The organism is Caballeronia sp. LZ008 (genome assembly GCF_031451435.1).
GTDB classification, from domain to species: Bacteria; Pseudomonadota; Gammaproteobacteria; order Burkholderiales; family Burkholderiaceae; genus Caballeronia; species Caballeronia zhejiangensis.
Genome location: NZ_JARUXK010000002.1, coordinates 110,953 through 166,532, shown reverse-complemented (window position 1 = coordinate 166,532; position 55,580 = coordinate 110,953). Strand labels below are relative to the sequence as shown.

The following is a 55,580-nucleotide window of genomic DNA, read 5'->3' as shown; positions in this document are numbered from 1 at the left end:
ATGATCGGCGCGGCAATCGGCACCGTGGTGGGCCTCGCGACGCTGCATTTCTTTCCCGATGCCGCCGATGCCTTCCCGCGGCTCGGTCTCGCGACGCTCGTCACATGCCTTGCGTCGACGCTCTTCCCGACGACGAACTACAGCATCGTCGTGGCGGCGGCGCTCGCGCTCGAACCATCGGCGGGCGTTGCAGGCGCGGTGTCGCGCGCCGAAGCGATCGCGCTGGGCGCGGCCATCGGCATCGGTGTGTCGTCGAGCGTGTGGCCGCAACTGTCGCGTTCGCGCGCCTTCGAGATCATGGGCGAGCTTCTCGATGACTGCCGTGCGTTGCTCGCGACGATGCCGATCCTCGGTCCGCTCGAAAACCGCGAACGCGTCGATGCGCTGCATGAGCGCTTTCTGCGCCATCTCGTCGAAGCGCGCGCGGTCTGCGGCGAGACGCGCGTGCGTGCGCGCTTCGAAACCGGATCGTCGCTCGGCGCCGCGCTCGTCGCTTTCGAAACGCTATGGCATGGACTGGTGCTGCTCGATCGCATCGGGCAATCGCAATGCGGCTGGCTGACGAACGAGGAAACGGAGCCGCTCGCGGAGCGCATCGAACTCGTGCGCGATTGCGCAAGCGGCTATCTGCAGGCACTGGCTGCATGGATGCGCGGCGGCGCACCGCTGCCGCCTGCCGAACGCTTCCTCGGGCCGCTGAACGATGCGTCCGCTGCCGTCCAATCGGATATCGCGAACGTGATTCTCGGCTACGCGAACGACTCACGGCAGTTGCAGGCGTTGTCGACGCTGTCGTTCGCACTGGAACAGATCAAAGCGAATCTCGCGAATATCGCCGGCGTGCTGGAAACACGCTTCGATCGATCCGCGTAAGCCGTTTGCAAGACGACGGCACACCATCTGCTCTGTCTTCCGACCACCTACGGCAATCGGATATGAGCAAGAACAGCAAAGCGAACAAAGGCATGCCCGCGCCCGATGACCGGCAGGCGCTTCTGACCGAACTGCGCCGTTGCAAAATGGCGCGCTCGCCGCACGCGTACGTCAGGGGCAATACCGAACGATTCTATGAGTGGGTGATGGAGGCGAACGGCGATTCGTTGCCTCGCGGCCCGGCGGTGTGGATTTGCGGCGACTGCCACACGGGCAATCTCGGACCGATTGCCAATGCCAAAGGTAAAGTTGAAATCCAGATTCGCGACCTCGATCAGACGGTGATCGGCAACCCGGTGCATGACGTCGTTCGTCTGGGCTTGTCGCTTGCGACGGCTGCGCGCGGATCATCGTTGTCGGGGCTGAACGTCGTGCGAATGATCGAGGCGCTGGCCGCAGGATATGAATCGGCATTCGCGGATGAAGTCATCGACATCAAGCGTCCCGAACCCGTTCACGTGACGATGAAGGAAGCCGTGCATCGATCGTGGCAGCATCTCGCGCGCGAGCGCATCGAGGACCTGCATCCGACGATTCCCTTGGGCAAACGCTTCTGGCCGCTTGCCGGAGACGAGCGAAAGGCGATCGAAGCGCTCTTCGCCGATGAGGACATCGCAAGCCTGCCGACGAGCCTGAAGGGACGCAAGGATTCGGGCGAGATCGTCGTGCTGGACGCGGCGTACTGGGTGAAGGGTTGCAGCTCGCTCGGCCGTCTGCGTTATGCGGTCCTGCTCGATGTCGATGGTGGCGTCGTCGAAGGCGACGACCTGTGTCTGATGGACATCAAGGAAGGCGTGAAGGCCGCCGCGCCCCGTTACGACGACGTCGCGATGCCGCGCGACAACGCCTTGCGCGTCCTCGAAGGCGCGCGAAACCTGTCGCCGTTTCTCGGTGAACGCATGCGCGCGGCCCGCCTGCTCGATCGCGGCGTGGTGATCCGCGAGTTGTTGCCGCAGGACATGAAACTCGAGATCGAGCAACTCGGCAAGGATGACGCGATGCACGTCGCGCACTATCTCGCGGGTGTCGTAGGCAAGGCGCATGCGCGTCAGATGGACGACGCAACGAAGCGCGAGTGGCGAGCCGAACTCGGCCGCAATCGATCGAAGACCATCGACGCGCCGCTATGGCTTTGGAACAGCATCGTGCAGTTGGTGAGCAGCCACGAAGCGGGCTACCTCGAGCATTGCCGTCGTTACGCGACCGACGCGTGAGGGTACGCATCGCTTCAAAGCATCGGCATATGCAGATGATGCGGATCGGCCATCATGTCCGCCACGCGCCTTAGCGCTTCGCGGCAATCCTCGCGATCCTGTGGCCCGCCGAGACACAGCCGCAGCGCATTCGGCGGATTGCCATCGGTAGAGAACGCGGCGCCGGCCACCGCGCCGATGCCTTGATTGCGCAACTGCAACGCGAGTTCCGGCGCGCTCCAGTCGGACATCGAAGGCACGGGCAGCCAGAGATGAAACCCTTGCGGATCCGCGTCGAAGGCGAGACCTCGAAGCTCCGCCGACGCGATAGCCTGCCTCGCCGCCGCTTCATCGCGAATGGAATCGAGCACGTCGGCGGCGGTGCCATCGTTGATCCATTGCGTTGCGAGCAGCACGGTGAACGGGCTCGGCATGACCGACGTCGCCCGCAACGCTCCCGCGATGCGCTGAGTCTGCCGCGACGTCGGCGCCTTCAGATACGCGACACGCAACCCCGCGCCAAGCGTCTTCGATAAGCCGGTTACGTGATACGTGAGTTCCGGCGCGAGTTCGGCAAGCGTGGCGGGTGCATCGCAAGGCAACATGCCATAAGGCTCGTCCTCGATGATCGGCACGTTATAACGCAAGGCCACATCGGCCAGCGCTTCGCGCCGCTGCCGCGTCAACGTCAACGTGCTCGGATTCTGCAAGGTCGGATTGCAATAGAAGCCGCCGGGCTTTTCCGTTCTGCACAATGCCTCGAACGCATGCGGCAGCGGCCCTTCATCGTCGCGCAACACGGCTTGCAGACGCACGCCCAGTTGCGATGCGATCGCCTTGATCCCCGGATAAGCGAGCGAATCCAGACAGATCATTTCACCCGGCCGCGCAAGCTGCGAAACGAGCGCGACGAGCGCGCCATGAATGCCGGGACAGACGAGCACGGTATCGACATCGACATCGGGAATGCGTGCCTTGAGCCACTCGCGGCCCGCAACGCGATCCGCCGTCGTGCCGCCGAAGTCCTGATAGCGCAGCAACTGAAACGGATCGGCTCGTTCCATCAGACTCGCCGCCGATGCACGCAGCCGCGCCGCGAGCGCGGGCGGTTCGGGTGGCATGTTCATCGACATCTCGACACTGCTGCCGCCCGCGAGCGGCAAGGTCTGCGTCCTGCCGCGCACGAACGTGCCGCTGCCCGCGCGTGAATCCAGCAGGCCGCGTTTGCGCGCTTCGGCATACGCGCGCGCGACGGTCGTGTAGTTGAGCCCGAGCAGATCGGCGAGGTCGCGCAGACCGGGCAGCCGGTCTCTCGGACGAAGCCGGCCGCTCGCCAAGTCTTCCTCGATCAGATCGGGAATCGTCAGATAAGCGGGCTTTCTGCTGTCTTCGAGCTTCCTGACCCAGTGATGCGCAAGCTGATTCATGACCGCGATGTCTCCGGCGATGGTTCGGATGACCTTAGCATGACAAAACAATCGATCGCAAAGAGATCGCATGCGTTGATCGCACTTGATTGCATTGATCGCATCGATGCACGGCTTCGGTGTGCCGCGCACCATGCACACGCTTTTCTGCGCTGAAATCGTGCGTGGGGTAGGCGGGCATGAGCGAGGCGGCGCGTCGCGAAGGCCCGTGAATCAAGGCTTCCGCAAAAAAGTTTCGCTTCGCGCATGCAAGATCGTTTTGCTTGATTGCAAAGTGATTGCATTTCGCGGGCCAATCATTGGCATATCCGTTGCGTTTTAGCGTTCGCCGTCGCGATGAATGCGATCGACCACGATCGAGAGCGACGGCTCGTTCGCGAACCCATACATCGGAGAATGCCATGCCCGCAGTCAATCAACCGCTTCACAAGAACGGCGACTTTCTGGTCGACTACGAAGAGAAAGTCTTCGAGGATGTGAAGGCCGAACCCGGCGAAAAGGCGCTCGTCACGTTTCATACGGTTGCGTTCGAAGGCTCGATCGGCTTCGTGAACATGCTGCAGGCCACGCGTCTGCAACGCAAGGGTTTCGATACGTCGGTGCTGCTCTACGGTCCCGGCGTCACGCTCGGTCTGCAACGCGGTTTTCCGACGCTCGGCGACGAAGCCTTCCCCGGCCATCTCAACTTCAACAAGCAACTGCAGAAGTTCATGGCCGAAGGCGGCAAGGTGTACGCGTGCCGCTTCGCATTGCAGGCGCTTTACGGACACGGCGAAGCCTCGCTGATCGAAGGCATTCGTCCGATCAACCCGCTCGACGTGCTCGATCTCCAGCTGCTTCATCGCAAGGAGAATGCGCTCGTCATCCATACGTGGACCGTGTGACGATCATGGCCGATGCCCTTTCGAAAAAGCGCATCGTGCGCGCCGCCGCCGTGCAGATCACGCCGGACTTCGAGCGTCCGAACGGCACGCTCGACCGCGTCTGCACGGCCATCGACGAAGCCGCGGCGCAGGGCGTGCAGCTCATCGTGTTCCCCGAGACCTTCGTGCCGTATTACCCGTATTTCTCGTTCGTGCGCGCGCCGGTGGCATCGGGCGCCGATCACATGAAGCTCTACGAGGAAGCGGTCGTGGTGCCGGGGCCGGTCACGCAGGCGGTGGCCGAACACGCGCGGCTCGCGAACATGGTCGTCGTGCTCGGCGTGAACGAGCGCGATCACGGCAGCCTGTACAACACGCAGCTCATCTTCGATACCGACGGCAAGCTGCTGCTCAAGCGCCGCAAGATCACGCCGACGTTTCATGAACGCATGATCTGGGGACAAGGCGACGCAGCCGGTCTCAAGGTCGTCGAAACGGGCGTCGGACGAGTCGGCGCGCTCGCGTGCTGGGAGCACTACAACCCGCTCGCGCGCTATGCGCTGATGACGCAGCACGAAGAGATCCATTGCAGCCAGTTCCCCGGCTCGCTGGTCGGTCCGATCTTCGCGGAGCAGATCGAAGTGACGATCCGCCATCACGCGCTCGAATCGGGCTGCTTCGTCGTCAACGCGACGGGCTGGCTCACCGATGCGCAGATCGAAGCCGTCACGCCCGACCCGAATCTGCAACGCGCGCTGCGCGGCGGCTGCAACACGGCGATCGTCTCGCCCGAAGGCCAGCATCTCGCCGAGCCTTTGCGCGAAGGCGAGGGCATGGTGATCGCCGATCTCGACATGGCGCTCATCACGAAGCGCAAACGCATGATGGATTCGGTCGGTCATTACGCACGGCCCGAACTGCTGAGCCTCGCGATCAACGATCGCCCGGCATCGCCCGTCACTTCCTTCAAGGACACCGAACACGATGAGCGCCCGAGAGAACCTGCCGGCATCGACACGGCAATTGATGACTGAGCTTCAGTCGACGGGCCTGCGGCTCGTCGATCCGCGCGCGGGCGTGTCGAGCCGGCGCGGCGGCGCGGGACCGTCGGATCACAAGGCGGTCACGGTCGATGGCGTGACCATCATGGTGCCCGTGCATACGAGCACCGCGTGGGAATCGCCGTTCGTCGCCGGGGAGCCCGATGCGAACGGCAAAAGCGCGCTGATGCGCAACACCATTCCGATCGCGAGCATCAGCTTTCCGAAGACGCCGCGCTTCTATGCGATGCAGACGCTCGACGGCGTGCCTTACTCGCACATCGCGACGCTGCATAGCGCCGACGTGCTCGCGACGACCGTGCTGCAAACCTGCATCCGCTACGAGAGCCGGCGCAAGTCGTGCAAGTTCTGCGCGATCGGCCAGTCGCTCGCGGCGGGGCGCACGATCGCGCGCAAGACGCCGGAGCAGCTTGCCGAAGTCGCGCGCGCAGCCGTGCTTCTCGATGGCGTCAAGCATATGGTGCTCACGACCGGCACGCCGCCCACATCCGATCGCGGCGCGCAGATCCTTTGCGAAAGCGCGTTCGCGATCAAGGCCGCGGTCGATCTGCCGATCCAGGCGCAATGCGAGCCGCCCGACGACGATCGCTGGTTCGAGCGCATGAAGGCAAGCGGCATCGACACGCTCGGCATGCATCTCGAAGCGGTGACGCCTTCCGTGCGCGAACGCATCATGCCGGGCAAGGCGACGGTGCCGGTCGCGCGTTACATGGAAGCCTTCGGGGCGGCGGTCGCCGTATTCGGACGCGGACAGGTGAGCACGTACATTCTCGCGGGGCTCGGCGACAGCGCGCAGGCCATCGTCGATACGGCGCGCGAGCTCATCGCGCTCGGTGTGTATCCGTTCGTCGTGCCCTTCGTGCCGATCAGCGGCACGCCGCTCGAAGATCATCCCGCGCCCACGCCCGAATTCATGCGCTCGGTGCTGGCGCCCATCGGCGCGATGCTCGCAAACGCCAACATGCGTTCCGCCGATATCAAAGCGGGCTGCGGCAAATGCGGCGCGTGCTCGTCGCTTTCTTCGTACGAGGTGTGACATGTTCGTCGAAGCCATCGAGGGCGATGCATTCGATCTCGCCTATACGCCGGTCGAATATCGCGTCAAGTGGGCGACGCTGCCGTGGGAAGCGGATGAAGCGTACAAGCTGCGCCGCGCGGTGTTCTGCATCGAGCAGGGCGTGTTCGTCGGCGACGATCGCGACGAGATCGACGAACGCGCGCAACTGCTCGTTGCGCTGAGTTGCGTCGCGGGCATGCCGGAGCAGGTCGTCGGCACGGTACGCATCCACGAGACGCAGCCGCGCGTGTGGCTCGGCTCGCGGCTCGCCGTGCACGCCGCTTTCCGTTCGCACGGCAAGATCGGCTCGACGCTGATCCGGCTCGCGGTGTCGAGCGCACACGCGCTCGGATGCGAGACTTTTCTCGCGCATGTGCAGGCGCAGAACGTGCCGCTTTTCCGGCGTCTGCGCTGGGACACGCAGCGGGAAGAGACGCTCTTCGGCCGCCCGCATCATCTGATGCGCGCGCAACTCGATGCGTATCCGCCGTGCGTCACGCCGCAAAGCGGATTCGTCGCGCTGGCGCGGAGGCCGTCGTGAACGCGCTGGCCGGTCTCGTCGAACGCTTGCGCGAGAGTCGCGGCTTTCGTCACAAGAGCGATATCTCGGGCGTGTTGTCGCGGCTGCCTGAAGGCGCTCAGGCCGTGCCGATAGGCGACGACTGCGCCGCGATTCCCGATGGCGACGGCTATCTGCTCTTCGCCATCGAAGGGCTGGTGAGCGACTTCGTGCGCGCGATGCCGTGGTTCGCGGGCTACAGCGGCGTGATGGTGAACGTGAGCGATATCTACGCGATGGGCGGACGTCCGATCGCCGTCGTCGATGCGCTGTGGAGCGGCGACGCGCAAGCGGCATCCGAGGTGCTCGCGGGCATGGCGGCGGCATCGTCGGCGTATGGCGTGCCGATCGTCGGCGGCCATAGCAACGTGCGCAGCGACGGCGCGCAGCTCGCGGTGGCGATCGTCGGGCGGGCCAGGAAGCTTTTGACGAGCTTCGACGCGCGCCCCGGCGATGCGCTCGTGATGGCCGTCGATTTGCGCGGCCGTTTCGAGGAGCCTTATCCGTTCTGGAATGCATCGGTCGGCGCGCCTGCTGGCCGCGCGCGCGGCGATTACGAACTGCTGCCCGCGCTAGCCGAAGACGGCCTGTGCGATGCCGCGAAGGACATCAGCATGGCGGGCGTGCTCGGCACCGCGCTGATGTTGCTCGAATGCTCGAAGGCCGGCGCGCGCATCGATCTCGATGCGTTGCCCTGTCCCGAAGGCGTCGATTTCGAGCGTTGGCTCACGGCGTTTCCGAGCTTCGGCTTCGTGCTGTCCGTGCGTCCCGAACAGGTCGATGAAGTGCTCGCGCGCTTTGCTTCGCGCGACCTCGCGAGCGCGGTGATCGGCGAAGTGGATGCATCGCGTGAAGTCGTGTTGACGCGCGACGGCGATGCCGCGTTGCTATGGAACCTGCACGAGGCGCCGTTCATATGCGCGCGATGAACCCCGCAACCGAGGCTACACCATGCCAGTGATGCATTTTCTGATTCGTTGGCCCGACGGCGTCGAGGCGAACTGCTATTCGCCTTCGACGGTCGTCGGCGAGTATTTCGCGGCAGGCGAAAGCTATAGCGTCGGCGATTTCGTCGCGCGTTCGCGCGAGGCGCTGCACATCGGCTCGGAGCGCGTGCGGGAGAAATACGGCTTCGCGTGCTCGGCCGCGCTCGATCAGCTTGCGCGCATCGAAGAGGATGCGAGCCGCTTCAGCGAAGCGCACGAGGCACGCGTCACCGTGCTGGCGCTCGATTGACTCACTTGTCGAATGGTAGAGGGATTGAATATGTCGAACATCGATTCAGCACAGACCGCGCCGGCGCATTACAGCGTGATCGTCATCGGCGGCGGACAGGCCGGGCTTTCGGCCAGCTACTTCCTGAAGCAAGCCAGCATCGATCATCTCGTGCTGGAGAAGCACAGCGTCACGCACACATGGCGCACGCAGCGCTGGGACACGTTCTGCCTCGTGACGCCCAACTGGCAATGCGCGTTGCCGGGGCATCCGTATCAGGGCGCGGACCCGCACGGCTTCATGAAGAAGGACGAGATCATCGACTATCTCGATGCGTTCATCGCCAAGGTGAATGCGCCGGTGCTCGAGGACGCGGCGGTCACGCGCGTCACGCGCGACGCGCAAGGACGCTTCGCCGTGACGAGCACGCGCGGCGCGTTCACGGCGGATCAGATCGTGGTCGCGTCGGGCGGCTATCACACGCCGATCGTGCCGCGCATGGCCGAGCGTCTGCCCGCTGACATCGTGCAGGTGCAGTCATCGGAATATCGCAACGCCGGTGCGCTGCCGCCCGGCGCGGTGCTCGTCGTCGGCTCGGGTCAGTCAGGCGCGCAGATCGCGGAAGATCTGCATCTGTCGGGACGCAAGGTTCATCTCGCGGTCGGCGAGGCGCCGCGTTGCGCGCGGTTTCATCGCGGTCGCGATGTCGTCGACTGGCTCGCGGACATGCGCTATTACGACATGCCCGTGACCGATCATCCGCTGCGCGAAGGCGTGCGCGACAACACCAATCATTACGTCACGGGCCGCGACGGCGGACGCGACATCGATCTGCGCCGCTTCGCGCTCGAAGGCATGGAACTGTTTGGCCGGCTCGAAGACTTCCGTGACGGCAAGCTGCGTTTCGCGACCAACCTGCGCGCGAATCTCGATGACGCCGACGATACCTATAACCGCATCAACGCGAGCATCGACGGTTTCATCGCGAAGCACGGCATCGACGCGCCTCCCGCCGCGCCTTATGTACCCATCTGGCAGCCGCAGGAAGAGCGCGCGGAGCTCGACCTGCAGGCGAGCGGGATCACATCGATCGTATGGTGCATAGGGTTCACGCCGGACTTCGCGTGGCTCGATGCGCCGGTGTTCAACGGACGCGGTTATCCATCGCATACGCGCGGCGTGACGGCGGTGAAGGGCCTCTATTTCGTCGGCTTGCCGTGGCTGCATACGTGGGGCTCGGGCCGCTTCTCCGGCGTGGCGCGCGATGCGCAATACATCGTCGATGCGGTGTGCGCCGAGCGGGCAAACGCGCCGGAGCGCGCGTCGATCGCGTGCGCGTAAAGGAAGCTCATGCCTCGTCACGACGATACGTATCGCGCCGGCATGCCGCAGCTCAATTGCGCGGGGCTCTCGGAGAACTGGCTGCTGAAAGAGTGCGGCGACCGGCATTGGGACGCGCTCGCACGCGAAACGGCGAGCGACTTCATCTCCGACGAAGGCGGCCGCGCGTATGCCGCGTTCACGTCGATCCGGCTGCGCGCCGAAGGCATGCACGATGTGCGCGAGAACGACGCGCTCTGCATACGCACCGAGCTTTCGCGTGTGGGTCCGGTGCGGCACTTCAGCGAGCATCGCGTAAGCGGCAAAGGCGGCACGATTGCCGCGTTGTCGATGATGTCCACCTTCGTGCGACGCACCGAAGCGCGCAACAATCGCTCGGTCGCGCGGGCGAGCTTTGCGAACCTCAAAGGCGAGATCGCGCCGATGAATCCGCTCATCGCCGACATGCAGGATAGGGCGCGCAAGCTGCGCCTGCGTGAAGCAGGAGCGAGCATCGACGGAATCGCTTTTTACGAGGCCGAATGCGCGCCGGTCGAGTTTATGCCGTGCCCGTACAGCGACTTCAACGGCGCCGACTTTCTGTACTTCGCGAGCTTTCAGGCGTTCGTCGATCGTGCGGAATGGCAAACGTGGCGTCTCGCGGACTTGCCCGCGCTCGTGTCGCGCGAGCTGCATTATCACGGCAACATCAACGTCGGCGAAGGGCTGCGGGCCACGTTTCGGCGCGTGTCGATCGACGATGCGCGCATCGCGCACTGGTGCGAGATCGAGCGCACGCGCGATGGCGTGAAGATCGCCGACGTGCTGACACACAAGACACGGAGACGCGCATGAACCGCGTGCCGCGCAAGCCGCTTTACACGGCGGCCGATCTGGAAGGTCTCGCGCATCTCGACTCGATGCCCGGCGCCGCGCCGTTCGTGCGCGGACCGTATCCGTCGATGTACACGACGAGACCGTGGACCCTGCGCCAGTACGCCGGTTACGCCGATGCCGCCGATTCGAACCTCGCGTTTCGCCGGGCGCTCGATCGCGGCGCGCAGGGCTTGTCCGTCGCGTTCGATCTGCCGACGCAACTCGGCTACGACTCGACCGACGATGAAGCGCGCGCCGATGTCGGTCTTGCGGGCGTGGCCATCGATACCGTCGACGACATGGCGCGTCTTTTCGAAGGCATCGCGCTCGAACGCGTCTCCGTGTCGATGACGATGAACGGCGCCGTGTTGCCGGTGCTCGCGGCGTACATCGTCGCGGCGGAGGAACGCGGCATCGCGATGGCGTCGCTCTCCGGCACCGTGCAGAACGACATCCTCAAGGAGTTCATGGTGCGCAACACCTGCGTGTTCCCGCCGGAACCGTCGATGCGAATCGTCGCGGATGTCGTGCAGTTTTTGAGCGAGCGGATGCCGCGCTTCAAGGCGCTGTCCGTTTCGGGTTATCACTTTCAGGAAGCGGGCGCGGATGCATCGCTGGAGCTGGGGCTGACGTTCGCCAACGCCCGCGCGTATGTGCGTGCGCTGCGCGCGCGCGGCCTGAACGCGGATGCCGTCTGCGAGCAACTGAGCTTTTTCTTCGGCGTCGGCGCGGACTTCTTTGCGGAGATCGCGAAGCTGCGCGCGGCGCGACTCATCTGGTCGGGCATGGCCGAAGAAGAGGGCGCGACGTCGGCGAAGAGTCGCGCGCTGCGGATGCATTGCCAGACGTCGGGCTGGTCGCTCGGCGCGACGCGCACGCAAAACAATATCGTTCGCACGACCGTCGAAGCGATGGCGGCAGTGTTCGGCGGCACGCAATCGCTGCACACGAATGCACATGACGAAGCGCTTGCGTTGCCATCGGCATCCGCTGCGCAGCTCGCACGCGACACGCAATTGATTCTTCAGCACGAGATGGGGCTGTGCGAGGTCGTCGATCCGTGGGCGGGTTCGTACATGATGGAATCGCTGACGGCGAGCGTCGCCGCGCAAGCGCGCGAGATCGTCGACGAAATCGAGGCGCGCGGCGGTGCGCTCGAAGCAATTCGCACGGGCTGGGTTCATCGGCGAATTCAGGAGCGTGCGGCGGCGACGCAGGCGCGCATCGATTCGGGAACGCAGACGATCGTCGGCGCGAATGCGTTTATTGCCGACGATGCCGGCGACGATGCGCCCGCCTGTCTCGCGATCGATGGCGAACGCGTGCGCGTGCAGCAGTCGCACAGAATCGCCGACGTGCTGCGTCGGCGCGACGAATCTCGCGTGCTTGCCGCGCTCGCCGCATTGACGCGCGCCGCACGCGACGATGCCGGCAATCTGCTCGCGCTGACGATCGATTGCATGCGCGCCCGCGCGACCGTGGGTGAATGCACGCGCGCGCTCGAAGCCGTATGGCCGCGTCATGATCCGGCATCGGCGAATACGACACGCGTGTACGGTGAATGTCGCCATGACGACGCATGGCACGCGGCGTGCGCTCGCGTTGCGCAACTCGGCGAAACGCTCGGCCGAAAGCCACGCATGTTGATCGCGAAACTGGGACTCGACGGACACGATCGCGGCGCGAATGTCGTGGCGTGCGCGCTGGAAGATGCAGGCTTCGATGTGACGGCTACCGGATTGTTCGCATCGCCGGCGCAGGCCGCGAAGCTCGCTGCGCAACGGCCGTACGATGTCATCGGCGTCTCGTCGCTTGCCGGTGCGCACGGCACGCTCGTGCCTCGATTGCTGCGCGAGCTTGCGGAGCGCGACGTGCATACGCCGCTCGTCGTCGGCGGAATCGTGCCCGACGAAGACGCCTTCTTGCTGCGAAAGAAAGGCGTCGCCGACATATTCAATCCAGGTTCGACGATGCACGAGATCGTAGAACGGCTGGTGAAGTTGATCTGCCCGGACGCGCGCTCCGAATCGCGCCTGGTCACTTCGCAGGCCGACTTCAAATGACGTCGCTCAGCGACTTGATCCATCCGGCGATGACCACGATCCCGAGCATGGCGACGACCGCTTTGCGAACCATCGACAAGCGGTCATGTCCGTCCGAAGACCTGCCCAATCTGCCGGCGAGCGCGCCGATCATCGAAGCGGGAAGGGCGGCCAGCGACGCCACGCCGAGGTACAGCAGCACCGACGTCATGCTCGACTCGAACGTCGATTGCGCGTTGAGGTCGATGGTCACGAGGCCGCCCACGCTCATCACCGCGCCCGCGATCGATCCGGCGCACACGCCGTAGAGCGCGTTGAACGCGCCCCGACGCGACGCCGCGATCAGCGCCGCGAGCGCCGCCGTCAGCGCGATCGGCATGACGATCGCGAAGCCGCTTTCGCCCGCGCGTTGCGCGACGTGCAGCAGCGCGGAGAACGTCGCGTAGATCGTGCTTTCGGCATCGTGCGGAAGGAAGCGGCGAAACCGCAACAGTTCGATCCAGAGACAGAAGACGAGCCCGGCGATGATGCCCGTCGACAGCGCGCGGCCCGGTCTGAACTCGGGAAGACGCAAGCGGAATGCGTCGTCGAGAAAGACCCACGACGACGGCGCGAGCTCGCGGCGCGCGCGGCCGAACCATCGCGATGCCCACGGAAAAAGCCACGACCCGAACGCCGCGATGACCACCGGCGGCGCGGCCATCACGAGCGACGTATAGAACGTCTGATGCGGCCCGAGCGTCACGATCGACATCGACGCGAACGTGCCCCACGCGAACATCCCCGCGACGCCCGCGATGGAAACCGCGCTCGTCAGCCTGAGCGCGAAAAGCGGCGAGCGGCTTCTCACGGCGACGCCAGTCCACGCGGCGGCCGAGCGCGCGATCCAGTCGCAGATCATCCAGCATCCGATGGCCGCGAGCACGAGCGCGACCGCGTGGACTTCGAGCACCGTCGTCAGCGTGTCGGCGGTCATGCGCGGCTGGGCCGGGCCGCCCCAAAGCAGCCCCGCGCCGAGGAGCATCTGATTGACGAAGTAGCCGAGCGCGAACACGGCGCCCGCCGCCGCCGTGCCCTTCACCGGATCGCGGCCGTTCAGCACCGCTGCATAGGCGCCGCGCCAGACGCCCGTCGTGAGCGCGCCGATCGCGAAGATCATCACGGCGAGCGGCACCACCGCCGACGCGATGATCGTCACGCGCAAGACCGCCGCTTGCGCTTCGCCGGGCACGAGGCCGAGCACGAGACCGTTCATCGTTTCGATGACGACGCCCGCGCCGAAGCCGATGCCGAGCGCATCCCACTTGCCGAGGCGAAAGAGCGGCGTGGTGTCGGCGAGCACGGCGCGACGCGCGTCGCCGCGCGGATGCAGGCTCAGGAACGTGCGCGCGCGCTTGTTGCTGTCGTCGCGCATCCGCGCGAGCACACGATCGACGTGAACGGGCGAGCCGTCCCATTGCGACGCTTGCACGTCCGCGTAAAACTCCCTCACGCGCAGCACCGACGCGCCCGACAGCAGCACGAGCGCGCTCCACAGCCCGGTCTTTGCGAGCAGCCAGGCGGTGTCGCGCAGCGCGTGCCCGGCAAACAGAGTGACGCCGAGCAAGGGCACGACGCTCACGGTGACGAACGCGAAACACGCGGCAATCGTCATGAACGTCTTGTCGATGTCGCGGTTACGGATGTGCGCCAGTTCATGCAGGACGATCGCGCGGAAGGCGGCGCGATCCGCGTAGAAATAATTGGCGACGAACGCGCCGGAGAGCGCGACGTAATAGTCGCGGCGACGCCCGAACGTGACCGGCAGGCCGGTCGCGAGCGGATTCCAGACGAACGCGGGCGGCGGATTCAACTGCGCTTCGCCGCAAAGGGCGATGAGGGCATCGAAAAGACCGGGCGGATCGTCCTTTGCGATCGGCACGAGCCGCTGCGACTTCAGCTTCCACGCGGGAAAGCGCCAGTAGAAGACGCCGGCGAGCGCGAGCGTCGCGACGATTCCCGCGACTTTCCACGCCATTTGCGGTCGCAGAAGCGCCATGCAATGCGCGAATTGCGGTGCGAACTGCACACGCATTTCCGAAGCGGACAGCACGTCCCGAGTCAGTAATCGCGGATCGAAAACGCCCGCGAACATATCCGACGCGCACGCGACGAGCTTTTCCGTCGCCTCGACGTGCAGGCTTTCCCAGAAATGCCCATAGAACTGGATGCTGACGCACACGATAAGCACGATCAGCAGATCGAACCTCAGCGCGATGTCGGACGGAAACGGCAACGGATTGAGCCGCGGCCTGCGCGTGTTCGTCGTGACGGATTGCAGCACGATTCGCTCACTTCTTCGGCAGGACCAGTTGCGCGACGACGGCATCGGCGAGGTGCGCGGCTCGTGCGCGATCGAGACGCAGGCGCGAGCCGGCCGCGATCACATGGCGATGGACTTCGCCCAACTGTTCGGGGCTCAGGATCGCGACGGCTTCGGGTTCTTCGCCCCGGAACATCTTCCGCACGCGCGCGGACACTTCTTCGCCGATGGCCGTTTCCGCCGCCTTGAGCGCGATGCCGCCGAGGATCGGCATGATTTCCGACACGACTTGAAGCACGAGCGGCGTGAAGAGGATCGAGAACGATTCGGCGCCAAAGCCGAGCGCGGCATCGCGATTTTTCGATGCCTTCATCGCGGCGTCCGGATCGGCAAACCACGCCGCGCTCGCCGCCGCGAAAAGCGGCAGCTCGTTCGGCGCGAGCTGCATCAGGACATTGCGGGACAAGTCCCGGATCAGGTCGTGTTCGGCGGTCGAGTCCATGTGTTGTCTGAACGCGTGGCTGCGTCTTCGTGTGTGGAAGAAAAGTGTTCGTCGTTAAGGACGAAGCAGCGCATCCGGTTCTGAACCGTTGCGGTCAACACTTCTGAACGAAATGTGCGCTACCGCGCGTTTCGCCGCCTTTCAGTTTGTTTTTACGATTGAAGCCCGTTCGCCGATAACACGACTAGCGCGACTGACGCGACTCAAAACAGGGCATGTTTTCGCTTCACTGGTGCTCGGTGAAAGCACGCGTCACTTCCCAAACGTTTGCTTCGTAAAAACTCAATCGTCAGACAACAGGCGCGAACCTTGCATTGATCGGGATACAAAACCGACCCTACGAAGAAGCCACATGTCCAATCCGCAAGCTATCGTCGATCTGACACATGAAGTCAAACGCCTCGCCTCGGGCAAGATCAGCGACATCAACGATATCAACCGCGAGACCACCTTCCTGGCACTGAACGCGCTGATCGAAGCTGCCCGCGCCGGCGATGCGGGCAAGGGCTTCGCTGTCGTCGCCAAGCAGGTGAAGCATGTATCGACACGCATCTCCGACATCACGGCCGGCCTCAACAAAGAGCTTGCCGGATCGCTTGCGACGCTCACGGAACTCGGCGACAGCATGATCGAGCGGATGCGATCGCTCGACGGTCAGCGGTACACGGACCTTGCGTTGAACATGATCGACATCATCGACCGCAACCTGTACGAGCGCTCCTGCGACGTGCGCTGGTGGGCGACGGACTCGGCATTGGTCGGATGTCTCGCCGATGAGCGCGCGGCGGCGCGCGATCATGCCTGCAGCCGCCTCAAGGTCATCCTGGATAGCTACACGGTTTATCGGGATCTCTGGGTCGTCGATGCGAACGGCGTGGTCGTGGCGAACGGACGTCACTCGACTTACGCGGTGCGCGGGCAGAACGTGGCGGGCGCGGAGTGGTACAAGGCCGCAATGAAGACGGCGTCGGGCGCGCAGTACGTGGCCTCGGATGTCGAGACAGTCGCGCCGCTCGACAACGCACAGGTCGCGACGTATTCGACGGCGATTCGCGAGGGCGGCGCGCCGGATGGTCGCGTGCTCGGAGCGCTCATCATCTTCTTCGACTGGGCGCCTCAAGCCGAGACCGTCGTCAAAGGCGTTCGCCTGAGCAACGAAGAGTGGGCGCGCTCGCGCTGTCTGATCCTGGATTCGTCGTTTCGGGTGATCGCCGCGTCGGACGGCAAGGGCATCCTCAACGAGCGCTTTCGCTTGCAGACGGGCGGCAAGGAATCGGGCTTCTACCGCGATGCCGGCGGTGCAGTCGTATCGTTTGCAGCGACGCCCGGTTACGAGACCTATCGCGGTCTGGGCTGGTACGGCGTCATCTGCCAGATGCCGGCATGAGACATCGGCGGTCGCTCAACGGCGCGGACTTCGCTTCTTGCGCTCGCGAAGTTCGCTGCCTGTATCGACCGGCGTGAAGGGCGCCTGAAACCGGCTGACCAGGAAATCGATGAACGCGCGCGCCCGAGCAGTCTGATTCTTCTGCCGCGGATAGTAGACGAAGAGATCGGCCGAGGGCAGCACGGTGTTCGGCATCACGAGATTGAGCCTTCCGCTTTGCACGTACTTCGCGAGATCCCATTCCGAGCGGATCAGAATGCCGTGTCCGTCGAGCGCCCAGCGAAGCACGATATCGCCGTCATTGCTCGACAGCGCGCCCTTGACCTTGATCGCCTCGATGTGGTCATTGACGATATAGCGCCACACGCCGTAGGCATCGTCGTTCTGTCGATGAATGATGCAGCGATGCCGAGCCAGTTCTTCGACGCGCTCCGGCGTGCCGTATTTCTCGAGATATTTCGGCGACGCGCATAAGAACCGCCGGTTGCTCATGATTCGCCGCGCACTGAGCCGGCTGTCCGGAAGATCGCCGAAGCGTATCGCCAGATCGAACGCGCCTTCGATCAGATCGACAGGACGGTCCGATACTTCGAACTGGACTTCGACGCCCGGATAGCGCTTCGCGAATTCCGAAACGATCGGGGCGATGGTCGTCCGGCCGAATCCGAGCGTTGCATTGATGCGCAACGGGCCTTGCGGATCGCGGCTCGCGACCGATAACGCCTCTTCCATCTCACGCACCTGTCCGACGATGTGAGTCGCGTAGCGCAGATACGTTTCCCCTTCAGGCGTGAGGCTGACGCTGCGGGTCGTCCGGTTGACGAGGCGCACGCCGAGCCTTTGCTCGATGACGCCAAGCCGCTTGGTCGCGGCGGGCGGAGACAGATCGAGCGCACGCGCCGCCCCCGACAAACTCCTGAGCTTCGCAAGCAGGATAAAGAACTCGAAGTCGGTCGCGGTCTGCGTTTCGGTATTCACCAGATGTGAATAATGATGTGAACGGAAGTGCAGTTTAGCAGCGTTCGTCGCGGGTAAGCTACGTTCCACGTTGCAGCCGCCGGGTTGCAATACCTGCCAAGACCCTGGAGACATTGCCGTGAGAATCGTCGAAATCCGCGAGAAGCCTGTACCGATCAGTTCACCCATTCGCAACGCCTACATCGACTTCAGCAAGATGACGTTGAGCGTGGTTGCCGTCATCACCGATGTCATGCGCGATGGCGAGCCGGTCGTCGGCTACGGCTTCAACTCGAACGGCCGCTACGGCCAGGGCACGCTGATGCGCGAGCGCTTCATTCCGCGCATCCTCGAAGCCGATCCCGCTTCGCTCATGAACGACGCAGGCGACAATCTCGACCCGCACAAGATCTGGGCGACGATGTTCACGAACGAGAAGCCGGGCGGTCATGGCGAACGCTCGGTCGCCATCGGCACGATCGACATGGCGATCTGGGACGCGGTCGCGAAAATCGAGGGCAAGCCGCTATTTCAACTGCTCGCCGACCGCTATGGCGACGGTGAGCCGGACCGCAGGATTTTCGTGTACGCGGCGGGCGGTTACTACTATCCGGGCCAAGATCACGAAAAGCTCAAGGACGAGATGCGCAGCTACATCGATCGGGGTTATACGGTCGTGAAGAAGAAGATCGGCGGAGCATCGCTCGATGAAGACCTGCGCCGTATCGACTCCATCCTGAGCGTGCTGCAGGACGGCCAAAAGCTCGCAGTCGATGCAAACGGCCGCTTCGACCTCGACACGGCCATTCGCTATGCGAAGGCGCTCTCGCAATACGACCTCTTCTGGTACGAAGAGCCGGGCGACCCGCTCGACTTCGAACTGCAAGCCACGCTGCGCAACTACTATGCCAATCCGATGGCGACGGGTGAAGACCTGTTCTCGATGCAGGACGCTCGCAATCTCATCCGTTACGGCGGCATGCGTGCCGACCGCGACTGGCTTCAGTTCGACTGCGCGCTGAGTTACGGTCTCGTCGAATATCTGCGCACGCTCGACATGCTGCGCGAGCACGGCTGGTCTCCGAGCCGATGCATCCCGCACGGCGGCCATCAGATGTCGCTGAACATCGCGGCGGGCTTGGGTCTCGGCGGCAACGAGTCGTATCCGGACCTGTTCCAGCCATACGGCGGCTTCCCCGACGGCGTCAAGGTCGAGAACGGCTACATCACGATGCCGGACCTGCCGGGCATCGGCTTCGAAGGCAAGTCCGATCTCATCGTCGAGATGAAGAAGCTGCTTACCTGAGCGGCAATGCGCTGCGCGCGCCGTCTACCGACTCAGCCTTCTTCCTGACCGACTGCCTTCGACACCTCCGCGGGCGTCTGAAACTGCTGATCCGGCAACGCATCGAGCGCGGACATCACGTCTTCGCTTGCGCCGTTGCTGCGCGCGGTTTCGACGAGCGTCTGCTTGTCGGCGGGATAGTCGACGCCCTTCAAGGCTTTCTGCATGTCGATGAACACGCTGTTGGAACCGCCGGAGGATGAGTTGCTTGCCATGATTCGCTCCCTTGATCGATGAATCATGGGCTTCGACAGCAGCCGTTGTGCCTGTCCAGCGCGGGGCACGGCATCGCAATTGCTGACATATGCCGCGAATCGACCATTTACTCAGGAGGCTTCCATGAAGGCACATTCGGCTCTCGTTACACTCGTCGCGGCAGGTTTCATCGGCGCGGCGCCTATCACCGTGCTGGCACAGACGCAGGCAGCGAGCACCACCCAGGCCAACGACCTGCCGGCGGTGGACAAGGCTTTCGTACAGGCCGCCAGCGAATCGAGCTCGACCGAGATCGACACGGCCAAGCTGGCGACCAGCCAGTCGCAGGACAAGGACGTGAAAAGCTTCGCGCATCACATGATGATCGACCATACGAAGCTGACGATGCAGCTGAAGATGGCGGCGCCGCATGGCGTCGAAGTGCCGAAGGACAATTCGGACACGACGGTTATCGATGCGCTCAAGCCGCTCAAGGGCAAGGAATTCGACACCATGTACATTCAGAAGGTCGGCGTCGAAGGGCATCAGAAGGCCGTCGCCGCTTTCCAGAAGGAAGCGCAGGAAGGCCAGAACGCAGACCTCAAGAAGGCGGCGCAGAAAGCGCTGCCGACCATCCAGAAGCACCTGAAGATGGCGCAGGATCTCGCCGCGAAGAAGGGCGTGCAATAAGCCCGGCTGACGGTTTCGAGCACCGAAGCCGAAGCGATGGACGAAGCCCCGCGCGGAACCACGCGGGGCTGCTTTTTCTTGCGGGCTCGCTGGCGCGTCTACGAGGCAGCGCGGGTTCGCCGGATTCATCAGACCGAACGGGTAACGCATGTCAGATACACGAACCGGATCCCTGCTCTCGCGCCGCGCGATAGCCGGCGGCGCGGCTGTCGCGTCGATCGGTCTTGCCGCATGGACGGCCATGCGAGCGCGGCGCGCGGAACGCGACTTTCCGCCCACGGGCCAATTCATCGATGTCGATGGCGTGCGCCTCCACTATCTCGACGAAGGAGAAGGCCCGGTCGTCGTCCTGCTGCATGGCAATCTGGTCGCGTCGCAAGACTTCGTGGCGAGCGGATTGTTCGAGCGGCTCGCCCGGCGTCACCGCGTAATCGCCTTCGATCGTCCCGGCTTCGGGCACAGCGAGCGGCCGCGCGCGCGCATCTGGACGCCGCAGGCTCAGGCCACGTCGATCCAGCTTGCGCTTAAAAGGCTGGGACTGACGCAAGCGGTGGTCGTCGGTCATTCGCTCGGCAGTCTCGTCGCAGCGGCGATGGCGCTCGAACCACGTCTGGACATTCGCGGGCTCACGCTGATCTCGGGTTACTACTATCCCACTGCGCGCGCGGACGTTGCGATCAGCGCGCCCGCGGCCATGCCGATCGTCGGCGATGTGCTGCGCTACACCGTGTCGCCGATCGTCGCTCGCATGATGTACGGCCGCACGGTGCAGGCCATGTTCGCGCCGCGCGCCGTACCCGATGCCTTTCACGGCCATGTACCGCGCGAACTGGTCTTGCGCCCGTCGCAGATGCGCGCGACGGCAGAGGACGCCGCTTGCATGATTCCGGCCGCGGCATCGATGTCCGGGCGATACGGCGAGATCGACGTGCCGGTTCGCATTTTTGCCGGCAGCGACGACGCAATCGTCGATACGGACTCGCAGTCGGGCCGTCTTTACAAGGACATCGCACAAAGCGCGCTTTCGATCATGCCGGGCCTCGGGCACATGGTGCATTACGACGACGCGGGCCGCATCGGCGACGCCATCGAGACGATGGCGCTCGAATAGCCGCGACTGCGCATCCAGAACCGTTAGGCAAGCTGATCAAGATTGCACGGTACGCGAATTGCGCGGAGAGAAGCGGGCGCCGGTCGAGCCGGCGCGTCCCATCAACCCGATCCCGAACCGGAGGCATCATGGCATCGAAAACGTTGCAGGACCTTTTCATTCATGCACTTTCCGACGTGTACAGCGCCGAGAAGCAACTGACGAGAGCGCTGCCGAAGCTCGCACGGGCGACGACCAACGGGCAACTGAAGCAGGCGTTCGAGACGCATCTGGAGGAAACGAACGGGCAGATCGAGCGCATCGATCAGGTGGTCGAACTCTTCGGCGTCAAGTTGAAGCGCATCAAATGTGCGGCGATGGAAGGTCTCGTCGAGGAAGCGCAGGACGAAATCGAAACCTTCGAGCAGGGCCCGATCCGCGACGCCGCGCTGATCGCCGCCGCGCAAAAGGTCGAGCACTACGAGATCGCGACCTACGGCACGCTGGCGACGCTCGCGAAGCAACTCGGCAACGAGGACGCGATGAAACTTTTGCTCGATACCTTGCAGGAAGAGAAGGCCACGGACGAGAAACTGACCCAGCTCGCGAAGACGCAACTCGCCGAGGAAGTGCAGCAAAAGGGCTGAAATTCGTTCACTCTGGAGATGAAGATGGCAGGCGACAATTCATACAAGCCGGGCGAGATCGTGAAGGTCTCGGGTATCTACTCGGTGGTCCACGATGACGGCAAGGACACGTTCGAAGTGACCTGCGTGGAAGGCGAGCACTTTCCGCCCACCCGGAGCGGAAAAGGCGCGCACTTCGAGCTGAAGTACGGCGCCACGCATGCTCACAAGCATGGAAATCTCAAAGGAACGGAAGCCCGGTCCTGATCGACGCCTTGCCGTAAGCGCGACATCGACGCACGCCGACAGGGTTCGGCGTGCGTCGTTTTCTTTGCGGCTGTCACACGACATGCCGGGCTCCCGCAGTGGCATACGAACTGCTAACAGCATCGCAACAGACCAGAACCTTTCGGAAGGCCGAATCATGGACATTCCCCGTCAGGCCGTGTCATTCCTCACCTCGCGCGGACTCATGCTCGCGACAGCCGAATCGTGTACCGGCGGATTCATCGCCTCGCTGGTGTCGTCGGTGCCCGGCAGCGGAAGCTGTCTCGACGTGGGCTTCGTCACGTACTCGCCGACTGGCAAGGCGGGCTTCCTCGGCGTGCGCGAGGACACCATGCAGCAGCATGGGCTGACGAGCGAAGCCGTCGCGCGCGAGATGTCGGAGGGCGCGCTGCGGCAGGAAGCATGTTGCGCGCAGATCGCGGTATCGAATACGGGCGTCGCCGATGCGGTGCCCGACGGGCCGCCATCGGGTACGCAGTGCTTCGCGTGGTCGTATCGTGCGCGCGATGGCACCATCGTCACCTTCAGCGAGACGAAGAAATTCGAAGGCGAACGCAACGATGTCCGGCGCGAAGCGGCGCTTTATGCGCTATCGCGCATCGAACACTACTTCGATCAGCAGCACGCACAGCGAGTCAGGGAGAAACGATGAACGAGCAAGCTACCGATTGGCGCAGCTGGCAGGCAGCCGTGATTCGCGAACTGGGTGTCGCGAGCGATTTCGACGTCGAAGCCGAGCGCGAGCGGCGCATCGACTTTCTTTGCGGCTATCTCTCATCGCAGGGACTTCGCACTTACGTGCTGGGGATCAGCGGCGGCGTGGATTCGTCGACGGCGGGGCGCCTCGCGCAACTGAGCGTCGAACGTCTTCGCGCGAGCGGTTATGACGCGCACTTCGTCGCGCTGAGACTGCCCTATGGCACGCAGCGCGATGAGGAAGACGCCCGGCTCGCGCTCGATTTCATACGTCCGGACGAAACGCTGACCGTCAACGTCAAGGGCCCATCCGACGCCATGCTCGCGGCGCTCAAAGAGGGTGGCGCGCAGTACACGGACGACTTCCAGGAAGACTTCGTGCTCGGCAACATCAAGGCGCGCGAGCGCATGATCGCGCAATACGCCGTTGCGGGCGCGCGGGTGGGCGTCGTCATCGGCACCGATCACGCGGCCGAATCGCTGATGGGATTCTTCACGAAGTTCGGCGACGGCGGCGCGGACGTGCTGCCCTTGTCGGGTCTGAACAAGCGCCGCGTGCGTGCGCTTGCGCGTTCGATGGGCGCGGTGGATCGCCTCGTGATGAAAGTGCCGACAGCCGATCTCGAATCGCTTACGCCGCAACGCCCCGACGAGGATAGCTATGGCGTGAGCTATGAAGACATCGACACCTTTCTGGAGGGCAAGGAAGTCAGCGAAGAAGTGCTGCTGACCATTCGCCGCTTCTATACGGCGACGCGCCACAAGCGCGCGCTGCCGGTCGAAGTGCCGCGCGAAGACCGCTCTGCTTGAGGCATGGCGTGCGTGTTCATCACCTTAACTGCATATCGAGCTGTCCGCTCGGCGGCAAGCTCTTCGATGGCCGCACGCCCGGCCTTCTGCGCCGGGGCGAACTGACGTGCCATTGCCTGCTCGTCGAAACGGGCGAAGGTCTCGTTCTGATCGATACAGGCTTCGGATTGCGCGATGTCGCCGATCCGCGCAGCCGCCTGTCGGCGTTCTTCCTGCTGATGCTCAAGCCGGACTTTCGCGAGGAGATGACCGCGCTACGCCAGATCGAACGGCTGGGCTTTTCGGCCAGCGACGTGCGGCATATCGTGCTCAGTCATCTCGACTTCGATCATGCGGGCGGCCTCGATGATTTCCCGCACGCGAAGGTGCATATGCTGCGCATCGAGCGCGACTATGCGGTGCGTCAGCAGACGTGGCTCGATCGGCAGCGCTTCAGACCTCAACAATGGTCGACGCAGCCGAACTGGCAACTTCACGACGCCACCGCCGGCGACCGCTGGCATGGCTTCGAATGCGTGCGGCCGCTCTCGCATTCGTTGGACGATATCGCACTCGTGCCGCTCAGAGGACACACCTTCGGTCATGCGGGCATCGCGGTACGCAAGGAAAACGGTTGGCTGCTGCTGGCGGCCGACGCGTATTTCTTTCATACGGAGATGGATCTCGAACATCCGCGCTGTACACCGGGACTGGCGTTCTATCAATGGATGATGGAAAAGGACCGCGCGGCGCGGCTAAGGAATCAGGCGAGGCTGCGTGAGCTGTGCGCCAGCGTCGATTCGCGCGGCAAGCTCGACGTGTTTTGCAGCCACGACCCGATCGAATTCGAGCGCATGGCCGGACGATCGGCGGGCATTCCGGCCGACGCTTTCATACGGCCCGCGCGCTCGTGGGCGTAACGCGGCATGTCGCATGCTCTCCCGGTTTGGTCCAACCATAACCGGCGAGATCATCATGCGAGTACAGCTCAAACCACTCAGCGAACAAGTGATCGTCATCACGGGGGCGACGAGCGGTATCGGTCTCGTCACCGCGAGAATGGCGGCGAAGCGCGGCGCGCGCCTCATGCTCGTGGCGCGCGACGAAGCGGCGCTCAAGGCGCTGTCGGACGAGTTATCGCACGGTGACACCCAGCGAGCGGCTTACGCCGTTGCGGACGTGGGCGACGCGGCACAGTTGCAGGCCGCAGCCGATGCGGCCATTGCGCGATTCGGGCGCTTCGATACATGGATCAACAATGCGGGCGTATCGCTCTATGGCCGATGTACCGACGTCCCGCTCGAAGACCAGCGCAAGGTCTTCGATACGAATTTCTGGGGCATCGTGAACGGCTCGCTCAGTGCGTTGAAGCATCTGCGCGAGCATGGCGGCGCTTTGATCAATCTCGGCAGTGAACTGTCGGATGTCGCCATTCCGCTGCAAGGGGCATACGTCGCGTCGAAACATGCGGTGAAGGGCTATACCGATGCGTTGCGCATCGAGCTGGAAAACGATCGTGCGCCGGTGTCCGTCACGCTCATCAAGCCTGCGGGAATCGACACGCTCTTCGTCGAGCACGCGCGAAACTATCTCACGCACGAGCCGAAGCTGCCGCAACCGGTCTATGCGCCCGAGGTGGTCGCTAAAGCGATATTGCATTGCGCCGAGGTGCCCGAGCGCGATGTCCATGTCGGTGGGGCGTCGCGCGCGATGGCGTCGTTCGGCCAGCGCGCACCGCGACTGTATGACAGGCTGGTCAGTCTCGTCGGCGTGAAGGCGCAACTCACGCGGCAGCCTCATGGCGAAGGCGACGCGTTGTATGAAGGGGCGGGCAGTCTGCGCGAACGGTCGGGCCGCAACGGCAAGGTGCGCGAGCGAAGCCTTTACACCGATGCGCGCATCGATCCGCCCGGCATGCGCGGCGTGGCGATGGGCGTCGCCGCCTTGCTGCTGCTCGACGCCGGCCGCCGCTATCTTCGGGCGACGCGCAAACCGAGGTTCGAGTAAGCGCGTCGTCGAGTCATCTTCGAGATCAGCGAGAGGACGGCGATGCGCCGGCGGGCTCGCCTCCCGGCAATTCGTTGCCGCCCATGCCAGGCTCGGTCGCCAGTTGCTGCTGCGCGATGATCCAGAACTCGTCCGAGCGGCCTTCAGGGCCGCCCGCTTCTTCCCAAAGCCGATAAGCGAGTGCCCGAATCTGTTCTTCGCTAGCCGGGACGTCCATGATGCTTTCCTCCTTTTCAACGAACGAGCGATGCTCAGCGCGCGGCGAGCATGCCCACGACCACGCCGACCAGCGCGGCCATCGTGATCGCCTTCCACGGATTCTCGTGCACGAAGTCGTCGGTCGTATCGGCGGCGGCGCGGTACTTTCGGGTCATCGCGTCTTGCATGTCGGCGAACCGGGCCTTCGCATCGGAGCGCAGATTGCTCGTCGACGTTGCATCGTTGCCTGCATCCCATGACTTCGATGCTTCGCGAAAGCTGCTGTGGTCTCCATTCGAGGATGTCATGTTGTCGCTCGTCGGGAATTCATAGGCGCTGTCGGCTCTTTCGGTCTTGATAGCGTTGACGGGTTCGAGCGCGCGGTCGTTGTCAGCCATGCTTGCCTCCACTGGAAATCGTTTGAATGCGATGAAGTCGCGGTGCGCGTCGAGAGACGCGCATGTGCGTGGCGCAATCGGCGTGCCGTCCTGACGAAACGAAAGTCCCGCGTGTATGGCATACCCGTTGCTCCCTGATTCGCCGACTTTCATCGCTAATGGAGCGTACAAATGTTTCCTGTTCTGATGCAGCCTTTCTTCTCCGTCGCGCGCACGAATCTCGAGACGGGCTTGCGCGCCGCTTCCAGTTTTGCGGTCGGTTTCCGGCAACTCGGAGAACTGAACGAAAAGACGATGCAATCCGCGCTCGCCGATGTGCGCGTTCAATGGGGCGCGCCGCAGGCCAGCGAAGCGCAGCCTGCATTGCCGGTCGCGTTCCTGTCGTACGCAAGCGATCTGCTGTCGATCATCGCCGCGACAGCCGCCGATGTCATCGATGCAATAGGCGCCACGTCATCGCAGCCGGACGCGGGCGCGCCGAAACTCGTGCTCGCGGAATCGATCGAGCCGCCGGCATCGGTGAGCGCATCGGGCGAGACCGCAATCGTCGACGCGACCGGCGCGGTCGTGGCCCACGTCCCCAAGTAAAGCAAACGACAGGCACGACGACTGCTGCGTTGCCGGCAACGCATCCTTCTTCCATCGAATGAACACATCCTCCTCGCCGCCGCCCGCGCGGCATCGTTCGCCTTCGTCCGTGCCGAAGTGGATCACGATCGTCTTTCTCGTTCTGTCGGGGCTTTACATGGCCGTCGGCGGCGGATGGCTGATCGCGGTGGGCGGCTCGCCATACTACGTGGTCGCCGGCGTGGCGATGCTCGTGATCGCGTGGCTCGTCTGGCGCGCCAACGGCCTCGCACTGTGGCTCTACGCGGCGCTGTTGCTCGGCACACTGATATGGGCGATCGTCGAGTCGGGCTTCGACTTCTGGGCGCTCGCGCCGCGTCTCGATGTGCTTGTCATCGTCGGCATATGGATGGTGCTGCCATTCGTGCTGCGCATCTTTACGTGGCCCCGGCAGTCCGGCGCACTCGCGCTCGGTGCGACCATCGTGCTGTCGGGCATCGCGCTCGCATATGCGGTGTTCAACGATCCGCAGGAGCTGGACGGCACGGTGCGCGCGGCGCCGTCGGCTGCCGCCACTGCGCCCGCGCAGCAAGATGGCGACTGGCGCGCTTACGGCAATACGCAGACCGGCACGCGCTATTCGCAACTCGCGCAGATCAACGCGGGCAACGCGCACGAACTGAAGGAAGCCTGGCGCTTTCGCACGGGCGACATGAAAGGCCCGAACGATCCGGTCGAGATCACCGATGAAGTGACGCCGCTCGCCATCGACGGCACGCTCTTCTTCTGCACGCCGCATCAGAATGCGATCGCGCTCGATGGCGCCACGGGCAAGGAGAAATGGCGCTTCGATCCGAAGCTCAAGCCCAATCCGAGTTTCCAGCACGTGACTTGCCGCGGCGTGTCGTACTACGAGACGCCCGCCGCCGAGCAGGCGCGCGCCGCCGGCAACACGACGAATCTGCCGATGTGCGCGCGCCGCATCGTGTTGCCCGTCAACGATGGGCGTCTCTTCGAACTCGACGCCGCGAGCGGGAAGCCGTGCCCCGAGTTCGCGACGAACGGCTTGCTGGATCTTCAGCATCTGCAGCCGGTCAAGACGCCCGGCCAGTACGAGCCGACGTCGCCGCCGATCGTCACGTCGAAAGTGATCGTCGTCGCGGGCGCGGTCACGGACAACTACGGCACGCGCGAGCCGTCGGGCGTGATCCGTGGTTTCGACGTGAACACCGGCAAGCTGCTGTGGGCCTTCGATCCCGGCGCGCACGACCCGAACGCGATCCCCGACGATCAACATAGCTACACGCAGAACTCGCCGAACTCGTGGGCGCCCGCTGCCTACGATGCGAAGCTCGATCTCGTCTATCTGCCGATGGGCGTGACGACCCCCGATATCTGGGGCGGCAACCGCACGCCCGATCAGGAGCGCTATGCGAGCGGGCTGCTCGCGCTCAACGCATCGACGGGCAAGCTGGCGTGGTTCTATCAGACCGTGCATCACGATCTCTGGGACATGGACCTGCCCGCGCAGCCGACCATCGCGGATATCAGGGATCAGAGCGGCAACATCGTTCCGGCGATCTACGCACCGGCTAAGACCGGCAACATCTTCGTGCTCGACCGTCGCACCGGCAAGCCGATCGTGCCCGCGCCCGAGCAGCCGGTCCCGCAAGGCGCGGCGAAGGGCGATCGCCTCTCGCCGACGCAACCGTTCTCGCAGCTCACTTTCCGGCCCGCAAAGAACCTGACCGACGCGGACATGTGGGGCGCGACGATGTACGACCAGCTCATGTGCCGCGTGATCTTTCATCGGCTGAAGTACGAAGGGCCGTTCACGCCGCCGTCCGAGCAGGGCACGCTCGTGTTCCCCGGCAATCTCGGCATGTTCGAATGGGGCGGGCTCGCCGTCGATACGGACCGACGCATCGCAATCGCCAATCCGATCGCGCTGCCGTTCGTCTCGAAGCTCGTGCCGCGCGGCCCCGGCAATCCGATCGATCCGCCGCAAGCGGGCCAGGCGGGCACCGGCACCGAAGTCGGCATTCAGCCGCAATACGGCGTGCCGTATGGCGTGGAGCTGAATCCTTTCCTGTCTCCGCTGCGTCTGCCTTGCAAGCAACCCGCGTGGGGTTATGTCGCCGCGCTCGATCTCGACACGAACAAGGTGATCTGGAAGAAACGCATCGGCACGACGCGCGATGCATCGCCGATTCCGGTTCCGTTCCGCATGGGTATGCCGATGCTGGGCGGACCGATGACGACCGCCGGGCACGTCTTCTTCATCGGCGCGACGCAGGACGATTACCTGCGCGCCTTCAGCACCGACACCGGTGAAAAGCTCTGGGAAGCGCGTTTGCCCGCCGGCGGCCAAGCCACCCCGATGACCTACGAAGCGAACGGCAAGCAGTACGTGCTGATCGCGGCGGGCGGTCACGGCTCGTTTCTGACGAAGCTCGGCGATTACGTGATCGCGTATGCGCTGCCGGACAAGCATTGACCGCGACTCGTCCCGCCTGATCGATCGATTCGGGCGGGACGGCGGAGCCCGGCTAGTCGCTTTGCTCGTCGAGGTTCTTGCTCGAGGAATTCGATCCTTCCGTGTCCGGTTTCGACGACTGGTCTTTTCCGGACTCGGTTCTCGATACGTCCAGTTCATCGAGCTTTTTGTCGATTTTTTCCTTGTCGCCGCGGTCCAGCGCTTCGCGAGCCGCGCGGTCTTTTTCGCGCTCGTCCTCTGCATTGGCTGCGTTGTTTTCCGGCTGGTTCATGCTTTCGTCTCGGTGGTCGATATCAGGGATGGGATCGTGCCGACGCGTCATCGCGTATTGAGCCGCACGAAAGCGTCGATCCAGTCGCGGGCCCAGATCCTTGCGTACGCGATCGCGTCTTCGCGCGTGTCGAATCCGGCAAGATCGCCGCTCATGAAGATCTGGCCCTCGCTTCCGTTTTCCGCGGGCATGGTGATTCGCGCGTGGGCCATGAACTCGCCGTCTGCCCGGCGCGGGGTGGGATCGATGTCGAAAGTAAGGGAAGTGGGGCCCATGGCGTTGCTCCGGCTGACATCTGATCGGACGCGGCGACGTCGCGCTTCCTTACATCAGCATTGATCGGGCCTGGCAGGATCGGCTTCGGTACGCTCGCGCCTCACGACGCCGATCACCAGCGCAGCAGCCTGGGCCCGAGCCAAGCGCCGATGCCCGCGGGCAGCATCATGCCGATTGCGTACCACACGCTCCAGAACGCCGGGCTCATCTCCGGGCAATGCAGGCAATAGGCGACGGTGGCGATCGCGCTCGCGAGCAGACCGGCGACCGCGCCCACGAGGCGAAGGCGTGTGGGCGCGAGACTCTTCATCGCCCAGAACACGGCGGGAAAAGTCGGGACCGACAGCAGCAGAATGTTGAACGGACACGTACGCCACGACTGGCCGAGCACGATGGGCAGACGTTCGGCCGGCGCGGCGCCCTCGAGCACCAGCCAGCCCGCGAGCCACACCGCGACGAACGGCACGCCGACGAGCGCCCACGCATAACCCGCACGAACGCCCGGACGCCCGAGCCGCGTCACGGCGATGAACGCGCCGATCGCCACCACGAACGGATACGCCATCTTGGCCCAGAACACCGGCGTGCGCGCGATGCTCGCGAGATCCGGCCGCACGCCGTAGACGATGGCCATCAGGATCACCGAGCCGAGCGCGCCCAGCAGCAGCGCCCTGGCGAAGCGCCGCGCCACCGCGCCGCGGTCGATGCGCGTCACCTGATTCGAGAGCAGCCCGATGAGGTCGTCGGTTTTCATCGCAACCCCCGAAGCCGTGCGGCGAGCGCCTTGAGCCCACGATGCACGCCGACCTTGACCGCCGATTCCGACAGCCCCGTGATGCGCGCGGTTTCCATCACCGACAAGCCTTCGAGTTTCATATGCACGATCGGCAGGCGCTGCTTGTCCGGTAAGTCCTCCAGCAATTTGCCTATGTCGCGCCGCGCTTGCGCGGGTTCGTCGTCGGAGACGGCGAGCAAGTCGGCATAGTCGTCGATGGGATCGTTCAGGGATTCGCGGCGTGCGCGCGAGCGGAAATAGTCCATCAGCTTGTAGCGCGCGATTGCGTGCAGCCACGCGGTCAGCGGTTCGTCGGTGCGATAGGTGTGACGCGCATTATGCACGGCGAGCAGAATGTCCTGGACGAGATCTTCGACATCGTCGCGATGCTGCGGAATGCGTCTGCGCAGATAGCCGCGCAAGTGCCGCGTAAGCGCCTGCAGAAAATCGCGGTATGCGTTCGGGTCGCCATCGAGTCCGGCGATGAAAAGCACTCTCAGGCGGTTTTCCGCTTCTTGCAAGATGGTTCCCGTATTGGCGAGACGGCCGGACGGCGATTCATACACGACGCCTGACGTGCGCGTACGGGGCGCGGACGCGTCGTGTGTCAGATCGGGCGCTTCAGAATAGACGAAGCCGTGATGCGCCGCAATAGCGCTCACGAGGGTCGAAAACGCGCCGTCGCGGTCCATCTTTTTCATTGCGCAAGCGTGTTGAAAGCCGTGCGTATCCGCATGACGAACTCCTTGCATGTCTTGTGAGCTAGTTCGTCTTTGCGTGCCGATTGGTTACACGACGGGAAACAGAAAAAGAAAAACCCGTCTGTAACCGAACGCGGACTCGCGACGAATTCACCCGTATCCGACGCTTCATCACGGGGACCGACATGCAAACGACACTCACGCAGACGCGCGAAACCGCGCAACGCATTCCGCCCATTCATCCGCTCTGGCTGCGCATCACGCATTGGCTCAACGCGTTCGCCGCGCTGATCTTGATGCTTTCGGGCTGGCGCATCTACGACGCTTCGCCGGTGTTTCCAGGCATCGTCATTCCGACGTCGATCACGCTCGGCGGATGGCTCGGCGGGGCGTTGCAATGGCATTTCGCCGCGATGTGGCTGCTGGTCTTCAACGGCATCGTGTATCTCGCGCTCAATCTCGCGAGCGGCCGCTTTCTTGCAAAGTTCTTTCCGCTCTCGCCGCGCGCCGTCCTGCACGATCTGATCGCGGCGCTCACCGGCAAGCTTTCGCACGCGGACCTTCGTCAATACAACGCGGTGCAGAAGCTCGCTTATCTCTTCGTCGTGATCGATCTGATCCTGCTCGTTCTGTCCGGTCTCGCGATCTGGAAGTCGGTGCAGTTTCCCTTGCTGCGCGAAATGATGGGCGGCTATGACCGCGCACGCGTCGTGCATTTCTGCGCGATGGCGTTGATGGCTGCGTTCGTGGTCGTGCATGTCGCGATGGTCGCGCTCGTGCCGCGTTCGCTGCTCACCATGCTGCGCGGCCGCTGATCGGGAGACTCGCGATGAACACGAACGACAGAAAGATCATGAAGCTCGACCGCGCCTCGATACTCGCGGACGCGCGCCGCGAACTCGACATGCCTTCGCGGCGTCTCTTCGGCAAGCGCATGCTGACGCTCGGCGGCCTGTCGCTGTTGACCGGCTGCTCCATCACCGATGAAGACTCGGTCAACACGTTCCTGACCGCCGTCTCGCGCCTGAACGATCGCGCGCAGGCGCTGCTCTTCGACCCGAAGCGTCTCGCGCCCACTTATACCGAAGCGCAGCTCACGCGACCGTTTCCGTTCAACGCGTATTACGGCATCGACGACGTGCCGCATGTCGATGGCGGCGACTATCGGCTGAAGGTGAGCGGCCTCGTCACGGGCAAGCGTGTGTGGACCTTGCCCGAGCTGTATGCGCTGCCTCACGCGGAGCAGATCACGCGGCACATCTGCGTCGAAGGCTGGAGCGCGATAGGGCGATGGGGCGGCACGCCGTTCTCCGAGTTTCTGCGTCGCGTGGGCGCGGACACGACCGCGAAATACGTCGGCTTTCGCTGCGCGGACGACTACTACGAAAGCATCGACATGCCGACCGCGCTGCATCCGCAGACCTTGCTCACGTTCGAATACGACGGCGAGCGTCTGCCCGCGAAATACGGTTATCCGATGAAGCTGCGCATGCCGACCAAGCTCGGCTACAAGAACCCGAAGCACATCGTCGAGATGTTCGTCACCAATACGTATCCGGGCGGCTACTGGGTCGACCAGGGCTACAACTGGTTCGGCGGTTCCTGATCGCCGCACCGCATTTTTTGCTTTTCAACCCACGAAGGAGATGCACCATGAAGCGACTGATGACCGCAGTGTTTGCAACCATGATGGCGCTCGGCGCTTCGTCCGCGTTCGCGCAGGCGAGCGGCGCGATGTCCAACGACGCCATGTCTCACGATGCCATGAGCAAAAACAGCATGTCTCACGACTCGATGAGCAAGGACGCGATGTCGCACGACTCGATGAAGAAGAGCGACAAGATGAAGAAGAACAACGCGATGGGCATGGACCATCCGGCTTCGGGCGCGATGTCGCAGTAAAAGCGAAGGCCGGGTGCGCGCCCGGCCTTGCTTACCCGTGATTAATCGGCGAGGAATTCCTTGATCGCCGCCGCGATCTGCGCCGCGTGCGTTTCGAGCGCGAAGTGGCCCGTATCGAAGAAGCGCACGTCCGCGTTCGGGATGTCGCGCTTGAATGCTTCCGCGCCCGGCGGCAGGAAGAACGGATCGTTCTTGCCCCACACGGCGAGAAACTTCGGCCGATGCTCGCGGAAATACGCCTGAAACGCCGGATAAAGCGCGACGTTGTTGCGATAGTCGGCGAACAGATCGAGCTGCACTTCGTGCGCGCCGGGACGGTTCAGGTAGTAGTCGTCGAGCGAGTAACCATCGGGCGAAACCGCCGACGCATCGGGCACGCCGTGCGTGTATTGCCACTTCGTCGTGTCCTTCGTGAGCATCGCGCGCAACGCATCGCGATTCGTCTGCGTCGGCGTCTGCCAATACGCGCGGATCGGACTCCAGCCGTCGCTCAGTCCTTCCTCATAGGCATTGCCGTTCTGCGAAACGATCGCCGCGATGCGTTCCGGATGCTTCAGCGCGAGGCGGAAACCGGTCGGCGCACCGTAATCGAAGACGTAGACCGCATAGCGATCGAAGCCGACCCGTTCCGTGAAGCGGCCGATCACGCCGGCGATGTTATCGAACGTGTATGCGAAGCTGTCGCGGCTCGGCATGTCGGAGAGGCCGAAACCGGGAAGATCGGGCGCGACGATATGAAAGCGGTCGGCCAGGAGCGGAATCAGGTCGCGAAACATGTGGCTGGAACTGGGAAAGCCATGCAGCAAGAGCAGCTTCGGCGCGTCTGCCGGACCGGCTTCGCGATAGAACACGTTGAAACCGTCGACGTCGATATGGCGATGAGCAATGGTGGACATGGTTGTTTCTCCGCGAGTGAGGGCGTTCGTTCGTGTAACCGTTAAACGTCTGCGATGAAGGTTACTTATCGACTGTGTAACTTGTCAAGTGCGTTTTTAGCGGTTACGATGAAGTCATCGTAGAAACACCGCTGGACCGAAGAAATGGAATACCGCTCACTTCCCGCATTCTTCGTGGCTGACGCGCCCGGCCTCGACTTTCTCAACTCGGTTGCCACGCCGGTCGATGAACCCGTCGACTGGCTCGCCGACGGCGAAGGCTTTTTGTCATGGCTCGAACAGGCGAGCCTCGTGCCCGCCGACGTGCTTGCGCACATGCGTTCGCAAATCGCACCCGCCGAACTCGACGACGTTGCGGCGAAGGCGCGCGGCTTGCGCGAATGGTTCAGATCGTTCGTGCAGAAGAACAAGGGGCGGCCGCTTGCGGCTAAAGACCTGCGCGAACTGGAAGCGCTGAACACCGTGCTGATGCGCGATGAACAACACGGCGCGATCGTCGCGGATGCGAGCGCTTCGAGCGGGCTTGCATTCGCGATGCAGCGCCGCTATCCGACGGCCGAGTCGCTGCTGATGCCGATTGTCGAGGCGCTCGCGAAACTCGTCTGCGAAGAGGATTTCACCTACGTCAAAGCGTGCGAAGGTCCGACATGCACGCTGCTATTCGCCGATCACACGCGCGGTCACGCTCGCCGCTGGTGCAGCATGGCCAGTTGCGGGAACCGCGCGAAAGTCGCCGCGCATCGCGCGCGGCTCAGGGAAGGAAAGGGCGGTTGAGTTCTAATGGCGTGACGCGAGATCGAAGGTCCGGCCCCTGCTCAAGGTTACCGGACGCCGGGACAAGGTCGCGCACTCATTGTTCGCCGCAGGTCTGGAGCTCTGGTGTCGCGTGCGACGGTTCACTGGATCGGCGGCACCACGCCGAGCTTTTCGGCCAGCATTCTCTCGTAGACTCCGAAGTGCAGATCGACCTCTTCCTGCGTGACCACCGTCACGGAAATATTGATCTTCGTGGGCTGCAGGCCGAGGACCGTCGCGATCGCCACCTCCAGTTGCGGCGCACATAACCGGTCGTCGGCGAACGTGGTGCCGACGGCAATCTCGTAAGCAGATTCCTGCTGGAAGACGACTTCAACGAGCCGCGCACGCGCGCTCATGTTGCTGTCGATAGCCAGCCGGATGACCTCGACCGCCGTACGCATCGTCTCGGTCGGAAAACCCCTTGTCGAGCGCAGCCGGATTCGGTGCCGGCCCAGGGTCAGCCAATCGTATTCGAATTCCATGATGTCCTCGCATGGTCCGTCGGGAGCGTCGTGAAGATAGGGTGCGGGCATTCCAATTCAAGAGCGGAAAGTCGCAAAAATCCCCTTGAAATTTCCGCTCGGGATCCTATCTTGAATTCCGCTCAGGCAGTCGCGCCAGCAGTCCGGCGCGCTGCGTGTTTCGATTTGTTTGCCCGCAGCATGGCAGACGAACTGGAGCGCGTAGGCCGGTTCGTCTTCCTGCTGGTTTCAAGGAGGAAATGACCATGAGCGATCTCTACTTCGGGACCGACCTTTTCAGCGAGTTCGACCGTCTGCAACAGCAGATGGCGAGCCTCTTCGGCGGTTTCCCCTCCAGCATCCGTTCCGGGCGCTCGGGCGCCTTCCCGCAGGTCAACATCGGTTCGACCGACGACTCGATCGAGATCGTCGCGTTCGCGCCGGGTGTCGATCCGGCCAGCCTCGATGTATCGATCGACAAGGGGCTGCTGACCATCAGCGGCGAGCGCGGGAGCGCACAGCCGGAAGCCGGCGACGACACGCGTACCTATGCGCAGGAGCGGTTCGTCGGCGCTTTCCGGCGCGTCATCGAACTGCCGCAGCACGCGGACCCGGACAAGGTCACTGCGCAGTACACCAATGGCTGCCTGACCGTGAGCATCGGCAAGCGGGAGACGTCGAAGCCGCGCGCCATCACGGTTCAATGAAACGCGTCGCAGAACGTAGGAGGACATCATGAACGACACGACCAAACTTGCCAGGAAAGACGACACGACGGTGGCTCGGCGCGACGACGAGCAGTCGCCACGCCGGATCACGCTGGCGCCGCCCGTCGACGTCTTCGAGGATAGCCAGGGCGTCACTCTGTGGGCGGATCTGCCCGGCGTGACGAAGGACCGGCTCGATGTGAAGGTCCACGACGGCAACCTGTACATCGAGGCCGAGGCGGTGGTGCCCACGCCGGCAGGACTGCGCCTGCAGCATGCGGAGATCCGCCAGCCTCATTTCGCGCGGGCGTTCTCGCTGGGGGCTGACTTCGACGCATCGAAAATCGATGCGAACCTGAAGAACGGCGTGCTGAAGCTGACGATACCGCGCCGCGACGAAGCCCGGCCGCGCCGAATCGAAGTGCGTACGAACTGAGGCCGGCGGGCGGGCAGCAACGACAGGAGAACGTGGGTGGCGGCCGTCTGCCGCCACCCTCCGACTGCGCAGACCCGGATGCGCACCGTCATCAAGGAGCGCTCGCGCGGACATACACGCGATTGCCGGCCATCGGCCAGGGCAGGCACCCAAGAAGCGCCTTTGTGGCGGGCGGAGATCGGGCGAGCCGGGCCGTTAGCTCAGTTGGTAGAGCAGCGGACTTTTAATCCGTTGGTCACTGGTTCGAATCCAGTACGGCCCATATCGGCATCACACGTCGGGGCTTTCGCCCAGGCAGGGCACATTCTTTGCGCAGCAAGGGGCATTGCAAGGAGATCCCAGCATGACCCAGAAATCCGCCGATCCGCATGACAACCCCAAATCGCACCCGACGTCGAACGCGGAAAAAGACCCCGCCGACTGGACCACAGGCGATGAGCCGATGACCGGCGCGCAGGCGTCTTACCTCAAAACGCTCTGCGAAGAAGCCAAGGAACCTTTCGACGAAACCCTGACGAAAGCCGACGCGTCCCGCCGCATCGACGAACTTCAGCAAAAGACGGGGCGCGGTAAATCAGGCTGACGGCACGCGTCCGAATCCGGCACGCGTGCCTAAATTTTCCGATTCTGCCGCCGTAAACGAGTCATGTCAGATCGTCTTCGGCCGGAAGAAGGCTTAACGAGCGCATGCGTGTCGACCTCATCACCCTTTACCTGTTAGCGATAGGAACGCTCCTCGCCAGCAGCGCGCTGACGCTCTGGGAGCGCCGGTCGTATCCGCGGCGCAGGCGCGAACTCGGCGTGCTCGCGGCCGGTTATGCGACGCTCGCGCTCGGCTGCGCCGCCGCGTCGATGCGGCACGGCGTGCCCGGCCTCCCCGGCGTCGTGGGGGCCGCGGTGTCGAATCTCATCATCGTCGGCGGGTATCTGCTCAATCTGCAAGGCGTCGCGCTCCTGAACGGACGCCGCTACGGCCGGTTCGCCGTCGGCATCCTGTCGATGCTCGCGCTCGCCTGGGCCATCGCGGGCAAGCGCGGCGAAGCGGTCATGTGGGCGTACATCAGCGCCATTCCCATTGCCGTGGTGTGCGGTCTGACTGCGCGCGAACTCCTCGGCACGCGGGATTCGAAATGGAAGCAGTCGCGCAACATCGCCGTGGCCGTCACGGGCGGCCACGCGCTCTTCTACGCATTCAGGGCCGCGATTCTGCCGTGGCTGGCGGCGTCGTTCGGACCGCAGTTGCTGGCGATCGCCGGTCAGGCGACGATGTATGAAGGCGTGCTCTATTCCGTCGTTCTGCCGATGACGCTCCTGCGCCTGGCGCGCGACGAAGCCCACGCCGATCTGCGACGCGAATCGCAGACCGATTACCTCACGGGTCTCGGCAACCGCCGATGGTTCTTCGAAGAAGGCGCACGCGTCATCCGCGAAAGCGACGCCTTTCCGCCGGCGTCGTGTCTCGCGCTCGACCTCGACCGCTTCAAGGCGATCAATGACCGCTTCGGCCACGAAGCCGGCGATGACGTACTGAAGTCGTTCGCGAAGATTCTACGCAGCGTGCTCGGACGCGATGTGATCCTGGCGCGCATCGGCGGCGAAGAGTTTGCCGCGCTGTTGCCGGGGCACGAAAGCGCCCGCGCGAAAGACCTGGCCGAAGCCGTCGTTCGCCGCTTCGCGCAGACCGTCACGCGCACGGCGGGCGGCGTGGAGATCGAGGCGACGGTGAGTATCGGCATGGCGCGCATCGGCACCGATGAAGACACGCTGGAAAAAGTGCTCGCTGCCGCGGATCGCGCGCTCTACAGCGCAAAATCGCGCGGCGGCAACCGGCTTGAAATCGCGCGAGCCGCGACGGCCCGCGCGAATCTCGACGATGCGCCGGACCGCCGTCTGACGGCGCTCTGAGCGTTCATTCGCCTGGGTCGAGCAGCCCGTCGCAACACCCGGACGATCACCGGCTGCTCAAGAGCTTGTCGAAGTCACGATCGAGTCCGGCCAACGATGAATCGATCGTCTTGCGCTTCTCGGCCACCCATGCGTCCTGCTGCGCGATCTTCGCTCTTGCCGCAGTCAGCATGCGTTCCATCTCGGCCGGTTGAGGCCCGCCGACGGTACGCCGGTTATCGACGATAGCCGCCGGATTCAGCGTCGAACGAAATTCCTCTTCGCTCATCGGCAGCACGCCGTTGCCGTAGCCTTTGGTCGTTTCGGCGTAGATGCGCTGCGCCTGATCGTAGGGGAAATCGCTGGGCTTGATATCGTTCGCTCGCGCGTATTCCACGACCTCCGACGCGAAGTGGTGGCCCAATCGGAAAGGCAGCTTGTATTTGCGCATCAGCACGTCGGCGACTTCCTGCGATGCGGTCCAGTCGCTGTTCAGTTCCTCCAGCGCCCGGCCCTGATCGATCACCAAAGCCTTGAGAATGTCGTCCCATTTGCGCAGGACGGTGATAGCGCTGTTCACCATTTCCTTGTTGTCCCTGACTTCCTTCGCGTCCGGCATGCCGGGCGGCAGATTGTGTGCGCGAATGACCGGTCCCATCGCGAGCGTGATGGCAGTCGATGCATCCGCGCGTGTCGAATTCAGCAGGCCCGGATTGCGCTTCTGAGGCATCGCGCTGGAAACGTAGGTGTTGTTGCCGCCTTCCTGAAGCAGAATCCACGGACGCGGCTGCGCATATTGCGTCATGACGTCCTCGATGAAACTGCCCGCATGAAGCGCGATGCTCGTCACGATCGAGCCGACTTCTACCGGATGATCGACCGCGGCGATCTGATGCGCGTCGTAGGCGTTGTCGACGATGTCGGCGAAGCCCAGATATTGCGCCATGCGAACGCGGTCCAGCGGCCAGCTCGTGCCGTTCAGCACCGTGGTTCCCATCGGGCACAGATCGATGCGTGCGTACGCTTCGCGGATGCGCTGCGCGTCGCGATCGAGGGCGGCAGCGTAACCGAGCAGATAATGCCCGTAGCTGTTCGGCTGGGCGGCGACGCCATTGGTGTAATTCGGCACGATGGTGCGCTCGTGCTTTTGCGCCAGCGTCACGAGCGTCGCGGATGTCTTGTTCAACTGTTCGGCGAGGCGCAGCATATCGTCGCGCAAGATGGCGGCGCGATACGTGGCATGCATGTCCTGGCTGGAGCGCCCGGCGTGCAGCAGCGTCACATCCATTCCTGCGGCTTGAATCAGCAGCGGCTCGAATGTGATGACGGTGGAAGGGCGCTTGCCGCCGGGTTGATTGCCGTCGTGAATCACTTTGGCGAGGCCTGCCGCGATGCCGGGCACCAACGCCTTGTCCAGCAACCCTTCCTGACCATTGATGACCGCGGTAGCCTTGTTGATTTCGCCGAGCCAGTAAAACTCGTCGCGGTTCGTCGTCTGCTGGGCGCTCGCGGGCAACGCATGGAGAAGAATCGCGAAAGCGAGCGGAATTACCTTCTTTCTGAGCATGGTCTCGATTGTCCTTGTCGCTGCAGTGACAGCGTTTGTTCGAATAGCCGTTGCGCCGATAGCGAAGAGCGCATTCTAAACGCGGGCCTTTTCATCCATCATCGCAATCGATGAAGCGGGTCATCGCGGTGTCTCCTCGATCTCGCAAGCGCGGCGGGTTCATCGATGCGAATCTGGAACCCGAGCTTTCGCGCCGCTTTCGATGGCGCGCGCCGCCGATGCGCGCTTCGTAAAGCTAAAATTGCGGTTTTAGCCCGGAATACGTGCATGTCCTTCGCCTCGCTTGGCCTGATCGGTCCGTTATTACGTAATCTGCAGGACCTCGAATATCGGACACCTACGCCGGTGCAGGCGAAGGCGATTCCTGCCGTGCTCGGCGGCAAGGACGTCATGGCTGCGGCGCAGACCGGCACTGGCAAGACGGCGGGCTTTGCGCTGCCGCTGTTGCAACGGCTGGTGCAGCACGGTCCGCCGGTGTCCAGCAACCGGGCGCGCGTTCTGGTGCTGGTGCCTACGCGTGAGCTGGCAGAACAGGTGCTGCAGAGCTTCATCGAATACGGCAAAGGCCTCGACTTGCGATATCTGGCCGCCTACGGCGGTGTGAGCATCAATCCGCAGATGATGAAGTTGCGCAAGGGCGTCGATGTGCTCGTCGCCACGCCGGGCCGTTTGCTGGATCTCAATCGGCAGAACGCGGTGCAGTTCGATCAAGTGCAGACGCTCGTGCTGGACGAAGCCGACCGCATGCTCGATCTCGGCTTTGCGCGCGAACTCAACGCTGTCTTTGCGGCGTTGCCGACCGAGCGCCAGACGCTGCTGTTCTCCGCCACCTTCACCGACGATATCCGCGCGATGGCGGCGGGCATTCTGCGCGGGCCGGTCAATATCAGCGTCAGTCCGCCCAATGCGACGGCCAGCAAGATCAGGCAGTGGGTCGTGCCGGTGGACAAGAGAAACAAGCCTGATCTCTTCATGCATCTCGTGGCCGAGAACAACTGGGAACACGCGCTGGTGTTCGTCAAAACCCGCAATGGCGTGGATTATCTGGCGGCGATGCTGGATGAAGCGGGATACGCCGTCGACACCATTCACGGCGACAAGCCGCAGCCCGCGCGCTTGCGTGCGCTCGAGCGCTTCAAGACGGGCGAAGTGAGCATGCTGGTCGCCACCGACGTAGCCGCGCGCGGGCTGGATATCGATGACTTGCCGCTGGTGATCAACGTCGATCTGCCGATCGTCGCGCAGGACTATGTGCACCGTATTGGCCGTACCGGACGCGCGGGCGCCAGCGGTGTGGCGGTGTCCTTGGTGTGTGCCGATGAAGCGCCGCAACTGGCCGCGATCGAAGCGCTGATCCGGCAAACGCTGCCGCGTGAAGAAGAGCCGGGTTTCGAGGCCGAACACCGCGTGCCGCAAACCAGCGCGACGGGCCAGATCATCAAGAAACCCAAAAAGCCGAAGAAGCCCAAAGTCGCGCCGGCCGCGACGTCCCGCGTTGCGGACGCGGACAAAGGCATGATCTCGCCTGGCAGCAATCCTTTCGGCGTGCAGAAGCCACGCGGCAAATCCGCCGGCAAGCCAGCGGCGGGGTCGCGCAAGCCCGCTGGTAAATCCGCTGATGGGCGAAGCAAACGGCGACCCTGATCCGGTCTGAACCTCAGCGTGGCGATAAACGACCGCTAGTGGCCGAGAGCAATCAGCGAGACCCTGTCATGGCACGGCGGTCGAGCGTGACGTCACGGATGCGCCGCGCGGCCACGATCCGCTCTTCTTTAGCCTTTCGAATCCGCTGAACAACCGGCCGTTTTCGAGTCTGATCGCCGTATCGCGGTGCTGACGCTTGCCTTACGCTGATGACGTCGATGGTCGGCTTCCCGAAAGCCGCATCGGACACATCAAGCGCGGTTCATCGCCGCGCCCGCATCCTTATCGGTAAGGTCATCGTGAAGCCCATTCTTTTCACCGCCGCGGCGAGCGCGGCGTTTTCCCTGTGTCTGTCCGCGTGCGGCGGATCGACTCCGTCGACGTCGGGCGGCGTATACATGGGCCCGGTCGCGAACGCATCGGTGACCGTGCACGAGATCGGCGCCGACGGCACCGTCGCCGACAAGGCTTCCGCCATCGCCACGACCGGCAGCGACGGCACGTTCAAGCTGACGGGCACGCTGCGCTATCCGCTGCTCGTGCGCGTGAAGGGCGGCAGCTTCGAGGAAGAAGCGAACGGCACGGCGACGACGCTCACCGGCGAACTCGACGCGGTCTATCTGAGCGCGCCTTCGCAGATGGTCGTCTCCGCGTATTCGAACGCGATCGTCGCCGATGCGCGCGCCGCGGGCGGTCTTATCGCGGGCAATATCGCGGCGGCGATGGCGCGCGTGAACGCGTTCGCCGGCGATATCGACGTGCAGCAAACCATGCCGGCGCTCGTCGCGGCCGGCACGGCGTCGACGGTCACGGACGGCGCGAAGATGGCGCTCGCCCTCGGCGCGGAGTCCGAAAGCCGCACGGCCGACGGCAGCAGCATCGAGGCGAGCACGCAGGACATCGTCGCGCAGGCGGCCAACGGCGACACGCTGACGTCGTGTCACGCGGGCGCGGGCAACATCGCGGAAGACGGCACGGTGAGCGCGCCGGGCGGCGGCAACTGCTCGATCACGACGGGCGCGGCGACGTACATGTCGAATCCGCGCAACCGCTCGGGCATCACGTCGGTCGCACAGATCGAGCCGGTGATGCCAGGCGCGGTGCAGACCGCGAAGGGCAGCGCGAGCACGTGCGGCGACCGCGTCGCGCTTCTGACCGATAACCTCGCGCTCTTCGATGGCCGCCGAAACGACGTGCAGGCGAAGCTCACCGGCAAGCTGACGAAGACCAACTGGTCGACGCTCAAGACGCCGAGCAGCTGGGGGCCGCTCGCCGGCCAGTACGGCGCGATCCAGGCGCCCGCCGGGTGCGCGGATATCGGCACGTTCCAGCGTGAACTGGTGATCGCGGTCGAGAATTACTGGGTCGATCAGAACATCAACTATTGCCACCACCATATTCCGGGCTGGCTGCCGTTCGACGATTCGTCGGACGCCGATCCGAAATATCGCAACTCGTCCAAGGGCAGCACGTCGGGCGGAAAGACCGATCCGGCGCAGAAGTACGGCATGACGTGCACGGCGCAGCGCAGCGGCGTCGACGGCTCGCAGGTCGTGCAGCGCAAGGGCGAAACGAACGCGGCCGCGCTCGAGCCGGCGCAGATTCAGTGGCACGGCGTCGACTGCTCCGACTTCACCGCGTGGGTCTACAACTTCGCGGGCTTGACCACGGACAATCGCGAAGTCGAAACCGGCATCACGACGCAGGCGTGCATGACGCCCGCGGGCGCCACGACGACACCGAAATGGGCGGGCGTCAAGCAAATGGGCGTGTTGCTCGACATCAACCACGGCAATTTCGATGCGACGTCGAAGCTGCTGTTGCCGGGCGATCTGCTCTATATCACGCAGGCGCCGAAGAAGGTCAACGGCGTGACGGTGCCCGAAACGGCGACGTCGACGATCGCGTTGTCGCACGTCGTCACGTGGACGGGCAAGACGTGGTCGCAGTTGCGCAACGGGCCGGACGGCTGGCGCTACGATCCGGCGCACATCGGCGAGCCGGGTTCGCGTCTGGGCGGCGATCTCGCGTACATCCTCAACGACGACGACGTCGAGGCCGCGCTGAAGCGTCTCGATCCGTACATGATCATCGACAGCCATTACGCGGGTCCGGCGTATCGCCCGTTCTACGGCTGGTATCGCGGCAGCGTGTCGAACGCGCGACGCATCATCGATGCGGACGCGGCGCGCGCGAACCCCGAACTCGCCGATCTGATCATCGAGCAACGTTCGACGCGCGCGGCCACGACGACCACGCTCGGCCAGATCGTGCTGGCGTCCAATCGCGGTCTCAAGAACGGCTACACGCTGCAGTACACGCAAGGCAGCAACGGCGCGATCGCGGACTGCGAACGCGTGGGCATCGCTAAATAAAGCGGCGTGAAAGCCGTCAAGCAACGGCGCGGCAAGACCACGGACAGTCGCCTCTTCGGCGCACTGCTGGACGTTTTTGGCCGCGCCGCTTCGACTAGGCGAGGACGTCGCCGCGGCCGGATAGCGTGTGTTCGAGGCCGCCCGCACGAGCGACCCTGTGTGCGCGCCAAGCTACGGACATTACTTCCCGTACATGTCGAAATCGAAGTACCGTGCTTCGATCTTGCGATAGGTTCCGTCGCGCAGCATTTCGGCGAGGGCGCCATTCAACGCCTCACGCAGTTCCGGATCCGATTTGCGCACGCCGGCGGCGTCGCCGTCGCCCATGATCTTCGCGTCATAGACCACATCGCCCGCGAATGCGAAACCCTTGCCCGCGGGCGTCGCCAGAAAACCCAGCTTGCCCTGCACGGCATCCATCAGCACCGCATCGACGCGGCCCGCCGTCAGATCGGCATACGCCTGGTCGTAGCTCGGATACGCGACCACTTCGACGCCGGACGATGCCCACTTTTCCCGCGCATAGGTTTCCTGCACCGTGCCTTGTTCGACGGCCACCCGCTTGCCCGCGAGCTTCGACGCGTCGGGCAGCAGATGCGCGCTCTCCTTGGCGATGAGGCGTGTCTGATTGCGGTACAGCCGGTCCGTGAAATCGATCTGCTCGCGGCGCTTCGCGTTCGCTGCCATCGATGACAGGATCACGTCGAACTTGCGCGCCTGCAGGCCGGGGATCAGGCCGTCGAAGCTGCTTTGCACCCAGACGCACTTCGCCTTGAGTTTCGCGCACAGTGCATTGCCGAGGTCGACGTCGAAGCCCACGACCTGACCGTCCTTCGCGACCGATTCGAACGGCGGATAGGTCGGGTCGACGCCGACGCGGATCGTGCTCCATTCCTTGGCCGATGCCATCGTGCTGACGGCCATCAGTGCGAGCGCGGCGGCGGTCAACATCGTCTTTGCGCGGGTGGTCTTCATTGGGGGCTCCGTGTGTGGGGTGTCGTTTCGTCTGTCGTGGATGGATTCAACTGGGAAATTCGCCGCGTGCGAAGTCGTCGTCGAGCGCGATGGACTCGGCGATTTCATCGACCGTGACCGGCTTGATCGGCGCGCGGATGCGGTAGTAACCGACATCGCCGACCGCGCGCTCCTGCACCTGCGCGATCAGTTCGCCGACCGTCGTGCCGCACCATCGGCCCTGACACGGGCCCATGCCGCAGCGTGAGAATGCCTTCATCTGATTGGGTCCCTGGCAGCCCTTCGCCGCGATCGCGCGAATCTCGCCCGCGGTGACTTCCTCGCACCGGCACACGATTACGTCGTCGGCGGGACGGCGCAGCGCGGCGGGCGGCGCGTAGAGCGCATCGAGCAGCGGACGCACGGCGAGATGGCGTTTCATCGCAAGCCGCGCAGGACGGCTGCGTGCATCGGGCGCTGGCGCATCGAGCGCGCCGAGTTCGCGCGCGATATCGAGCGCCGCAAGCGTGCCCGCGTGCGCGGCGGCCTTCGCCCCGCCGATGCCCGCGCCATCGCCCGCGATCCACACGTTCTTCACGCTGCTGCGCCCGCGCGCATCGGTGCGAGGCCGCCAGCAGGCCGACGACGCATCCCATTCGTGCTCGCAAGCGAGCGCGCGCGACAGTTGCGTCGACGGAATCACGCCCTGATGCAGCAGCACGAGCGACGTGCCGATCGATCGGGACGCGCCTTGTTCATCGACGAAACGCACGCGTTCGGCCCGTCCTTCGCCTTCGATCGAAAAAGCGCCAGCACGGCGATGCACCGGGATGCCCGCGCGCTTGACCGCGCGCATCATGCGCAGACCCTTGAGCAGATAGTCGGCGCCGGCGAGTGCGGGGAGCGCATGAGGCAGCGCGGCGCGCCAGGCATCGCGCGGTGTCGTGTCGATGATGGCCCGCACACGGCGTCCCGCATTCAGCAATTGCGATGCGAACAGCCACAAGAGCGGTCCGCAGCCGGCGAGCACGGCGTCTTGCGAGGGCGCCAATCCGGACGACTTCAGCAGCGTCTGCGCCGCGCCGACGCCCATCACGCCCGGCAAGGTCCAGCCCCGCACGGGCCACGGACGCTCCTGCGCGCCGGTCGCGACGAGCACCGCGCGCGCCGAAACGTCGAGCGTGCCGCCGGGCTCGCCGTCGTGCGCGCGGCGCGTGAGCATGGCGACGGCGCGGCCGTTTCCGGACTCGATCTGCCATACGACGCAGCGCGCGAGATGGGTCGCGCCGCTGGCCTCGAAAGCGTCGATCAGCGCGCGTCCCGCGAGATAGTCGTCGCCGAGCACGGATGCATCCGCGAGCGGAGACCGCGACGCGTTGCGATAGATCTGTCCGCCGGGCGCTTCGCCTTCGTCCGCGACGATCACATCGAGGCCCGCGCGGCGCGCGACGATCGCCGCCGACATGCCCGCAGGCCCGGCGCCGATGATCAGCAGATCGCACTTCGACTGTGCCGGATGCCGTGTCATGCGAGTCTCGCCTTGCCGGACATCGGACGCACACGCATGCCTTCGCGCACGCGCGTCATGCACGCCTGCACGTTCGGCACGCCGTCGATTTCGACCAGACAGTCGAAGCACACGCCCATCATGCAGAACGGTCCGCGCGGTGCGCCGCTGACCGGCGTGTTCCGGCACGCCAGCGTGCCGCTTTCCAGCAGCGCCGCCGCGACCGTGTAATGCGTCGGCACCTGCCGATGCGCGCCGTTGATGTCGATGCACACCAGCGGCGTCGACAGCGTGGCGAGGGATTCGAAGTGCGTGGGCATGTCTAATTCGAAAAGCGCGTGGCGACGAAAGGATGAAGAATCGCGGGACGTGCGCCGCCCGCGATCCACGGTGCGATGACGTCGGCGTGCGCGGCGGCGAGCGTCACGCCGCTATGACAAATGGCGAGGAACGCGCCGGGATGCGCCGCCGATTCCTCGTAGACCGGCAGTCCGTCCGGCGTCATGATGCGCAACGCGCCCCATGCCCGCACGATGCGCGCATGCGCGAGTGCCGGAAACGCGGTGCGTGCGCGCCGGGCGATATCGGCCATGACGGCGCGTGTCTGGCCGTCGTCGAAGCCGACCTGCTCGGCGGAGTCGCCGAGGAGCACGGAGCCTTCGCGCGTCTGCCGCACGACCAGCGTCGGATAGTCGAGAAACGGCGCGAGCCGCTCGGTCACCATGATCTGACCGCGCAGAGGCGTGATCGGCGCGTTCATGCCGACCATCGGCGCGAGGCGCTTGTTGTCGAGACCCGCGGCGAGCACGACGCGTCCGGCTTGCAGCATGCCGTGCGTCGTGTCGATCTCGAAGCGGCCCGCGCGAGGGCGAATCTCGCGCACCTCGCTATGCGGAAGATACGTGCCGCCGTGCGACGCAAAGGCCTGCTGCATGGCGCGCAGCGTGTAGAGCGGGCTCGCGTGGCCATCGTGCGGCGAATAGAGCGCGCCCGCAAGTTCGTCCGATGCCGAAGGCACACGCGCCTTGAGCGCGTCGATGTCGAGCACTTCGTAGTCGAGCGATGCGTCCTGCGCATGAATCGATTGGAGCAGCTGCCGGCCGGCTTCGAGCTGCTCGGCCGTCTCGCACAACTCGATGCCGCCGGGCCGTTCGAATCCGGCGTCGATGCCCGTTTCGCGCTTCAATTGCGCGGCGAAAGCGCTCCAGCGCTCCGACGACTCGCGCGACCATTGCGCATACGGCAGGCATCGTCCGCCTTTGCCCTGCACCCAGACAAGGCCGAAATTGCCGCGCGCCGCGCGATGCGCGGAGTCGGCTCCGTCGCACACGGCAACGCGCTGGCCCGCACGCGCGAGCCCGTAGGCGATCGCCATGCCGACGAGTCCGCCGCCCGCGACCACGATATCGAACCGGCGGCATGTGTTATGGGCGAGATCGACGTGCATGAATTGCGCTTTGTGCCTGCATTGATGTATCGAGACGCAACTTTCGGCGGATAAAAAACGCCCGTCAAATGCCGAATGATCGGTCATCTATAATTCAATGTTATGGAAATGTCCGAGCTCAAAATCCGGCAGATCGAAGCGTTTCGCGCGGTCATGCTTCGACACACCGTCACGCGCGCCGCCGAGTCGCTGCATATCTCGCAGCCCGCGGTGAGCCGTCTTATCGCCGATCTCGAAAGCCGCGTCGGCTTCGTGCTGTTCGAACGGCAGCAGGGGAGGCTTGCGCCCACGGCCGAAGCGCGCGTGCTGTTCGAGGAAGTGGAGCGCGCGTTCGTCGGACTGGACCGGATCACGCAGGCGGCCCACCAGATTCGCGCGATGCGACGCGGTTCGCTGCGCGTGGCAGGGTCGCCCGCCGTCGCGCTCGATCTGCTGCCGGCGGTGATCGCGCGTTTCGTCGAGCAGCATCCGGGCATCGACGTGAGTCTGCTCGCGCACAGTGCGACGACGGTGGTCGACAAGGTTGCGTCCGGCCAGTGCGACGTGGGCCTGACCGCCGAGGCTATCCCGCATCCGGCCGTGAAGAGCGAGCGGCTTCCGAACGCGGTGATGCGATGTATCGTGCCGCGCGGGCATCGCCTGGCGCGCCGTGCATCGTTGAGTCCCGACGACCTGCGCGGCGAGCCCTTCGTTTCGTTTCCGCACAGCTTCGACGCCCGCGCCGCGATCGACCGCGTCTTCGTGGAAGCGGGCGTGACACGCAATCTCGTGATCGAGGCGCAGTTATCGCAAGCGATCGTGGCGCTGGTCGCCAATCGAGCGGGAGTCGCGCTCATCGACCCGGTGACGGCGGCCTACGCACGGCAACGTGTGGCGGTGAAGCGTTTCGCGCCTGCCGTGCACGATCATTTTTATATCGTGACGAATGCCTCCCGGCCCGTTCCCGTTGTGGCCGACGCGTTTTGCGACGCCGTGCGGGAGGCCTTCGGACGGGTTGTCGCTGAGGTCTGACTTCATGCGGAACTCGCCCCGGTTTCATCCGTGATGGATGTCGAGGCCAGCGCACGCTCGTCACCGTGCAGCGACTGCCGCATCAGCCGCCAAGACGTCCGTAGCGAATCGAAACGTCAAGAATCTTAACGGTCCGCCGTTCCGACGTCTTGCAAAATCGCCCGAAGCCCCGCCCGACGGGGCTTCGGCGCATATGGCCCGGACCTTGCCTTATTGGCGGCTACACAACCCGGAGCCGCACATGATCGAACGAGGCCGAGCCGCCACGCTCACCCACACCGTCACATCCGCGGATCTCGCATCCGCCCACGCGCGCGACGCGGACGAGCGCTACCCCGACGTGCTGTCCACGCCCGCGCTCCTGTCGCTGATCGAGCGCGCTTCTGCCGATGTGCTGCGCGACGCCATCGGTGACGGGCAACTGTCCGTTGGCGTGACGACGCATCTCAACCATCTCGCGCCGACGCCGCTCGGCGCCGAAGTATCCGCGACCGCGACCTTCCGCGACATCGACGGCGCGCTGTACTGGTTCGACATCGTCGCCACCGATGCGGGCGGGCCGATCGGCACCGCGAGCCACGCGCGGGCGATCGTCGAGCGGTCCGCGATCGAAGCACGCGCCGCCAAACGCCGCCGCGCCGAATAACGCCAACACGACAGAGGACCACACATGAACGTAGCAGTTCACTCGCCGGCGCACGGCGTCTACTTCGACGAAGCGTTCGAGACGCTCCCGCTCGACGAAGTGCGGCGTCATCAGGATGCGTTATGGGCGTCTCACTGGCCGTATCTGCGCGCGATGTCCGCGTTCTATCGCACGAAGCTCGAGCGCTGGGCCGGCCGCGACGACATCACGCTCGACACGCTCCAGGAGATGCCCTTCACCGAGAAGGACGACTTGCGCGTAAGCCAGGAGAACGCGTCGCCGTATGGCGATTACGTCGCGTGCACGGAGAGCGGCATCGCGCGGCTGCATCGTACGTCGGGGACGACGGGACGGCCGCTGATCCTCGCCAACAGCGCGCGCGATGCCGCGGATATCGCCCGCGTCGGCGCGCGCTCGATGTGGGCGGCGGGACTGCGCCCGGAGCATCGCGTCGTGCACTGCCTCAACTACTGCATGTGGACGGGCGGCTTCACCGATCACACGATTCTCGAAGCCGCCGGCGCGACCGTCGTGCCGTTCGGCGTCGGCAACACGCGGCTTCTGATCGATTCGATCCTGAATCTCGGCATCGACGCGATTTCGTGCACGCCGTCTTATCCGGCGCTGATCGAGCAGGTGCTGCGCGAGACCGGCGGCCCCGCGCCGCGCGATCTCGGGCTGAAGCTCGGGCTTTTCGGCGGCGAGGCCGGTCTCGACAATCCGGAGTTGCGCGCCGCGATGGAGGAGAAGTGGGGCTTCGCGGTGCGCAATGCGAACTTCGGCCTCTCGGAAGTGCTGAGCATTCTCGGCGGGCAAACGGACTGGACGACCGATCTGCTGTATCACGCGGCGGACGTGGTGTTCGCCGAGATCATCGATCCGCACACGCTCGCGCGTCTGCCGATCCAAGCCGGCACGACGGGCGAACTCGTCTGCACGCATCTGCGCAAGCAGTGCCAGCCGCTCGTGCGTTATCGCACGCGCGACGTCGTCACGGTGACGGCCACCGACGCCGGCCCCGATGGCCGCAGCGCCTGGCGCTTTCGCGTGACGGGCCGCACCGACGACATGTTCAACGTGCGTGGCGTCAACGTGTTCCCGGGCGCGGTGCGGCTCGCGGTCGAGGCGTTGCCGCAATGGGCGTCGGGCATGTTTCGCATCGTGCTCAAAGGGCCGGGGCCATACGACCGCATCGCGATGACGGTCGAGGCCGCGAACGGCTTGCCCGTCGCACGCTGGAACGATGCCGCCGCGCGCATCGAGGCGGCCGTGCGCGAACGCATCGGCGCGAGCGCGGCTGTGACCATCGTCCCGTTCGAGCACTTTCCGCGCACCGAAGGCAAGACACGCTGGATCGACAGGGAGCCCGCATGAGCTACGTCAGGACACGCACGGAAGGACCGCTTCGGGTGGTGACGCTCGACCGCCCGGAGCGCATGAACGCGATCGGCGGCGCGCTGCTCGACGATCTGCACGAGGCGCTGCAAGAAGCGAACGACGACGCCTCGTGCCGCGTCATCGTGCTGACGGGCGCGGGCCGCGCGTTCTGCGCGGGCGACGATCTCAAGGAGTTCGGCGAGCAGAGCGCGACTGACGCAAGCATTCGTCTGCATATCGAGCGCATTCAGCGCATCACGCGCGATCTCATGTTCAACGCGAAGCCCGTCGTCGGCGCGGTGCATGGCTTTGCCGTCGGCGGCGGCTTCGAATGGATGCTCAATTGCGACATGGTCGTGGCGTCCGACGATCTCGTCGCGTTCTTTCCGGAGATGGCGTGGGGCCAGTTCGTCACGGGCGGCGTCACGCATTTGCTGCCGCAGGCGCTCGGCCATCAACGCGCAATGGAATTGTGGCTGCTCGGCGAGCGGCAAAGCGCGCAATCGCTGATGTCGATGGGACTCGTCAATCGCGTCGTGCCACGCGACGCCATGCTCGATACGTCGATCGCGCTGGCCTCGCGCATCGCGGAGCAATCGCCGGGATCCATCGCGCGGCTGAAGCGCCTCGTCACCACGCAATTGAGCGAATCGCTCGCACGGAGTCTCGAACTCGAGTTCGACGCGACGATCGACGCCTTCGCCGATCCCGACGCCGCCGAACGCGTCAAGCAGTTCGCCACGAGAAAGGAGCGCGCGCAATGAACCCCAAAGCCCTGACGTTCGATTACTTCGGCACGCTCGTCGATGTGGATCGCGGCGGCACGCTCGGCATCGCGGAAGTGTTGCGGCGTCTGTCGATCGAGACCGGCGACGCGATGTTCGACATCTATCTCGACTGGGATATTCGCAATGTGCGGCTGTATCGCGGGCAGGCGTATGCGCGTTACCGCGACGTGGCGGGCGAGGCGCTCGCCGCCGTGCTCGATGCGCGCTGGCCCGGCGCGCGCAAGGGCCACGCGCTGGACGAGCTGACCGACCTGTTTCTCGCGCATCTCGTCGAGGCGTCGCCCGCGCATGAGGACGCCGAGCCGTTTCTCGACTGGGCGGCGTCGCGCTATCCGCTGATGCCGATCACCAACATGGACAGCGACCTGTGGCGGCGCACGCAGCTCACCCGCTACTTCGAGCATGTGACGACGGCCGAGATGGCGCAGGCGTACAAGCCGTCCGAGGCGATCTTCAGGCTGGCGCTCGACCGCCTCGCGCTGCCGGCGCATGACGTGTTGCACTGCTCGCTCGCGAGCTGGGCCGACATCGACGGCGCGAAGCCGCTCGGCATGGCGGTCGCATGGATCAATCGCGGCGCGGACACGCTGGGCGCGTGGCAGCCGCGCCCGGATTTCGAGTTCGACACCTTGTCGCCGGTACGGGACCTTCTTGAGAATCTGACACTCACTGCGACGGGAGAATCACGATGAAACCGATGAAGACGGCAATCACGTTCATTGCATGCGCGGCGATGCTATGCGGCGCGGCGCATGCGCAGGAAGTCGTGAAGATCGGCGTGGCCGGCCCGCTGACCGGCAGTGCGGCGTCGAGCGGCAAGGACGACGAGCGGGGCGTGCGGCTCGCCATCGACGAATTGAACGCGAAGGGCTTCGCGATCGCCGGCAAGCCGGTGAGATTCGAGCTGATTTCGATGGACGATCAGGGCGATCCGAAGGTCGGCGTGAACGTCGCTCAGAAGCTCGTCGACGATGGCGTGTCGGCGGTCATCGGCCATTACAACTCGGGCGTGAGCATTCCGGCGGCGCGCATTTACAACGACGCCAAAGTCGTGATGATGACGGGCGCCTCGTCGAACCCGGATCTCACGCATCTCGGCTATCCGTACGTGTTCCGCCTCGCCACCAACGACAACGTGATGGGCGGGCGCATGGCGGTCTATGCGTCGAAGGTGCTGGGCGCGCAACGCGCCGCCGTCATCGACGACCGCACCGCCTACGGCACGGGCGTCGCGGACGTGTTCATCAAGACAGCGCAGAAGGAAGGCTTGCAGATCGTCGCGCGCGAGTACAGCACCGACAAGGCGACCGACTTCAAGGCCATTCTCACGCAGATCAAATCGCGCAATCCGCAGGTCGTGTTCTACGGCGGCTATTACGCGCAGGCCGCGACGCTCGCGCGGCAAATGACCGAGCTCGGCCTGAGCGCGACGCTCGTCGGCGGCGACGGCATCTGTTCGCCCGAATTCGACAAGCTCTCGGCGGGCGTCGCGGACAAGCGCATGTTCTGCGCGCAAGGCGGCGCGCCGCTCGACACGCTGCCCGAGGGCAAGACCTTCCGCGCGAAGTTCAGGAATGCGTTCAGCGCCGATGTCGATACCTACGCGCCCGCGTTCTATGCGGCGACGCTCGTCGTCGCGGATGCGATGCGCAAGGCGGGATCGGCGAAACCGGAGGTATTCGTGAAGGCGCTGCGCGATCAGTCGTTCGACAGCATTCTGGGCCCCGTCAAGTTCGATTCCAACGGCGACTGGATCGATGCGCCTGTCACGGTGTACCGGCTGAACAGCGGGGCGCTCACGGCGATCGCACAGAAGGACTGAGCGCGCGATGCCGCGATGCGCGGGGCGGCGGGATTTTGTCCTGTTACATTCGAAGCCGTTGACCCACCGCATCGCAGGTAGATATGGCCACCGTCGCGCTCGATCCCAGCATCGCCACACTCGAGAGCGCGCTCGCGTCGCCCAGATGGCGCGATGCGCGCCGCCTGGCCGCGCGCGAGGCCGGCGCGTGCATCTTCACGCTCGATCGCAGTGGCCATGTGCTCGAACCGCTCGCGCACATTGGCGATGCCGCGCTCGATGCCTTCCTCGCGCGCTGTCCTTCGGCGGGGCTCGCCGCGCTCGCCGAAGCCGCCACGGTGTCATCGGACGGCCGCTGCGTGACGCTGGCGCTGCAGGACGCCGATGCATCGATCGCGCAGGCGTTCGCGCTGCGTGTCGATGCGCATGGCCGCCGGGTTTTTCTCGTCGCGTTGCGCTGGCGGAAGGCGGCGAATGAAGCGGCGGATGAAGCGGCGAATGAAGCGGCGAATGAAGCGACCCCCGCGCCCTGGATCACGCTGCTCGGCGCGACGCTCGACGTGCTGCTGCAAAGCGCGTTCGACCTGGCCGCCTACGACACGCTCGTCGAGGAACAGCGCGCGATCATCGATCATATCGGCGATGGGCTGATGGTCATCGGACAGGGCCAAGTGTTGCGCCACGTCAATTCGGTCGCGGGACGCATTCTGGGCATCGATCCGCGGACGAGCATCGGCAAGACGCTGAACGAAGTGATCGATTTCGAGCCGATCGTCGGGCCGATCTATCGGACAGGTGTGGGTTACGTCGATCGCGAGCTCATCATCGATTCGCCCGCGCGCCACTTGCACCTGCTCGATACCGCCATCCCGATCAAGAATCGTTGCGGCGAAGTCGTGTCGGTGGTGAACACGTTTCGCGAGATGCGGCGCGTGCGCAAGATGGCGGGGCGCTACGCGGGCAATCACGCGCGCTTTACCTTCGACAACGTGATCGGCTCCAACGCGGGCCTCAAGCGCGCGGTCGATGCAGCGAAGAAGGCGGCGCGCGGCGCGTCGAACGTGTTGTTGTCCGGCGAAAGCGGCGTCGGCAAGGAAGTGTTCGCGCAGGCGATCCACAATGCGAGCGCGCGCGCCGCGCTGCCGTTCATCGCGATCAATTGCGCGGCGCTTCCCCATGCGCTGATCGAAAGCGAGCTCTTCGGCCACGCGCCCGGCAGCTTTACCGGGGCGGCGCGGGAAGGCCGTCCGGGCAAGTTCGAATCGGCAGACGGCGGCACGGTGTTCCTCGACGAAATCTCGGAGTTGCCCATCGACGTGCAGGCGAAACTCTTGCGCGTGCTGCAGGAGCGTGAAGTCACGCGCATCGGCGATACGCGCGGCATTCCCGTCGACGTGCGCATCATCTGCGCGAGCAATCGCGATCTCGCTTCGATGGTGCTCGCGAAGACGTTTCGCGAGGATCTGTACTATCGCTGCAATGTCATCGAGATTATGATCGCGCCGCTGCGCGAGCGTCGCGAGGACATTCGCGCGATGGCCGGGTTCTTCCTCGATCGATATTGCGCGCGCATGCACAAGCCGAGGCCCGAAATCGCGGAGCGGGCACTGCGGCAACTAGAAGCGCATGACTGGCCGGGCAATGTGCGCGAAATCGAGAATCTCGTCGAGAAGATCGTCAACTTCAACGAAGGCGAGCCTGTCGCGGATGTATCGGCGTTTTTGGGCGGCGCATCGGTTCCGCCGGCGCGCGATGGGTCGGCCGAGCATCATGGCGAGCCGGTGTCGCTGAAGGAGGCGGAGCGCCTCGCCATCGAAAGTGCGTTGAAGGCGTGCCACCTCAATGTGACGCATTGCGCGAAGCTCCTGCAAGTGTCGAAGCCCGCGCTCTACGCAAAGATGAAGCGGCACGGCATTCGCGTCGAACGGTCGATTCGTCAACTGGACTGAGCGAGCGGGCTTTTCACGGCAATCAAATGGTGCGCTGCGATTGCCCCTCTGCCAGATCGGCGGCGAAGTCGCGATAGGCGTGCAGGGGACGGCCCAAAATGCCGACAAGGCGCTCGGCATCGCCGAGTTCGGGCACCATCCCGTCGCTGACGTAACGCTCGGCCATCAGGCGCATCTCGTACGCCATCCACTTTGGCATGAAGCTCGCCAGATTCTGCTCGAAGCCAGTCGGGTCGTCGCCACCGTAGCCAACGGGACGACCGAGCACGTCGGTCCAGATGGCGGCGAGTTGGGGGCCGGTCAGCGTGTCAGGCCCGACAAGGTTGA

General features: G+C 64.4%; 59 protein-coding genes and 1 tRNA gene (2 of these 60 only partly in view). 41 read left to right on the top strand and 19 right to left on the bottom strand.

Features of this window, described 5'->3' with window-relative positions; translation table 11 throughout:
* Both QCE49_RS15115 and QCE49_RS15110 read left to right on the top strand, forming a co-directional pair.
* Positions 1–873 carry the 3' portion of an FUSC family protein gene (locus tag QCE49_RS15115; RefSeq protein WP_250442203.1) on the top strand. Its footprint begins 147 nt before the window's first position, so the window shows 873 of its 1,020 coding nt (coding positions 148–1,020); its start codon lies off the left edge, out of view; its stop codon occupies positions 871–873.
* 62 nt (positions 874–935) lie between these two features.
* Positions 936–2,147 carry a DUF2252 family protein gene (locus tag QCE49_RS15110; protein ID WP_250437863.1) on the top strand — a complete coding sequence of 404 codons (1,212 nt, stop codon included), beginning with the start codon at positions 936–938 and terminating at the stop codon, positions 2,145–2,147.
* Positions 2,148–2,161: 14 nt separating this feature from the next.
* Here the strand turns inward: QCE49_RS15110 and QCE49_RS15105 are convergent, their stop codons facing one another.
* Positions 2,162–3,553, bottom strand: a complete 1,392-nt coding sequence (locus QCE49_RS15105) for a PLP-dependent aminotransferase family protein (protein WP_008345729.1) — start codon at positions 3,551–3,553, stop codon at positions 2,162–2,164.
* A gap of 401 nt (positions 3,554–3,954) precedes the next feature.
* Between QCE49_RS15105 and QCE49_RS15100 the strand changes: the two genes are divergently transcribed.
* Genes QCE49_RS15100 through scpA form a run of 9 tightly spaced genes read left to right on the top strand, consistent with a single transcriptional unit; the run spans position 3,955 to position 12,567 of the window.
* Entirely contained in the window at positions 3,955–4,437 is a 483-nt protein-coding gene (locus QCE49_RS15100; RefSeq protein ID WP_008345727.1) for an MSMEG_0572/Sll0783 family nitrogen starvation response protein, read from the top strand.
* A gap of 5 nt (positions 4,438–4,442) precedes the next feature.
* A complete protein-coding gene (locus QCE49_RS15095) occupies positions 4,443–5,450 on the top strand; it encodes a Nit6803 family nitrilase (protein WP_033535685.1) in 1,008 nt (335 codons plus the stop codon).
* Positions 5,443–6,513: an MSMEG_0568 family radical SAM protein gene (locus tag QCE49_RS15090; RefSeq protein WP_250458501.1), complete on the top strand. Its 1,071-nt coding sequence runs from the start codon at positions 5,443–5,445 to the stop codon at positions 6,511–6,513. Before QCE49_RS15095 ends, QCE49_RS15090 begins: the two co-directional genes overlap by 8 nt.
* A gap of 1 nt (position 6,514) precedes the next feature.
* Complete coding sequence (locus tag QCE49_RS15085; protein ID WP_008345722.1) at positions 6,515–7,075, top strand: MSMEG_0567/Sll0786 family nitrogen starvation N-acetyltransferase; 561 nt, start codon at positions 6,515–6,517, stop codon at positions 7,073–7,075.
* Positions 7,072–8,022, top strand: a complete 951-nt coding sequence (locus tag QCE49_RS15080; protein WP_250458499.1) for a sll0787 family AIR synthase-like protein — start codon at positions 7,072–7,074, stop codon at positions 8,020–8,022. Before QCE49_RS15085 ends, QCE49_RS15080 begins: the two co-directional genes overlap by 4 nt.
* A 22-nt stretch (positions 8,023–8,044) precedes the next feature.
* Complete coding sequence (locus QCE49_RS15075) at positions 8,045–8,329, top strand: MSMEG_0570 family nitrogen starvation response protein (protein ID WP_008345717.1); 285 nt, start codon at positions 8,045–8,047, stop codon at positions 8,327–8,329.
* A 30-nt stretch (positions 8,330–8,359) separates the two neighbouring features.
* Complete coding sequence (locus QCE49_RS15070) at positions 8,360–9,649, top strand: MSMEG_0569 family flavin-dependent oxidoreductase (RefSeq protein ID WP_008345715.1); 1,290 nt, start codon at positions 8,360–8,362, stop codon at positions 9,647–9,649.
* 9 nt (positions 9,650–9,658) lie between these two features.
* Positions 9,659–10,483 carry a Pnap_2097 family protein gene (locus tag QCE49_RS15065; protein WP_250458497.1) on the top strand — a complete coding sequence of 275 codons (825 nt, stop codon included), beginning with the start codon at positions 9,659–9,661 and terminating at the stop codon, positions 10,481–10,483.
* Complete coding sequence (gene scpA, locus QCE49_RS15060) at positions 10,480–12,567, top strand: methylmalonyl-CoA mutase (RefSeq protein WP_250458495.1); 2,088 nt, start codon at positions 10,480–10,482, stop codon at positions 12,565–12,567. Before QCE49_RS15065 ends, scpA begins: the two co-directional genes overlap by 4 nt.
* On the opposite strand, the gene QCE49_RS15055 is transcribed toward scpA, so the two are convergent.
* On the bottom strand, positions 12,560–14,869 hold the full coding sequence (locus QCE49_RS15055) for a M48 family metalloprotease (RefSeq protein ID WP_250458486.1): 2,310 nt from the start codon (positions 14,867–14,869) through the stop codon (positions 12,560–12,562). The genes scpA and QCE49_RS15055 overlap by 8 nt on opposite strands.
* A gap of 7 nt (positions 14,870–14,876) precedes the next feature.
* The gene (locus QCE49_RS15050; protein ID WP_250458476.1) at positions 14,877–15,350 is read right to left on the bottom strand and encodes a hypothetical protein; all 474 of its coding nucleotides are present in this window, start codon (positions 15,348–15,350) and stop codon (positions 14,877–14,879) included.
* Positions 15,351–15,702: 352 nt separating this feature from the next.
* On the opposite strand from QCE49_RS15050, the gene QCE49_RS15045 reads away from it, so the two are divergent.
* Complete coding sequence (locus QCE49_RS15045; protein WP_008345706.1) at positions 15,703–16,737, top strand: methyl-accepting chemotaxis protein; 1,035 nt, start codon at positions 15,703–15,705, stop codon at positions 16,735–16,737.
* 15 nt (positions 16,738–16,752) lie between these two features.
* Here the strand turns inward: QCE49_RS15045 and QCE49_RS15040 are convergent, their stop codons facing one another.
* Entirely contained in the window at positions 16,753–17,715 is a 963-nt protein-coding gene (locus QCE49_RS15040) for a LysR family transcriptional regulator (protein WP_250458474.1), read from the bottom strand.
* Positions 17,716–17,833: 118 nt separating this feature from the next.
* Here QCE49_RS15040 and QCE49_RS15035 point away from each other — a divergent pair, with 118 nt between their 5' ends.
* Positions 17,834–19,000: a mandelate racemase/muconate lactonizing enzyme family protein gene (locus QCE49_RS15035; protein ID WP_309806129.1), complete on the top strand. Its 1,167-nt coding sequence runs from the start codon at positions 17,834–17,836 to the stop codon at positions 18,998–19,000.
* 32 nt (positions 19,001–19,032) lie between these two features.
* Here the strand turns inward: QCE49_RS15035 and QCE49_RS15030 are convergent, their stop codons facing one another.
* Entirely contained in the window at positions 19,033–19,254 is a 222-nt protein-coding gene (locus QCE49_RS15030) for a DUF2795 domain-containing protein (protein WP_008345700.1), read from the bottom strand.
* 124 nt (positions 19,255–19,378) lie between these two features.
* Here QCE49_RS15030 and QCE49_RS15025 point away from each other — a divergent pair, with 124 nt between their 5' ends.
* From QCE49_RS15025 to QCE49_RS14990, 8 genes are all read left to right on the top strand, one after another.
* The gene (locus QCE49_RS15025; RefSeq protein WP_008345698.1) at positions 19,379–19,924 is read left to right on the top strand and encodes a DUF4142 domain-containing protein; all 546 of its coding nucleotides are present in this window, start codon (positions 19,379–19,381) and stop codon (positions 19,922–19,924) included.
* 148 nt (positions 19,925–20,072) lie between these two features.
* A complete protein-coding gene (locus QCE49_RS15020) occupies positions 20,073–21,035 on the top strand; it encodes an alpha/beta fold hydrolase (RefSeq protein WP_008345696.1) in 963 nt (320 codons plus the stop codon).
* A gap of 128 nt (positions 21,036–21,163) precedes the next feature.
* A complete protein-coding gene (locus QCE49_RS15015; RefSeq protein ID WP_008345694.1) occupies positions 21,164–21,661 on the top strand; it encodes a ferritin-like domain-containing protein in 498 nt (165 codons plus the stop codon).
* 24 nt (positions 21,662–21,685) lie between these two features.
* On the top strand, positions 21,686–21,907 hold the full coding sequence (locus QCE49_RS15010; protein WP_008345692.1) for a hypothetical protein: 222 nt from the start codon (positions 21,686–21,688) through the stop codon (positions 21,905–21,907).
* Between the two features lie 157 nt (positions 21,908–22,064).
* Positions 22,065–22,580: a CinA family protein gene (locus tag QCE49_RS15005; protein ID WP_008345691.1), complete on the top strand. Its 516-nt coding sequence runs from the start codon at positions 22,065–22,067 to the stop codon at positions 22,578–22,580.
* The gene (gene nadE / locus QCE49_RS15000) at positions 22,577–23,434 is read left to right on the top strand and encodes an ammonia-dependent NAD(+) synthetase (protein WP_250458472.1); all 858 of its coding nucleotides are present in this window, start codon (positions 22,577–22,579) and stop codon (positions 23,432–23,434) included. The genes QCE49_RS15005 and nadE overlap by 4 nt, the downstream gene beginning before the upstream one ends.
* 8 nt (positions 23,435–23,442) lie before the next feature.
* Positions 23,443–24,333: an MBL fold metallo-hydrolase gene (locus QCE49_RS14995; protein ID WP_250458460.1), complete on the top strand. Its 891-nt coding sequence runs from the start codon at positions 23,443–23,445 to the stop codon at positions 24,331–24,333.
* Between the two features lie 55 nt (positions 24,334–24,388).
* Positions 24,389–25,420: an SDR family oxidoreductase gene (locus QCE49_RS14990; protein ID WP_250458458.1), complete on the top strand. Its 1,032-nt coding sequence runs from the start codon at positions 24,389–24,391 to the stop codon at positions 25,418–25,420.
* Between the two features lie 25 nt (positions 25,421–25,445).
* Here QCE49_RS14990 and QCE49_RS14985 read toward each other — a convergent pair whose 3' ends face one another.
* Complete coding sequence (locus QCE49_RS14985; protein WP_008345682.1) at positions 25,446–25,637, bottom strand: DUF2934 domain-containing protein; 192 nt, start codon at positions 25,635–25,637, stop codon at positions 25,446–25,448.
* A 34-nt stretch (positions 25,638–25,671) separates the two neighbouring features.
* Positions 25,672–26,016 carry a YqjD family protein gene (locus QCE49_RS14980; protein WP_061164684.1) on the bottom strand — a complete coding sequence of 115 codons (345 nt, stop codon included), beginning with the start codon at positions 26,014–26,016 and terminating at the stop codon, positions 25,672–25,674.
* Positions 26,017–26,187: 171 nt separating this feature from the next.
* Between QCE49_RS14980 and QCE49_RS14975 the strand changes: the two genes are divergently transcribed.
* Both QCE49_RS14975 and QCE49_RS14970 read left to right on the top strand, forming a co-directional pair.
* On the top strand, positions 26,188–26,604 hold the full coding sequence (locus QCE49_RS14975; protein WP_175982157.1) for a hypothetical protein: 417 nt from the start codon (positions 26,188–26,190) through the stop codon (positions 26,602–26,604).
* Between the two features lie 58 nt (positions 26,605–26,662).
* The gene (locus QCE49_RS14970) at positions 26,663–29,080 is read left to right on the top strand and encodes a glucose/quinate/shikimate family membrane-bound PQQ-dependent dehydrogenase (protein WP_250458456.1); all 2,418 of its coding nucleotides are present in this window, start codon (positions 26,663–26,665) and stop codon (positions 29,078–29,080) included.
* 52 nt (positions 29,081–29,132) lie between these two features.
* Here the strand turns inward: QCE49_RS14970 and QCE49_RS14965 are convergent, their stop codons facing one another.
* From QCE49_RS14965 to QCE49_RS14950, 4 genes are all read right to left on the bottom strand, one after another.
* Positions 29,133–29,402: a hypothetical protein gene (locus QCE49_RS14965; RefSeq protein ID WP_250458452.1), complete on the bottom strand. Its 270-nt coding sequence runs from the start codon at positions 29,400–29,402 to the stop codon at positions 29,133–29,135.
* A complete protein-coding gene (locus QCE49_RS14960) occupies positions 29,399–29,626 on the bottom strand; it encodes a hypothetical protein (protein ID WP_008345673.1) in 228 nt (75 codons plus the stop codon). The genes QCE49_RS14965 and QCE49_RS14960 overlap by 4 nt, the downstream gene beginning before the upstream one ends.
* 113 nt (positions 29,627–29,739) lie before the next feature.
* A complete protein-coding gene (locus tag QCE49_RS14955; RefSeq protein ID WP_008345671.1) occupies positions 29,740–30,381 on the bottom strand; it encodes a DUF1109 domain-containing protein in 642 nt (213 codons plus the stop codon).
* Complete coding sequence (locus tag QCE49_RS14950) at positions 30,378–30,923, bottom strand: sigma-70 family RNA polymerase sigma factor (RefSeq protein WP_033535687.1); 546 nt, start codon at positions 30,921–30,923, stop codon at positions 30,378–30,380. The genes QCE49_RS14955 and QCE49_RS14950 overlap by 4 nt, the downstream gene beginning before the upstream one ends.
* Positions 30,924–31,288: 365 nt before the next feature.
* Here QCE49_RS14950 and QCE49_RS14945 point away from each other — a divergent pair, with 365 nt between their 5' ends.
* The 3 genes from QCE49_RS14945 to QCE49_RS14935 are packed head-to-tail and all read left to right on the top strand — an operon-like array spanning position 31,289 to position 33,005.
* Positions 31,289–31,918, top strand: a complete 630-nt coding sequence (locus QCE49_RS14945) for a cytochrome b/b6 domain-containing protein (RefSeq protein WP_250437879.1) — start codon at positions 31,289–31,291, stop codon at positions 31,916–31,918.
* Between the two features lie 14 nt (positions 31,919–31,932).
* On the top strand, positions 31,933–32,709 hold the full coding sequence (locus QCE49_RS14940; protein ID WP_175982154.1) for a molybdopterin-dependent oxidoreductase: 777 nt from the start codon (positions 31,933–31,935) through the stop codon (positions 32,707–32,709).
* A gap of 47 nt (positions 32,710–32,756) precedes the next feature.
* Positions 32,757–33,005: a pentapeptide MXKDX repeat protein gene (locus QCE49_RS14935; protein ID WP_008345665.1), complete on the top strand. Its 249-nt coding sequence runs from the start codon at positions 32,757–32,759 to the stop codon at positions 33,003–33,005.
* A 41-nt stretch (positions 33,006–33,046) separates the two neighbouring features.
* On the opposite strand, the gene QCE49_RS14930 is transcribed toward QCE49_RS14935, so the two are convergent.
* On the bottom strand, positions 33,047–33,901 hold the full coding sequence (locus QCE49_RS14930; RefSeq protein ID WP_250458451.1) for an alpha/beta fold hydrolase: 855 nt from the start codon (positions 33,899–33,901) through the stop codon (positions 33,047–33,049).
* A 144-nt stretch (positions 33,902–34,045) separates the two neighbouring features.
* On the opposite strand from QCE49_RS14930, the gene QCE49_RS14925 reads away from it, so the two are divergent.
* Positions 34,046–34,675: an ABATE domain-containing protein gene (locus tag QCE49_RS14925; protein WP_250458450.1), complete on the top strand. Its 630-nt coding sequence runs from the start codon at positions 34,046–34,048 to the stop codon at positions 34,673–34,675.
* A 122-nt stretch (positions 34,676–34,797) separates the two neighbouring features.
* On the opposite strand, the gene QCE49_RS14920 is transcribed toward QCE49_RS14925, so the two are convergent.
* The gene (locus tag QCE49_RS14920; protein ID WP_033535688.1) at positions 34,798–35,181 is read right to left on the bottom strand and encodes a hypothetical protein; all 384 of its coding nucleotides are present in this window, start codon (positions 35,179–35,181) and stop codon (positions 34,798–34,800) included.
* Positions 35,182–35,426: 245 nt separating this feature from the next.
* Here QCE49_RS14920 and QCE49_RS14915 point away from each other — a divergent pair, with 245 nt between their 5' ends.
* The 5 genes from QCE49_RS14915 (at position 35,427) to QCE49_RS14895 (ending at position 38,208) form a co-directional block, all read left to right on the top strand.
* Positions 35,427–35,867, top strand: coding sequence for an Hsp20/alpha crystallin family protein (locus tag QCE49_RS14915; protein WP_008345658.1), 441 nt, complete (start codon positions 35,427–35,429; stop codon positions 35,865–35,867).
* Positions 35,868–35,895: 28 nt separating this feature from the next.
* The gene (locus tag QCE49_RS14910) at positions 35,896–36,303 is read left to right on the top strand and encodes an Hsp20/alpha crystallin family protein (RefSeq protein ID WP_008345656.1); all 408 of its coding nucleotides are present in this window, start codon (positions 35,896–35,898) and stop codon (positions 36,301–36,303) included.
* A gap of 189 nt (positions 36,304–36,492) precedes the next feature.
* Positions 36,493–36,565: transfer RNA gene (locus QCE49_RS14905), tRNA-Lys, on the top strand.
* 81 nt (positions 36,566–36,646) lie between these two features.
* Complete coding sequence (locus QCE49_RS14900) at positions 36,647–36,886, top strand: DUF3072 domain-containing protein (protein WP_116567874.1); 240 nt, start codon at positions 36,647–36,649, stop codon at positions 36,884–36,886.
* A 104-nt stretch (positions 36,887–36,990) separates the two neighbouring features.
* On the top strand, positions 36,991–38,208 hold the full coding sequence (locus QCE49_RS14895) for a diguanylate cyclase (RefSeq protein WP_008345652.1): 1,218 nt from the start codon (positions 36,991–36,993) through the stop codon (positions 38,206–38,208).
* Positions 38,209–38,254: 46 nt separating this feature from the next.
* On the opposite strand, the gene QCE49_RS14890 is transcribed toward QCE49_RS14895, so the two are convergent.
* Positions 38,255–39,754, bottom strand: coding sequence for an argininosuccinate lyase (locus tag QCE49_RS14890; RefSeq protein ID WP_250458449.1), 1,500 nt, complete (start codon positions 39,752–39,754; stop codon positions 38,255–38,257).
* Between the two features lie 267 nt (positions 39,755–40,021).
* Here QCE49_RS14890 and QCE49_RS14885 point away from each other — a divergent pair, with 267 nt between their 5' ends.
* Positions 40,022–41,398, top strand: a complete 1,377-nt coding sequence (locus tag QCE49_RS14885; protein WP_175982151.1) for a DEAD/DEAH box helicase — start codon at positions 40,022–40,024, stop codon at positions 41,396–41,398.
* A 278-nt stretch (positions 41,399–41,676) separates the two neighbouring features.
* Positions 41,677–43,773 carry a hypothetical protein gene (locus QCE49_RS14880; RefSeq protein WP_409017313.1) on the top strand — a complete coding sequence of 699 codons (2,097 nt, stop codon included), beginning with the start codon at positions 41,677–41,679 and terminating at the stop codon, positions 43,771–43,773.
* Positions 43,774–43,953: 180 nt separating this feature from the next.
* On the opposite strand, the gene QCE49_RS14875 is transcribed toward QCE49_RS14880, so the two are convergent.
* Genes QCE49_RS14875 through QCE49_RS14860 form a run of 4 tightly spaced genes read right to left on the bottom strand, consistent with a single transcriptional unit; the run spans position 43,954 to position 47,681 of the window.
* Positions 43,954–44,748: an ABC transporter substrate-binding protein gene (locus QCE49_RS14875; protein ID WP_175982149.1), complete on the bottom strand. Its 795-nt coding sequence runs from the start codon at positions 44,746–44,748 to the stop codon at positions 43,954–43,956.
* Positions 44,749–44,794: 46 nt separating this feature from the next.
* Positions 44,795–46,255: an NAD(P)/FAD-dependent oxidoreductase gene (locus QCE49_RS14870; RefSeq protein WP_250458445.1), complete on the bottom strand. Its 1,461-nt coding sequence runs from the start codon at positions 46,253–46,255 to the stop codon at positions 44,795–44,797.
* Complete coding sequence (locus QCE49_RS14865; RefSeq protein WP_250458443.1) at positions 46,252–46,554, bottom strand: (2Fe-2S)-binding protein; 303 nt, start codon at positions 46,552–46,554, stop codon at positions 46,252–46,254. The genes QCE49_RS14870 and QCE49_RS14865 overlap by 4 nt, the downstream gene beginning before the upstream one ends.
* Positions 46,555–46,556: 2 nt before the next feature.
* On the bottom strand, positions 46,557–47,681 hold the full coding sequence (locus tag QCE49_RS14860; RefSeq protein WP_250458441.1) for an FAD-binding oxidoreductase: 1,125 nt from the start codon (positions 47,679–47,681) through the stop codon (positions 46,557–46,559).
* Positions 47,682–47,783: 102 nt separating this feature from the next.
* Here QCE49_RS14860 and QCE49_RS14855 point away from each other — a divergent pair, with 102 nt between their 5' ends.
* The 7 genes from QCE49_RS14855 (at position 47,784) to QCE49_RS14825 (ending at position 55,253) form a co-directional block, all read left to right on the top strand.
* The gene (locus QCE49_RS14855) at positions 47,784–48,692 is read left to right on the top strand and encodes a LysR substrate-binding domain-containing protein (protein ID WP_175982147.1); all 909 of its coding nucleotides are present in this window, start codon (positions 47,784–47,786) and stop codon (positions 48,690–48,692) included.
* 241 nt (positions 48,693–48,933) lie between these two features.
* On the top strand, positions 48,934–49,338 hold the full coding sequence (locus QCE49_RS14850; protein WP_008345636.1) for a thioesterase family protein: 405 nt from the start codon (positions 48,934–48,936) through the stop codon (positions 49,336–49,338).
* Between the two features lie 24 nt (positions 49,339–49,362).
* Entirely contained in the window at positions 49,363–50,712 is a 1,350-nt protein-coding gene (locus QCE49_RS14845; protein ID WP_250458439.1) for a phenylacetate--CoA ligase family protein, read from the top strand.
* Positions 50,709–51,479, top strand: a complete 771-nt coding sequence (locus QCE49_RS14840; RefSeq protein WP_033535650.1) for an enoyl-CoA hydratase/isomerase family protein — start codon at positions 50,709–50,711, stop codon at positions 51,477–51,479. Before QCE49_RS14845 ends, QCE49_RS14840 begins: the two co-directional genes overlap by 4 nt.
* The gene (locus QCE49_RS14835; RefSeq protein ID WP_008345631.1) at positions 51,476–52,195 is read left to right on the top strand and encodes an HAD family hydrolase; all 720 of its coding nucleotides are present in this window, start codon (positions 51,476–51,478) and stop codon (positions 52,193–52,195) included. The genes QCE49_RS14840 and QCE49_RS14835 overlap by 4 nt, the downstream gene beginning before the upstream one ends.
* Positions 52,192–53,325 (top strand): branched-chain amino acid ABC transporter substrate-binding protein, encoded by a 1,134-nt coding sequence (locus QCE49_RS14830; RefSeq protein WP_250458429.1) that lies wholly within the window; start codon positions 52,192–52,194, stop codon positions 53,323–53,325. The genes QCE49_RS14835 and QCE49_RS14830 overlap by 4 nt, the downstream gene beginning before the upstream one ends.
* Before the next feature lie 83 nt (positions 53,326–53,408).
* On the top strand, positions 53,409–55,253 hold the full coding sequence (locus QCE49_RS14825) for a sigma-54-dependent Fis family transcriptional regulator (protein WP_250458426.1): 1,845 nt from the start codon (positions 53,409–53,411) through the stop codon (positions 55,251–55,253).
* Positions 55,254–55,275: 22 nt separating this feature from the next.
* Here the strand turns inward: QCE49_RS14825 and QCE49_RS14820 are convergent, their stop codons facing one another.
* Positions 55,276–55,580 carry the 3' portion of an SDR family oxidoreductase gene (locus QCE49_RS14820; protein ID WP_250437892.1) on the bottom strand. The gene runs 580 nt beyond the window's last position, so the window shows 305 of its 885 coding nt (coding positions 581–885); its start codon lies off the right edge, out of view; it ends in the stop codon at positions 55,276–55,278.

Coding starts and splice junctions, on each gene's coding strand:
- QCE49_RS14900 (WP_116567874.1), top strand. CDS start 36,647: ATGACCCAGAAATCCGCCGATCCGCATGACAACCCCAAATCGCACCCG.
- QCE49_RS15065 (WP_250458497.1), top strand. CDS start 9,659: ATGCCTCGTCACGACGATACGTATCGCGCCGGCATGCCGCAGCTCAAT.
- QCE49_RS15110 (WP_250437863.1), top strand. CDS start 936: ATGAGCAAGAACAGCAAAGCGAACAAAGGCATGCCCGCGCCCGATGAC.
- QCE49_RS14885 (WP_175982151.1), top strand. CDS start 40,022: ATGTCCTTCGCCTCGCTTGGCCTGATCGGTCCGTTATTACGTAATCTG.
- nadE (WP_250458472.1), top strand. CDS start 22,577: ATGAACGAGCAAGCTACCGATTGGCGCAGCTGGCAGGCAGCCGTGATT.
- QCE49_RS15105 (WP_008345729.1), bottom strand. CDS start 3,553: ATGAATCAGCTTGCGCATCACTGGGTCAGGAAGCTCGAAGACAGCAGA.
- QCE49_RS14925 (WP_250458450.1), top strand. CDS start 34,046: ATGGAATACCGCTCACTTCCCGCATTCTTCGTGGCTGACGCGCCCGGC.
- QCE49_RS14850 (WP_008345636.1), top strand. CDS start 48,934: ATGATCGAACGAGGCCGAGCCGCCACGCTCACCCACACCGTCACATCC.
- QCE49_RS15005 (WP_008345691.1), top strand. CDS start 22,065: ATGGACATTCCCCGTCAGGCCGTGTCATTCCTCACCTCGCGCGGACTC.
- scpA (WP_250458495.1), top strand. CDS start 10,480: ATGAACCGCGTGCCGCGCAAGCCGCTTTACACGGCGGCCGATCTGGAA.
- QCE49_RS14860 (WP_250458441.1), bottom strand. CDS start 47,681: ATGCACGTCGATCTCGCCCATAACACATGCCGCCGGTTCGATATCGTG.
- QCE49_RS14945 (WP_250437879.1), top strand. CDS start 31,289: ATGCAAACGACACTCACGCAGACGCGCGAAACCGCGCAACGCATTCCG.
- QCE49_RS15010 (WP_008345692.1), top strand. CDS start 21,686: ATGGCAGGCGACAATTCATACAAGCCGGGCGAGATCGTGAAGGTCTCG.
- QCE49_RS14890 (WP_250458449.1), bottom strand. CDS start 39,754: ATGCTCAGAAAGAAGGTAATTCCGCTCGCTTTCGCGATTCTTCTCCAT.
- QCE49_RS15090 (WP_250458501.1), top strand. CDS start 5,443: ATGACTGAGCTTCAGTCGACGGGCCTGCGGCTCGTCGATCCGCGCGCG.
- QCE49_RS15030 (WP_008345700.1), bottom strand. CDS start 19,254: ATGGCAAGCAACTCATCCTCCGGCGGTTCCAACAGCGTGTTCATCGAC.
- QCE49_RS14985 (WP_008345682.1), bottom strand. CDS start 25,637: ATGGACGTCCCGGCTAGCGAAGAACAGATTCGGGCACTCGCTTATCGG.
- QCE49_RS14980 (WP_061164684.1), bottom strand. CDS start 26,016: ATGGCTGACAACGACCGCGCGCTCGAACCCGTCAACGCTATCAAGACC.
- QCE49_RS14845 (WP_250458439.1), top strand. CDS start 49,363: ATGAACGTAGCAGTTCACTCGCCGGCGCACGGCGTCTACTTCGACGAA.
- QCE49_RS14840 (WP_033535650.1), top strand. CDS start 50,709: ATGAGCTACGTCAGGACACGCACGGAAGGACCGCTTCGGGTGGTGACG.
- QCE49_RS15085 (WP_008345722.1), top strand. CDS start 6,515: ATGTTCGTCGAAGCCATCGAGGGCGATGCATTCGATCTCGCCTATACG.
- QCE49_RS14915 (WP_008345658.1), top strand. CDS start 35,427: ATGAGCGATCTCTACTTCGGGACCGACCTTTTCAGCGAGTTCGACCGT.
- QCE49_RS15045 (WP_008345706.1), top strand. CDS start 15,703: ATGTCCAATCCGCAAGCTATCGTCGATCTGACACATGAAGTCAAACGC.
- QCE49_RS14970 (WP_250458456.1), top strand. CDS start 26,663: ATGAACACATCCTCCTCGCCGCCGCCCGCGCGGCATCGTTCGCCTTCG.
- QCE49_RS14825 (WP_250458426.1), top strand. CDS start 53,409: ATGGCCACCGTCGCGCTCGATCCCAGCATCGCCACACTCGAGAGCGCG.
- QCE49_RS15050 (WP_250458476.1), bottom strand. CDS start 15,350: ATGGACTCGACCGCCGAACACGACCTGATCCGGGACTTGTCCCGCAAT.
- QCE49_RS14990 (WP_250458458.1), top strand. CDS start 24,389: ATGCGAGTACAGCTCAAACCACTCAGCGAACAAGTGATCGTCATCACG.
- QCE49_RS14930 (WP_250458451.1), bottom strand. CDS start 33,901: ATGTCCACCATTGCTCATCGCCATATCGACGTCGACGGTTTCAACGTG.
- QCE49_RS14920 (WP_033535688.1), bottom strand. CDS start 35,181: ATGGAATTCGAATACGATTGGCTGACCCTGGGCCGGCACCGAATCCGG.
- QCE49_RS15020 (WP_008345696.1), top strand. CDS start 20,073: ATGTCAGATACACGAACCGGATCCCTGCTCTCGCGCCGCGCGATAGCC.
- QCE49_RS14960 (WP_008345673.1), bottom strand. CDS start 29,626: ATGGGCCCCACTTCCCTTACTTTCGACATCGATCCCACCCCGCGCCGG.
- QCE49_RS14935 (WP_008345665.1), top strand. CDS start 32,757: ATGAAGCGACTGATGACCGCAGTGTTTGCAACCATGATGGCGCTCGGC.
- QCE49_RS14870 (WP_250458445.1), bottom strand. CDS start 46,255: ATGACACGGCATCCGGCACAGTCGAAGTGCGATCTGCTGATCATCGGC.
- QCE49_RS15070 (WP_008345715.1), top strand. CDS start 8,360: ATGTCGAACATCGATTCAGCACAGACCGCGCCGGCGCATTACAGCGTG.
- QCE49_RS14955 (WP_008345671.1), bottom strand. CDS start 30,381: ATGAAAACCGACGACCTCATCGGGCTGCTCTCGAATCAGGTGACGCGC.
- QCE49_RS14910 (WP_008345656.1), top strand. CDS start 35,896: ATGAACGACACGACCAAACTTGCCAGGAAAGACGACACGACGGTGGCT.
- QCE49_RS15015 (WP_008345694.1), top strand. CDS start 21,164: ATGGCATCGAAAACGTTGCAGGACCTTTTCATTCATGCACTTTCCGAC.
- QCE49_RS14865 (WP_250458443.1), bottom strand. CDS start 46,554: ATGCCCACGCACTTCGAATCCCTCGCCACGCTGTCGACGCCGCTGGTG.
- QCE49_RS15075 (WP_008345717.1), top strand. CDS start 8,045: ATGCCAGTGATGCATTTTCTGATTCGTTGGCCCGACGGCGTCGAGGCG.
- QCE49_RS15095 (WP_033535685.1), top strand. CDS start 4,443: ATGGCCGATGCCCTTTCGAAAAAGCGCATCGTGCGCGCCGCCGCCGTG.
- QCE49_RS14940 (WP_175982154.1), top strand. CDS start 31,933: ATGAACACGAACGACAGAAAGATCATGAAGCTCGACCGCGCCTCGATA.
- QCE49_RS15100 (WP_008345727.1), top strand. CDS start 3,955: ATGCCCGCAGTCAATCAACCGCTTCACAAGAACGGCGACTTTCTGGTC.
- QCE49_RS14895 (WP_008345652.1), top strand. CDS start 36,991: ATGCGTGTCGACCTCATCACCCTTTACCTGTTAGCGATAGGAACGCTC.
- QCE49_RS14835 (WP_008345631.1), top strand. CDS start 51,476: ATGAACCCCAAAGCCCTGACGTTCGATTACTTCGGCACGCTCGTCGAT.
- QCE49_RS14965 (WP_250458452.1), bottom strand. CDS start 29,402: ATGACGCGTCGGCACGATCCCATCCCTGATATCGACCACCGAGACGAA.
- QCE49_RS14830 (WP_250458429.1), top strand. CDS start 52,192: ATGAAACCGATGAAGACGGCAATCACGTTCATTGCATGCGCGGCGATG.
- QCE49_RS14975 (WP_175982157.1), top strand. CDS start 26,188: ATGTTTCCTGTTCTGATGCAGCCTTTCTTCTCCGTCGCGCGCACGAAT.
- QCE49_RS14855 (WP_175982147.1), top strand. CDS start 47,784: ATGGAAATGTCCGAGCTCAAAATCCGGCAGATCGAAGCGTTTCGCGCG.
- QCE49_RS15025 (WP_008345698.1), top strand. CDS start 19,379: ATGAAGGCACATTCGGCTCTCGTTACACTCGTCGCGGCAGGTTTCATC.
- QCE49_RS14875 (WP_175982149.1), bottom strand. CDS start 44,748: ATGAAGACCACCCGCGCAAAGACGATGTTGACCGCCGCCGCGCTCGCA.